48 protein-coding genes, 2 tRNA genes and 4 pseudogenes (1 of these 54 running past the window's edge) are annotated in these 57,671 nt (G+C 43.1%); 28 read left to right on the top strand and 26 right to left on the bottom strand.

Features of this window, described 5'->3' with window-relative positions:
* Nucleotides 1-332: 332 nt before the first annotated feature.
* On the bottom strand, nt 333-1,610 hold the full coding sequence (ahcY, locus tag HXY43_RS03745) for an adenosylhomocysteinase (protein WP_290880189.1): 1,278 nt from the start codon (nt 1,608-1,610) through the stop codon (nt 333-335).
* A 579-nt stretch (nt 1,611-2,189) separates the two neighbouring features.
* Between ahcY and HXY43_RS03750 the strand changes: the two genes are divergently transcribed.
* Together HXY43_RS03750 and HXY43_RS03755 are read left to right on the top strand one after the other, a co-directional pair.
* Nucleotides 2,190-3,785 (top strand): mechanosensitive ion channel family protein, encoded by a 1,596-nt coding sequence (locus HXY43_RS03750; RefSeq protein WP_290880313.1) that lies wholly within the window; start codon nt 2,190-2,192, stop codon nt 3,783-3,785.
* Nucleotides 3,786-4,042: 257 nt separating this feature from the next.
* The gene (locus HXY43_RS03755) at nt 4,043-4,306 is read left to right on the top strand and encodes a hypothetical protein (protein ID WP_026733884.1); all 264 of its coding nucleotides are present in this window, start codon (nt 4,043-4,045) and stop codon (nt 4,304-4,306) included.
* Between the two features lie 711 nt (nt 4,307-5,017).
* Here the strand turns inward: HXY43_RS03755 and HXY43_RS03760 are convergent.
* Both HXY43_RS03760 and HXY43_RS03765 read right to left on the bottom strand, forming a co-directional pair.
* Nucleotides 5,018-7,942: a cation-translocating P-type ATPase gene (locus HXY43_RS03760; RefSeq protein ID WP_290880192.1), complete on the bottom strand. Its 2,925-nt coding sequence runs from the start codon at nt 7,940-7,942 to the stop codon at nt 5,018-5,020.
* Between the two features lie 700 nt (nt 7,943-8,642).
* Nucleotides 8,643-8,930: a DUF5132 domain-containing protein gene (locus HXY43_RS03765; protein WP_026733882.1), complete on the bottom strand. Its 288-nt coding sequence runs from the start codon at nt 8,928-8,930 to the stop codon at nt 8,643-8,645.
* 185 nt (nt 8,931-9,115) lie between these two features.
* Here HXY43_RS03765 and HXY43_RS03770 point away from each other — a divergent pair, with 185 nt between their 5' ends.
* Nucleotides 9,116-9,256: a hypothetical protein gene (locus HXY43_RS03770; protein WP_290880195.1), complete on the top strand. Its 141-nt coding sequence runs from the start codon at nt 9,116-9,118 to the stop codon at nt 9,254-9,256.
* Nucleotides 9,257-9,981: 725 nt separating this feature from the next.
* Entirely contained in the window at nt 9,982-10,218 is a 237-nt protein-coding gene (locus tag HXY43_RS03775) for a hypothetical protein (RefSeq protein WP_026733881.1), read from the top strand.
* A gap of 201 nt (nt 10,219-10,419) precedes the next feature.
* Here HXY43_RS03775 and HXY43_RS03780 read toward each other — a convergent pair whose 3' ends face one another.
* The 3 genes from HXY43_RS03780 to HXY43_RS03790 all read right to left on the bottom strand — a co-directional run bounded on the left by HXY43_RS03780 (nt 10,420) and on the right by HXY43_RS03790 (nt 13,053).
* The gene (locus HXY43_RS03780) at nt 10,420-11,226 is read right to left on the bottom strand and encodes a hypothetical protein (protein ID WP_290880198.1); all 807 of its coding nucleotides are present in this window, start codon (nt 11,224-11,226) and stop codon (nt 10,420-10,422) included.
* Between the two features lie 472 nt (nt 11,227-11,698).
* The gene (locus tag HXY43_RS03785; RefSeq protein ID WP_290880201.1) at nt 11,699-12,061 is read right to left on the bottom strand and encodes a carbohydrate porin; all 363 of its coding nucleotides are present in this window, start codon (nt 12,059-12,061) and stop codon (nt 11,699-11,701) included.
* A gap of 50 nt (nt 12,062-12,111) precedes the next feature.
* Complete coding sequence (locus tag HXY43_RS03790) at nt 12,112-13,053, bottom strand: serine hydrolase (protein ID WP_290880204.1); 942 nt, start codon at nt 13,051-13,053, stop codon at nt 12,112-12,114.
* Between the two features lie 15 nt (nt 13,054-13,068).
* Between HXY43_RS03790 and HXY43_RS03795 the strand changes: the two genes are divergently transcribed.
* From HXY43_RS03795 to HXY43_RS03805, 3 genes are all read left to right on the top strand, one after another.
* Nucleotides 13,069-13,824, top strand: a complete 756-nt coding sequence (locus tag HXY43_RS03795; RefSeq protein WP_290880207.1) for a C40 family peptidase — start codon at nt 13,069-13,071, stop codon at nt 13,822-13,824.
* Between the two features lie 192 nt (nt 13,825-14,016).
* Entirely contained in the window at nt 14,017-15,030 is a 1,014-nt protein-coding gene (locus tag HXY43_RS03800; protein WP_290880209.1) for a glycosyltransferase family 2 protein, read from the top strand.
* Nucleotides 15,031-15,278: 248 nt separating this feature from the next.
* On the top strand, nt 15,279-16,511 hold the full coding sequence (locus HXY43_RS03805) for an MFS transporter (RefSeq protein WP_290880211.1): 1,233 nt from the start codon (nt 15,279-15,281) through the stop codon (nt 16,509-16,511).
* A 76-nt stretch (nt 16,512-16,587) separates the two neighbouring features.
* Here the strand turns inward: HXY43_RS03805 and HXY43_RS03810 are convergent.
* Nucleotides 16,588-16,661 (bottom strand) — tRNA-Arg (locus tag HXY43_RS03810).
* 40 nt (nt 16,662-16,701) lie between these two features.
* Between HXY43_RS03810 and moaC the strand changes: the two genes are divergently transcribed.
* On the top strand, nt 16,702-17,202 hold the full coding sequence (moaC, locus tag HXY43_RS03815) for a cyclic pyranopterin monophosphate synthase MoaC (RefSeq protein ID WP_026733874.1): 501 nt from the start codon (nt 16,702-16,704) through the stop codon (nt 17,200-17,202).
* 130 nt (nt 17,203-17,332) lie between these two features.
* Here moaC and HXY43_RS03820 read toward each other — a convergent pair whose 3' ends face one another.
* A complete protein-coding gene (locus HXY43_RS03820; RefSeq protein WP_026733873.1) occupies nt 17,333-17,527 on the bottom strand; it encodes a DUF2795 domain-containing protein in 195 nt (64 codons plus the stop codon).
* Nucleotides 17,528-17,659: 132 nt separating this feature from the next.
* Here HXY43_RS03820 and HXY43_RS03825 point away from each other — a divergent pair.
* The 6 genes and pseudogenes from HXY43_RS03825 to HXY43_RS03850 all read left to right on the top strand — a co-directional run.
* Nucleotides 17,660-18,334: pseudogene (locus HXY43_RS03825) on the top strand (J domain-containing protein); the annotation flags it as partial.
* Nucleotides 18,331-18,585 (top strand): hypothetical protein, encoded by a 255-nt coding sequence (locus HXY43_RS03830; protein WP_290880215.1) that lies wholly within the window; start codon nt 18,331-18,333, stop codon nt 18,583-18,585. The pseudogene HXY43_RS03825 and the gene HXY43_RS03830, both read left to right, overlap by 4 nt.
* A gap of 145 nt (nt 18,586-18,730) precedes the next feature.
* Nucleotides 18,731-18,988, top strand: a complete 258-nt coding sequence (locus HXY43_RS03835; RefSeq protein ID WP_026733868.1) for a 2TM domain-containing protein — start codon at nt 18,731-18,733, stop codon at nt 18,986-18,988.
* A gap of 115 nt (nt 18,989-19,103) precedes the next feature.
* Nucleotides 19,104-19,415 (top strand): DUF3181 family protein, encoded by a 312-nt coding sequence (locus HXY43_RS03840; RefSeq protein ID WP_026733867.1) that lies wholly within the window; start codon nt 19,104-19,106, stop codon nt 19,413-19,415.
* A 286-nt stretch (nt 19,416-19,701) separates the two neighbouring features.
* Nucleotides 19,702-19,920: a hypothetical protein gene (locus tag HXY43_RS03845; protein ID WP_026733866.1), complete on the top strand. Its 219-nt coding sequence runs from the start codon at nt 19,702-19,704 to the stop codon at nt 19,918-19,920.
* A gap of 484 nt (nt 19,921-20,404) precedes the next feature.
* Nucleotides 20,405-21,220, top strand: a complete 816-nt coding sequence (locus HXY43_RS03850; protein WP_290880221.1) for a DUF928 domain-containing protein — start codon at nt 20,405-20,407, stop codon at nt 21,218-21,220.
* An 80-nt stretch (nt 21,221-21,300) separates the two neighbouring features.
* Here the strand turns inward: HXY43_RS03850 and HXY43_RS03855 are convergent, their stop codons facing one another.
* The 3 genes from HXY43_RS03855 to HXY43_RS03865 all read right to left on the bottom strand — a co-directional run bounded on the left by HXY43_RS03855 (nt 21,301) and on the right by HXY43_RS03865 (nt 28,993).
* Complete coding sequence (locus HXY43_RS03855) at nt 21,301-24,120, bottom strand: CHAT domain-containing protein (RefSeq protein ID WP_290880224.1); 2,820 nt, start codon at nt 24,118-24,120, stop codon at nt 21,301-21,303.
* Between the two features lie 12 nt (nt 24,121-24,132).
* A complete protein-coding gene (locus tag HXY43_RS03860; RefSeq protein ID WP_290880227.1) occupies nt 24,133-26,643 on the bottom strand; it encodes an S-layer family protein in 2,511 nt (836 codons plus the stop codon).
* Nucleotides 26,644-26,791: 148 nt separating this feature from the next.
* The gene (locus HXY43_RS03865) at nt 26,792-28,993 is read right to left on the bottom strand and encodes a PAS domain S-box protein (RefSeq protein ID WP_290880317.1); all 2,202 of its coding nucleotides are present in this window, start codon (nt 28,991-28,993) and stop codon (nt 26,792-26,794) included.
* 576 nt (nt 28,994-29,569) lie between these two features.
* Here HXY43_RS03865 and HXY43_RS03870 point away from each other — a divergent pair.
* The 3 genes and pseudogenes from HXY43_RS03870 to HXY43_RS26925 form a co-directional block, all read left to right on the top strand.
* The gene (locus tag HXY43_RS03870) at nt 29,570-30,598 is read left to right on the top strand and encodes a VOC family protein (RefSeq protein ID WP_290880231.1); all 1,029 of its coding nucleotides are present in this window, start codon (nt 29,570-29,572) and stop codon (nt 30,596-30,598) included.
* A 290-nt stretch (nt 30,599-30,888) separates the two neighbouring features.
* Nucleotides 30,889-34,779 carry a caspase family protein gene (locus tag HXY43_RS03875; protein ID WP_290880234.1) on the top strand — a complete coding sequence of 1,297 codons (3,891 nt, stop codon included), beginning with the start codon at nt 30,889-30,891 and terminating at the stop codon, nt 34,777-34,779.
* A gap of 76 nt (nt 34,780-34,855) precedes the next feature.
* A pseudogene (locus HXY43_RS26925) lies at nt 34,856-35,080 on the top strand (GUN4 domain-containing protein); the annotation flags it as partial.
* On the opposite strand, the gene HXY43_RS03885 reads toward HXY43_RS26925, so the two are convergent.
* Nucleotides 35,063-37,045, bottom strand: a complete 1,983-nt coding sequence (locus HXY43_RS03885; protein WP_290880237.1) for an amylo-alpha-1,6-glucosidase — start codon at nt 37,043-37,045, stop codon at nt 35,063-35,065. The pseudogene HXY43_RS26925 and the gene HXY43_RS03885 overlap by 18 nt on opposite strands.
* Before the next feature lie 147 nt (nt 37,046-37,192).
* Nucleotides 37,193-37,330 carry a hypothetical protein gene (locus HXY43_RS03890; protein WP_290880240.1) on the bottom strand — a complete coding sequence of 46 codons (138 nt, stop codon included), beginning with the start codon at nt 37,328-37,330 and terminating at the stop codon, nt 37,193-37,195.
* A gap of 39 nt (nt 37,331-37,369) precedes the next feature.
* Between HXY43_RS03890 and HXY43_RS03895 the strand changes: the two genes are divergently transcribed.
* Together HXY43_RS03895 and HXY43_RS03900 are read left to right on the top strand one after the other, a co-directional pair.
* Nucleotides 37,370-37,594 (top strand): hypothetical protein, encoded by a 225-nt coding sequence (locus HXY43_RS03895; protein ID WP_290880242.1) that lies wholly within the window; start codon nt 37,370-37,372, stop codon nt 37,592-37,594.
* Nucleotides 37,595-37,604: 10 nt separating this feature from the next.
* A pseudogene (locus HXY43_RS03900) lies at nt 37,605-37,739 on the top strand (ATP-binding protein); the annotation flags it as partial.
* On the opposite strand, the gene HXY43_RS03905 reads toward HXY43_RS03900, so the two are convergent.
* The 3 genes from HXY43_RS03905 to HXY43_RS03915 form a co-directional block, all read right to left on the bottom strand.
* Nucleotides 37,736-39,139, bottom strand: a complete 1,404-nt coding sequence (locus HXY43_RS03905) for an ATP-binding protein (RefSeq protein WP_290880249.1) — start codon at nt 39,137-39,139, stop codon at nt 37,736-37,738. The pseudogene HXY43_RS03900 and the gene HXY43_RS03905 sit on opposite strands and share 4 nt — an antisense overlap.
* Nucleotides 39,140-39,607 carry a DM13 domain-containing protein gene (locus tag HXY43_RS03910; RefSeq protein ID WP_290880251.1) on the bottom strand — a complete coding sequence of 156 codons (468 nt, stop codon included), beginning with the start codon at nt 39,605-39,607 and terminating at the stop codon, nt 39,140-39,142.
* A gap of 90 nt (nt 39,608-39,697) precedes the next feature.
* Nucleotides 39,698-41,287, bottom strand: a complete 1,590-nt coding sequence (locus HXY43_RS03915; protein WP_290880255.1) for a glycosyltransferase family 39 protein — start codon at nt 41,285-41,287, stop codon at nt 39,698-39,700.
* 386 nt (nt 41,288-41,673) lie between these two features.
* On the opposite strand from HXY43_RS03915, the gene HXY43_RS03920 reads away from it, so the two are divergent.
* On the top strand, nt 41,674-42,066 hold the full coding sequence (locus tag HXY43_RS03920; protein ID WP_290880258.1) for a RidA family protein: 393 nt from the start codon (nt 41,674-41,676) through the stop codon (nt 42,064-42,066).
* A gap of 35 nt (nt 42,067-42,101) precedes the next feature.
* Here HXY43_RS03920 and HXY43_RS03925 read toward each other — a convergent pair whose 3' ends face one another.
* The 10 genes from HXY43_RS03925 to HXY43_RS03970 form a co-directional block, all read right to left on the bottom strand.
* Nucleotides 42,102-42,827 (bottom strand): class I SAM-dependent methyltransferase, encoded by a 726-nt coding sequence (locus HXY43_RS03925; RefSeq protein ID WP_035139928.1) that lies wholly within the window; start codon nt 42,825-42,827, stop codon nt 42,102-42,104.
* Nucleotides 42,828-43,184: 357 nt separating this feature from the next.
* Nucleotides 43,185-44,108: an NAD(+) kinase gene (locus tag HXY43_RS03930; RefSeq protein WP_026733851.1), complete on the bottom strand. Its 924-nt coding sequence runs from the start codon at nt 44,106-44,108 to the stop codon at nt 43,185-43,187.
* A gap of 4 nt (nt 44,109-44,112) precedes the next feature.
* A complete protein-coding gene (gene nuoK / locus HXY43_RS03935) occupies nt 44,113-44,418 on the bottom strand; it encodes an NADH-quinone oxidoreductase subunit NuoK (protein WP_026733850.1) in 306 nt (101 codons plus the stop codon).
* A 91-nt stretch (nt 44,419-44,509) separates the two neighbouring features.
* Nucleotides 44,510-45,118, bottom strand: coding sequence for an NADH-quinone oxidoreductase subunit J (locus tag HXY43_RS03940; protein WP_290880319.1), 609 nt, complete (start codon nt 45,116-45,118; stop codon nt 44,510-44,512).
* An 84-nt stretch (nt 45,119-45,202) separates the two neighbouring features.
* Complete coding sequence (gene ndhI / locus HXY43_RS03945; RefSeq protein WP_026733848.1) at nt 45,203-45,784, bottom strand: NAD(P)H-quinone oxidoreductase subunit I; 582 nt, start codon at nt 45,782-45,784, stop codon at nt 45,203-45,205.
* Nucleotides 45,785-45,942: 158 nt separating this feature from the next.
* Nucleotides 45,943-47,061, bottom strand: coding sequence for an NADH-quinone oxidoreductase subunit NuoH (gene nuoH, locus HXY43_RS03950; RefSeq protein ID WP_290880268.1), 1,119 nt, complete (start codon nt 47,059-47,061; stop codon nt 45,943-45,945).
* 297 nt (nt 47,062-47,358) lie between these two features.
* A complete protein-coding gene (locus HXY43_RS03955; protein ID WP_290880271.1) occupies nt 47,359-48,495 on the bottom strand; it encodes a citrate synthase in 1,137 nt (378 codons plus the stop codon).
* Nucleotides 48,496-48,607: 112 nt separating this feature from the next.
* Nucleotides 48,608-49,102, bottom strand: coding sequence for a phosphohistidine phosphatase SixA (gene sixA, locus HXY43_RS03960; RefSeq protein ID WP_290880276.1), 495 nt, complete (start codon nt 49,100-49,102; stop codon nt 48,608-48,610).
* A gap of 82 nt (nt 49,103-49,184) precedes the next feature.
* Nucleotides 49,185-50,483, bottom strand: coding sequence for a bifunctional oligoribonuclease/PAP phosphatase NrnA (locus tag HXY43_RS03965; protein WP_290880279.1), 1,299 nt, complete (start codon nt 50,481-50,483; stop codon nt 49,185-49,187).
* Between the two features lie 413 nt (nt 50,484-50,896).
* Nucleotides 50,897-51,394 (bottom strand): HNH endonuclease, encoded by a 498-nt coding sequence (locus tag HXY43_RS03970; protein ID WP_290880282.1) that lies wholly within the window; start codon nt 51,392-51,394, stop codon nt 50,897-50,899.
* Nucleotides 51,395-52,012: 618 nt separating this feature from the next.
* Between HXY43_RS03970 and alr the strand changes: the two genes are divergently transcribed.
* From alr to HXY43_RS04010, 8 genes and pseudogenes are all read left to right on the top strand, one after another.
* Nucleotides 52,013-53,197, top strand: coding sequence for an alanine racemase (gene alr / locus HXY43_RS03975; RefSeq protein WP_290880286.1), 1,185 nt, complete (start codon nt 52,013-52,015; stop codon nt 53,195-53,197).
* Nucleotides 53,198-53,261: 64 nt separating this feature from the next.
* A tRNA-Leu gene (locus HXY43_RS03980) sits at nt 53,262-53,343 on the top strand.
* A 267-nt stretch (nt 53,344-53,610) separates the two neighbouring features.
* Nucleotides 53,611-53,861 (top strand): annotated as a pseudogene (locus HXY43_RS03985) (ISAzo13 family transposase); the annotation flags it as partial.
* A 41-nt stretch (nt 53,862-53,902) separates the two neighbouring features.
* Nucleotides 53,903-54,301 carry a MerC domain-containing protein gene (locus HXY43_RS03990; protein ID WP_290880287.1) on the top strand — a complete coding sequence of 133 codons (399 nt, stop codon included), beginning with the start codon at nt 53,903-53,905 and terminating at the stop codon, nt 54,299-54,301.
* Between the two features lie 647 nt (nt 54,302-54,948).
* Complete coding sequence (locus HXY43_RS03995; RefSeq protein WP_026733838.1) at nt 54,949-56,025, top strand: response regulator; 1,077 nt, start codon at nt 54,949-54,951, stop codon at nt 56,023-56,025.
* 69 nt (nt 56,026-56,094) lie between these two features.
* Nucleotides 56,095-56,472 (top strand): response regulator, encoded by a 378-nt coding sequence (locus tag HXY43_RS04000; protein ID WP_290880290.1) that lies wholly within the window; start codon nt 56,095-56,097, stop codon nt 56,470-56,472.
* 4 nt (nt 56,473-56,476) lie between these two features.
* A complete protein-coding gene (locus HXY43_RS04005; protein WP_290880293.1) occupies nt 56,477-56,974 on the top strand; it encodes a chemotaxis protein CheW in 498 nt (165 codons plus the stop codon).
* Nucleotides 56,975-57,037: 63 nt separating this feature from the next.
* Nucleotides 57,038-57,671, top strand: the 5' end (the start) of a protein-coding gene (locus HXY43_RS04010) for a methyl-accepting chemotaxis protein (protein ID WP_290880296.1). 2,216 nt of this gene lie beyond the right edge of the window; the window shows 634 of its 2,850 coding nt (coding positions 1-634); the start codon lies at nt 57,038-57,040; the stop codon falls past the right edge of the window.

Raw genomic sequence — 57,671 nt, forward strand, 5'->3', positions numbered from 1 at the left:
ACGTTGCAATGCAACGTCTTTACAAATTTTATCGTTAGTCAAATTATCTTATACCGATTCAAAAAATGTTTAAGGGCAGATAACCCCACCCGTGGTGACGGCCCCCTCCCCGCGAGTTCCCTTAGGGTTGGGGAGGGGTCTTATCTATATGTTGCATTCTTTTTTCAAATTGGTATTATCTGAACCGTATTGCACTATATTTATTCCAACCAACAAGCAACATCAATAAAAAAAAGGGATAGGCAATACGCCTACCCCAAGGCAATAGCCTTAGAAAACCTAGCTTAAGCTTAACTTTTCTGTTGTGGTTGTACGTAAATTATCGGTAAAGATTAGGTGCCAGAAGTCCAAGAATTGATGTACTCAACTTGTTCTGGTGTAAGGGAGTCGATCTTAATTCCCATCGCCTGCAACTTCAAGCGGGCAATTTCTTGATCAACTTCGGTGGGAATGGAGTGAATACCAGGTTCCAGCTTACCTTTATTCTTGACCAGGTATTCGCAACCAAGAGCTTGGTTAGCAAAGCTCATATCCATCACCGCACTGGGGTGTCCTTCGGCGGCGGCAAGGTTAATCAAGCGTCCTTCACCCAAAACTACAACTGATTTGCCATTTTGCAGGCGATATTCTTCGGTGAAAGGACGTACTGTCTTCACTTCTTTGGCTTTAGCACCCAAGGCTTTCAGGTCGATTTCAATATCAAAGTGACCGGAATTACAAACAATAGCACCGTCTTTCATCACGTCGAAGTGTTCGCCACGAATGACGTGCTTGTTGCCAGTAACCGTGATAAACAAATCGCCTAGGGGTGCAGCTTCTGCCATTGGCAGTACGCGGAAGCCATCCATCACAGCTTCAATGGCTTTGATGGGGTCAACTTCGGTGACAATCACGTTTGCACCTAATCCCCGTGCGCGTAAAGCAGTACCTTTACCACACCAGCCGTAACCGACGACAACAACGGTTTTACCAGCCAGCAGGACGTTGGTAGCACGGATAATGCCATCCAGGGTTGATTGTCCTGTACCGTAGCGGTTGTCAAAGAAGTGCTTGGTATCGGCGTCGTTGACATTCACTGCTGGGAAGGTGAGAACGCCATCTTTGAACATGGCACGCAACCGCACAATGCCTGTGGTGGTTTCTTCTGTAGTGCCGATGATGTCAGCGAGTTGGTTTTGGCGTTCTTGTACCAGAGTGGCAACCACGTCACAACCGTCATCAATAATAATGTTGGGACGGTGATCTAGAGCGATTTGTACGTGGCGGCTGTAGGTTTCGTTATCTTCGCCTTTGATGGCAAAAACAGGAATTTCATAGTCGGTGACAAGGCAAGCAGCGACGTCATCTTGAGTTGAAAGGGGGTTGCTGGCAATTAATACAGCATCTGCACCACCAGCTTTCAAGGCAATTGCGAGATTTGCTGTTTCTGTTGTGACGTGACAGCAAGCCACAAGGCGAATGCCCGCAAAGGGTTTTTCTTGGGCAAAGCGATCGCGAATTTGCCGCAATACTGGCATCTCGCGTCCAGCCCATTCAATGCGCTGTCTTCCCAAAGGAGCTAGGGCGAGGTCTTTAACCTCGTGCTTTAATCGGGGAGAAGTTGCGGTCATTAAATAGTTCCTCAATACAAAGTAAGTAAAGTTGCGTAAATTTTCACGCACTCTACTAGATTATTCTAAGAGATGCGAATTCAACCAGAACATCCACTTCTTTGCTTTAAATTTATCTTTCTTTTTACCTCTATCATTTCCCTACAAGGCTGCAAAGGTAACTGCTGCAACAGGTTTATGTGTGTCGTCTCCTCTTTGAGAGCAGGTGTTCTAGGTTGAATAGTTTGCCTTTATCAAACTAAAAATGAAAATAAAATAAACTTTTCATAAAGTAAATACAGATAAACACTGAGCTGCGGACAGGTACAATTACTGAGGTTGATTTGTCAGCATCAACTGGAAGGAACTGGTGACTGGAAGGGACTAGGAATTGGGGCATAAAAATTATGAATTATGAATTATGAATTATGAAATTTTCAGCCCAATCGCGTTCAGCATTCATAATTCTCATCAATTCCTAATTCCCGATCCCCGATCCCCGATCCCCAATCCCCAGCATCGAAATGATAAAGGAGGTGTCCATTGCGTTCTCAATTCGTAGCGATCGCTTTCTCTTCAATGGTGATAACTGTTGGAGTAATGCCAAAAGCTACAGCACAGATTCCCTTTTTACCTAATCTGCAACAGCTGAATTTGAGGAGCAGTGACTCCGAAAGCAGAACAGTTACAGGCACAGTCACAGGCTGGGTTTATTTGGATGGTAAGCGTTTATTTCAAGTAGCTGCACCAAAAGCGAACATCACTGAGCGTTTGGAAAATATCCAAAAAAATTTAGATCGGATTAGCCAGGATTACTTTCAAAAATCAAATGCGGAACTTGATGTGCAAATCCGGACTGAAAACGCATTACCAGTCATTCATGTCAATAACCAACCCCTGATGACTATTACTGACCAAGATGCCAGACTAAGACAAGAAAATGCTTTTGCGTTGGCGACTCAAATCAGTGAAAACTTACAGGAAGAATTAAAGCAGGCAAAACAGGAACGGCAGCCAGAGTTTTTAATTCGTCAAGGTGCAATTGCTGCTGGAGGTGTACTAACCATAATGGTCATCAGTTGGTCACTTTCTCGGTGGGAACGCCGCTCAAGATGGTATCCAGTACACCTAAATTCATCAGACTCATCAACAACTCAACCGATTACAACGCAACTGAATCGCCAGCAACATCGGAATATTCAAGAAGTCAAGAAACGGCTGTTTCAGCTAGCTCAAGCAACCGTTTGGGGAGGTGGAACTTTCTTTATACTGGGTTTATTTCCCTACACGCGATCGCTACAGCTAGGAATTTTCATTGGTTTGCAAATTCCCTTGAAATTGGCTGCTGTGGCAGTAGGAACTTATGTAGCAGTGCGTTTGAGCTATGCCCTGATTGACCGTTTCACCTCTGCTTTTGTTAGCAGTAGTGCCTTGCTAACTCCAGAAACTTCTGAAAGACTACAGTTACGAGTTTCTACCATTTCTGGTGTTACTAAAGGTATCACTGGCATTGCTTTAGTGGGAGTTGGTACTTTAATGTCTTTGATATTTTTGGGTATAGATGTTGTTCCATTGCTAGCAGGTGCGAGTTTAGTTGGTGTTGCAGTATCTCTCGCTTCTCAAAACCTGATCAAAGATGCAATTAACGGCTTTTTAATTATCCTTGAAGACCAGTATGCCTTAGGTGATGTGATTTCTGTGGGAAATGTCGGAGGTTTAGTAGAAAATCTGAATCTACGGATGACCCAACTCCGAGATGCGGAAGGGCGCTTAATTACCATTCCCAACAGTGAAATCAAAATTGTTGCCAATCTTTCTAGCCGTTGGTCACGGGCCGATTTAACTATTCCAGTTGCCTACGAAACTGATATTGACCAGGCTTTGAATTTGATTAAGACTGTTGCTGTCAAGATGGATGAAGATCCCCAATGGAAGCATCAAATTGTGGAAACGCCCCAAGTTTTGGGAATAGATAACTTTGGCGATCGCGGTTTATTAATTCGCGTGTGGATTAAAACACAACCGCTCAAACAATGGGATGTCGCACGGGAATTTCGCCGACGCCTGAAAATTGCCTTCGATCAAGTCGGAATTTCCATTCCTGTGGCACAACAAGCTATCTGGGTAAATGATGTTCCCAGACTAAAATCTCAAATTGACGCGAAGGTAAATTCTTCAGCAGTCAATGGTCAATAGTCAATGGTCATTAGTCATTTGTTAGTGGTTAGTAGTTGGTGGTTGGTGGTTGGTGGTTGATGGTTGGTGGTTGGTCGTCTCCCACTCCCACTCTCCCACTCCCCCACTCCCGTATTTAGTACATTAGTACTATAATAGAGGGGTAGCATCCACAAACTTAAGTGTACAGGCGCGGAATTAGCTTATGGGGAAGCCTGCGGCGTACGTGTCTCTACAATCTAAAAGCTTTCTGGAAGATGGGTTCAAGGTTTTGTTCTATGATTAAGCACTACATTCTCAGCCTCAATCCGACTGCCAAGCACGAATGGGATCGCTGTATTTTACGCGATCCATTAACTGCCAAACGTCCAGACCTAGCTAAATTAGTTGCTGAAGAAGTTGGTGCAGATACAGGCAGCTATTTGGTAAGTGTGAATATCGAAGTGAAGATTTTGGAACAAGCAGCAGTGCCTCACGCCGAACAATTAACTTTGAATGTTCCAGAGGTAAATGAAAAGCCGCAATTGAGGGAAGTTGCCTAAACAAGAAGTGGATAAATATTAAACGAGAGTAGAGACGTGTACGCCACAGGCTTTTCTGGAGCTTGGTTTCGCGTCTCTACACAATTATATGCTTTTTATTTAAAACAGTTGGCTAGCTATTGGGATAAATTAATAGCTAAAAGCTTGCTTATTGTCAATACAAAACTGCTAGCAGTGAAGAGTCATAATTGCATTTAACTAACAATTTTGTCTTTGAAAAGCTATTTGTCACTAACCAAAAAATTATTTATATTTATCCCAAAACCTATTGTCTTCTCCTCATCTACCACTACCGCGATTATCATCGTCGCTGCTAACAAGATGCTGCATAAAGATGCGAATTTGAAATTGCATAAGATGCTCCCGAATGGTCTATTTAATTCCATCTACAAAAAGCAGCGAGACAAACAGGATGAGTTCGTTATCACTTGGCAATTTGGCAGAAAATAAACAAGGTCGGTTTTACTAGCATATTTGATTTTATTTTGGGACAGGTGTCTCACCCATCCATCGTGGCAAAGCAGGACTGTTTCATTCTGTAAAGGAAAATGGTTGAATCAGATGATAAATGTGTTTTTCGAGAGTAGCAATGACTGCCACGATGATCGCAGAACTCAAGAAAGTGACAGATTTTCGTACAAAACAAGGACAAAGGCATCCTTTATGGAATGAAACAGCCCTGCCTTTTTAAAAGGGGTCGGGGGGATCAAATCATTTGCGTTTGTATCCACTCGCTTTCAAACGCAAATGTAGACGTAAAGAAGAGGCGCGATAATGCGGTTTCGAGGAATTACACAAGCGCACACGTGGTGATGCAAAAGCAGATCCACTGGCACGCTGACGCAATTGGACGTCGTTATCCTGCTTGGTTTCTGAAAGCAGATGCAACTTTTTGGTCTGAGTCTGGCTACGACGAAGAACCCATTTTTCCAATTCCACACACCAGAAAACTACGCTACTTATACCTAAACAAATAGCTAAATCTACTGCTGACAGGGGTGCTGTGTTGAACAATTTTTGGAAGAACGGAACATACAGTACTGCTATTTGCAAACCCAACGTTAAAGTTACAGCTCCTAACAGTGGCTTGTTAGAGAGCAAGCCAATTTTAAACAACGAGTCACGCTCTGAACGTATTGCTAAGGCATTACCCATCTGGGAGAGAGTTAAGGTAGTAAACAGTATGGTTTGCCAAGCAGAGTTGCCTGTTTTCCAGTACCAGTAGCCTGTACCCAGAGATACAAATCCCATCAGTAATCCTATCCAGATGATATCCCTACCCATTCCTCGACTAAAAATATTCTCATTGGGAGGATGAGGAGGACGATTCATGGTGTCACGCTCTGCTGGTTCTACACCAAGAGCTAGGGCTGGTAAACCGTCAGTAGTTAGGTTAATCCAGAGAATTTGCAGTGGCAACAACGGTAACGGCATTCCCAAAAAAGGAGCCAGCAGCATTACCCACAACTCACCAACGTTACTGCTCAGCAGATACTTAATAAACTTGCGGATATTGTCATAAATTACACGTCCTTCTTTAACGGCAGCAACCAGGGTAGCAAAGTTATCATCTAGCAGCACCATATCTGCTGCCTCTTTTGCTACATCTGTACCCCGAATCCCCATCGCCACACCAATATCTGCCGTTTTAAGAGCTGGCGCGTCATTAATACCATCACCAGTCATGGCGACGATATGCCCCTGTTGTTGCAGAGTCTCGACAATCTCAAACTTGTGTTTCGAGGAAACTCGTGCATAAACAGATACATCATCCAACGTACAGCGCAATTCTTCAGTATTTAATTTGGACAATTCTTCACTGGTGAAGATGCGATTGTCAGTAGCAATACCTACCTCACGAGCAATGAATCGAGCTGTGAGGGGATGGTCGCCTGTTATCATTACCGGACGGATACCAGCACGCTTGCAGGTGAGTACGGCGTCTCGCACTTCTGGTCGTGCTGGGTCGTTCATGCCGACCATGCCAATGAAAATTAAGTTTTGCTCTACGTCCTCCCACTCTTCAGCAGATTGCAAAGGTCGAAAAGCTGCACCCATGACCCGCAAACCATTTTTTGCTAACTGGCTATAGGTGACAGAAATATGTCTGTGCCAAATTTCGGTCAGTGGTTTTGCCTGCCCATTGATCCAGATGTGACTGCAAATATCTAACAGACTATTAACTGTACCCTTGGTAAAGACAATGTAAGACATTCCCCCGATTTTCTCGCTCCAATGCCAAACTGTTTCCAAAGCGCAGGGAATTTTGGATGGAATCGTTGGGAATTTATGGATGGTGGTCATGCACTGACGCCGAGAGTCATAGGGAACTTCTGCTACACGGGGAATGAGATATTCCAGGTCAGCTTTCCACAGTCCTTGATGAGCAGCAGCCATAACCAAAGCACCCTCGGTCGGGTCGCCTACGGCACGGAAGTAACGCGGCTCATCTGTGTCTGCCTCTAGCAAAGCGTTGTTGCACAGAGTACTACCAGCCAAAAGCAGGGATATTGCAGGTGGTTGGCACAGCAGAAATGGTCGTTCTTGGCTTCTTTCTCCGACAGAGGCACGCATCCGGGTAGTTAAATCTATCCGCTGACCCGCTACATCAAGCACTGTAACGGTCATGCGGTTTTCGGTGAGAGTGCCAGTCTTGCCTGAGCAAATCACCGTCACCGATCCCAACGTCTCCACAGCAGGTAGGTTGCGAATCAGCGCTCGCCGTTTCAGCATTTGCCGGGCACCAAGAGCCAAAGCTATCGTCACTACCGCTGGCAAGCCTTCGGGCAAAGCTGCCACTACCAAAGTGATGGAGGTCAGGAGCATGATTTTCCAGTCCTCTCCGCGCAGCATTCCCAAAGCGAGAATCACAGCTACCAGTACTAGGGAAGCTACTGCTAACCCCTTTCCCAGTTCATCCAAACGTTTCTGGAGTCGGGTTGGTTCTGGCTCTACCGCATGAACCATCAAGGCAATCCGCCCCATCTCGGTTTTCATTCCGGTTTCTGTCACTACAGCTTGACCGCGCCCATAGGTGACAATTGTACCCATGTAAACCATATTGTGGCGATCCGCGAGTTGCAGATCTGCTTGGGAGAGAGTGTGTGGGTCTTTGTCTGTTGGTTCTGATACACCTGTTAGGGTTGTTTCTTGAATTCGTAAACCAACGCTTTCCAGAACGCGGCAATCAGCTGGAACAATATCTTCTGCTTCTAACTGCACGATATCCCCTGGTACTAGATAGCGGGCAGAGATTTCCTCGCTGTTACCGTTACGCAGTACCTTGACATTCGGCACAGATAGCTTTTTGAGAGTGGCGATCGCTTTTTGCGCTTGGTATTCTTGACTGAAACCCAAAACCGCAATCAGCACAACAATAGCAACGATCCCCACTGCATCTTTGTAGTCGCCTAACAATCCAGAAACAACCGCAGCCACAATCAAAATAATTACCAATGTGGCTGTCAGTTGCTCCCAAAGTATTTGCCAAGGACTTCTTTGCCCTTGCTCAATTAACTCGTTAAAACCATACTTCTCTAAGCGGCGACTGGCTTCGGCTGCGCTCAACCCAAAGGTTGCATCGCTACTCAGTTGTTGCAAAACTTCTTGCGTGTCCAATTTGTACCAATTGCTCATGTCTGTCACACCTCCTCTACTGTGACGGAATCTGCGGTATTGAAGCGAAGAGGAATGGGGGATGGGGAGAAAAAAATATTATTTCTTCTCTCCTACACTCATAGATCCCTGCCCCCTGCATATTTGCAGTGGTTGGAATAAGTATTAAAAGGCAGCCCCAATCAAGGCATGCCAACTAAGCAGTAGTTGTCTACTAGAAAAGCTCCGAACCAAACTACTATAGGGCTGGCACACCAAGCGCCAAGGATACTGGGTACTGGGGATCGGGGATTGGGTATCGGGAATTAGGAATTGATGAGAATTATGAATGCTGAACGCGATTGGGCTGAAAATTTCATAATTCATAATTCATAATTCATAATTTTTATGCCCCAATTCCTAGTCCCTTCCAGTACCCAGTTCCTTATTTGAGACTAATATCGTGACGTAAACAAACAAAGACACGGTAAATGTATTTGAGTGTTCTCCACATTGCCGCGTCTTTCCTTGTTTGCATCAATACTTCTCCTTTTATTGCAACTTGGATCAATTTCTTAATCTGATTAAAAATCAGATAGTTGTGGTGAGGTTGCGAACCTATTTTATTTGGATATTTTTAGTGCTGGTAGGAGTTATTTTTCTGGGGAAAATAATGTCATGACTTTTGCTTTTTCTATGCAGCGCATTATTTGTTCGCAAGTTATGACTTTCCCAACCGATCCTACCTAATCCGTCGGAGGCGTCTGTTGTTATTAGTTACAGCAAGTTCTGACTTCGCTTCAGCAACGATATCTGCGAAGTTTTCACCAACTGCTGCGATCGCTCCCTTACTTTTTTCATAGGCAATTATTCCGCCTTTAATGGCTGTCTTGGCTATGGATTTACCAGCAACTGCTACCACCGGAATGGCAAAAGGCAGAGCAACTATCGCCACAATACCAGGAATACCAAAATCTTCGACGGCACTTGCGAAGACATTTTTTAAGTTGGGTACAACTTTGGGTAACATAATATTTTCACCCCCTTTGTCTATATCTCTACAATCATACGATTGTATCACCATTAACAATTATAGTTATTGGCAACAAAGTAATTTTTATATTAAAAATTATTGACCATTTTGGTTAGATGAGTTTAAGAAATGTAAATCTAAAGCATAAGGCAGTAAGGGCATAATCGTTAAGTGTGGCTACAATGTTTGTACTTGCTCTAGTTGGGTTTGCTGGTCTTGTAGTGGAAATTACGATCGCTTTTATTCAGAGTGAGTCTGTTGTAGTTGAGTTTGAGATTTTTCGTATTCTTCAAGTAATTGATAATACTGTTGATATAAAGTAGCATATTGATCTTTAAAGATAAAGGAAATGCTCAAATTCCAAACTGGAATGTATCTACATCTTCATCTTCTTCAATAGTGTTCTTATGTTTTCAAAAATAGAATTATTTAGTAAGGAAGAAAAAATCATGCAAAAGCATTCTTTTTAGGTTCTTATTCTTCCTGATTCAGTCAATTATCAAAACTTCCACGAGCATGATTTATTCATGCTTGTGGAAGCTTGTTTGAGCTTGCGCTGCCATTTGCCGGAATGTCTCAATACATAATAATTGGCATGACATTGCTCTAAGTTGCCATTTTGCCAGAATTACTGATGTTGATTTGCAGAGGCGATCGCCTGTTAACACACTTGTACGACTAGAGGATCGACTTACAAGGTTAGGTCTGCTGAGATAATAATCGCTCAAACCACTTGCACTAGTTTAAATTCTATGCTTTGATACAAATCACGTGGGCGGAAATACTAGTCATATCTCCAGCTTTTGCGTTCTTTAACTCTTTTCCCAATAGGGTGTATTCTAGTCTAGTCGCTACGTCAGTAATTCTTAACTCCTGCACGTTTTTTGTGAATTGCATGTGCTGACTAAAAATAGGCGCTATTTCTAGTTATTGACAATTGACAAATCTTATGTTATCGGTTTCAATCTTTTTTGGATAAGGCATTAGTGCATCCCCGCCAAGAGACTCACTAACGCCCTTCGCCAAGCACTTTATGGATAACCTCATCATGACACAAAATACGCAATACAACGAACCTGTTGTGCAAACGCAGACACTTACTTACAAAAAACGCCTAAATTCTTGGGTTGTCGCTCGTTTACTTCCCGACACTCAACGGGAGATTGTAGCTCGATTCCGTAGTCGCTCTGATGCAGACGGTCATTTGCAACTTCTACAGCAACGCTCCCCTGAAGCTAACTTTGTAGTTGCGTTTGATTGTCAAAGAGACGAAGCTTTGAATTAAATTACAAAGAAGCGAAGCGCCTTCCGTACCGCTTCGCTAACGCACTTTTAGAAATCAAAGTGCAATGTTTGGCGAATCGAGATTTGAGAAGAGTTAATTGTACAGGCACAAAGTCGTAGCTAGATAAAGAAAGGCGATCGCAGTTTTTGGGAATGTCCGGCGATCGCTTTACTATCTTTTTTAGCGCTAGACCTGAGATTTTTAGAAACCGAAGTTATAACCAACTCCGATTGTCAAACCTATATCGGTTTCATCAAAAAATGCTGCATTCACAGCAGCTGTTGCCGTAAATTGACGATTTAGCGGCACATCTATGCCACCAGTTAGCATAAAACTAAAGTCTGAATCATCGCCAGTTGTAAAAGCTGCACCGCCACCGACATAAGGGATAATACCTAACGGTTCGCTAAACGGATCTGATAGCCGTTGGTAGTTAAAGTCATAGGTGACAGGAACCAAAATTGTGGTATCGTCTCCAATTACGGCTGATGGTCGTACGGAAATAGTATTTGACACACCAACTTTGCCGATCACCATAAAATTGGCATCGCTCAAAGATGAGCTTTCACCAGCCACACCAATATTTGCCGCTATACCGATATAGCTGACCGATCTGCTGAATGGTGAACCTAAATCAATATCTGCTTGAGCCACTTGAGCAGCCGATGGTTGAGGAGTTGGCTGTCGTTGCTGGGAGGTCAACGCCGCAGATGACGTTACCGCAGTGCCAGGAACGGGTGTAAGTGTAGGACTATCGGTTTCTGGTGTGGCGATCGCCGAAAACTGCTCCCGATCGTAAGTATAATTTAAAACATTTTCTTGATCTACTACTGAGACAGTTGCAACGCTTGCCTGATTGGGAGATGCTTCAGTTCCGGAAAACTGGGTAAACTCTTGAGTTGTGGAGTCAACAGTCTGAGCAACAGCAGGCAAGCCACCACCTAGAGCCGCCAGAGCAGCCATACTCAATAAGCCAGAAACTCTTTTATGAAAAATAATATTATTCACATTCACTCCTCAAAGGATATTTCCTCAATTAATCATGGATTTTGCAGTTCTTGAGCCAATTTTTGGCGATACTTAACATTTAACATCAAAAAAACTGTTCCTACATCCTTAATTCCCAGGGTGTACAGAGATTTAGACAGCAACAATTTTAGAAATAAATCCTCAATTTAACGGATGACAAAATTAATCCAATAAATAAAAATAGGGATTTTGCAATAATTAGCCGAAAGCATATTACGCCATCCGTAGTTTTGCGTCACCTATATATTTTCCTTAAAAAGCAAAATCTTGTTATTCCTATGTTATGGTTGCACTAATTTATTGATTTATATTGTTTTGTAGCAGATATCAATAAACCACTTGCCTAAATTCCGTCTCTCCATAAATGCTTACTAATGTAGGACAATATCAATAAACCGAGAATTTTTGTTTTGAGATAAGGTAGGCAGAGTACCCACCCTAAAACAGGAATCTAAAAAGAAAAGACTGTACGGAGTGTGCCTGTCAAAATCGTGCCGTTGCTGCCTTGATTTCCGGCGTTATCAATCACTTGAATTGTTGGTGTAATTTGGATATTACGACTAAATGGATAGTTATAAAACGCCTCATAATTCGTCTGAATATCTGGGCCGATGGAGACTGCAAGGTCTTGAGTGGGTCTAAAGGTGTAAAATAGTCTTCCGATGCCTAAACTACCAACCGTAGGTGGCTTGACCGAGTAATCTATCACGCTTCCAAAAAATGGCTCCAGCACCCCTGCGGCGTTGTCTCTAGCACCATCGGGACGACCATTGTCTATAACTCCACTTCCACTATCAAGGCGAATTTTGAGCAAGTCACTTCCTGTGAAACTGCGGTGAGGGCGATGATATCCCCTTCCCCCTCTTAATTTAGGCTGGCAACCGCTTCGGCAATACTTTGAGAAACAAAAGGCAAAATGGCGCGGTTTATAGCGTGCGCTTTGCCTTCAGTAAATACCACTAAGAGGTAGGGGCGATAACCTGGTATTTCAATATACGCTGCATCATGGCGAACTTGACTTGTCCAACCCGCTTTAGACCAAATTTGTGCTGTTTGTGGAAGACCACCGCCTAAAAAACCTGTAACTTGGTCTTCCTCGACATCTTTTGGTAAATCATCAGGGTTAAGACTACGTTTAAGTACAGTCATCATCGCTTGCGATCGCGCACTTGACACTGCTACACCACCGACAATACTATGCAACAATCTAGCAGTGGCGTTAGTCGTCACCATATTGCGATTTTCTAGTAACTGTCCGTAAAAAGCCCGTTCGCGTCCGTAGGGGCCATCACACCAGGTTTTTTGGCAGACGTTAATACTTTCCATTTCTGGCCACCCTAAAGACTGGTAATAGCGGTTCACAATGTTGCGCTGATGCTTCCATGTCTCAAATGGCCCCACTGGTAATTCCGGCCCAGATGTAGTTCCAGTTAATACATCTACAACCAAGCTACTAGCATCGTTACTGGAGTCTACAATCATATCGCGCATGGCTCTGTCTAACTCGCTGGAAGGTTGAACCATGCGTTTTTCCATCCATTCATGTGCAGCTACCAAGTAAAATAATTTCACCACACTGGCTGGATAAATTCGTTCTAAGCCCCGATAGGTAAAACCACGAACTGGATGATTCCAAAAAGCATCTGGAGTGAGGGCACCACCAGTATTTACCAGTACAGGCGGATCGTAGACAATCCAAGTCAGAGCAATTTGATTGCGGGCTAAGGTCGGAAATTCTGCCCAAGTAGCCTCTAAAATGCCATTGCCTAATTGTTCGAGTTGTTCGTCTTTATTGAAGAAAGTCATCGTTGCTCTTGAAGAATGTCCCTAAATATAAAATCTAAAATTGAAAATCTCAAATCGGCTGAATACGAGTGTCTAGCTGACCTGAACATATATGATTCTCCGGAATGTACGCGCTTGGCGACGCAAGCCTCAGCGGGAAGACATTTGCGGGTGACATCAGATGAACGGGAAGCAGCAGTGGAAGTGTGTTTGTGTGAGGATGACTATCCGGGGTGGTTGTCGCTTACAGATTTGGTTTTATTACAAGGAATTACTGTACCTTATCAGGCTAAATCATTTTCTGAAGCAGAGATTAAAAAACTACTGCCAGAAGCGATCGCTTTTACCCATAAAGCGATGCAGCAACCCAATCATTATCTCTGGGGTGGTACAGTCGGGCCAAATTACGACTGTTCGGGCCTGATGCAGGCGGCGTTTCGTTCGGTGGGTATCTGGTTGCCCAGAGATGCCTATCAACAGGAAGGCTTCACTCAGCCAATAGCCATTACAGAATTAGAACCAGGCGATCTCATATTCTTTGGGACTCCCCAAAAAGCTACTCATGTGGGACTCTATTTAGGAGATGGGTTTTATATCCATAGTTCTGGTCAAGATAAGGGGCGTAACGGTATTGGAATTGACCTTCTCTCGGAACAAGGTGATGAGGTTAGTCAGTCATACTACCAGCAGCTACGCGGTGCTGGCAGAGTGGTGAAAAGTTACGAACCGCAGAATCACAGAGAAAAGGGTGTAAGGGTGAATTCGTTTTTCTTCAATACCCCTAAACCCTAGCCCTGTCAAAGTGGGTTAAAAAAGTCCTATTTGCTTGTTACTTGGTGTCTTAGTGTCTTGGTGGTTAATAAAATTTGTTTTTGAATCACAAAGACACAAAGGCACAAAGAAAACTTGATGTTGAAGGCTGCACCTTGACAGGGATACCCTAAACCCCGATACCCCTACTGAAAGAGGACATAAAGAACAAATATGAGGAGTGGATTAGTTTCTAATGGGATGGCTGGACAGCATGAGGCAAAGTCCTTACCCATTCCAGATGTCTCGGTGGTGGTGCCTGTGCGTGATGAAGTAGAGAGTTTGCCTCATTTATTGGAGGCGATCGCTTCCAGCTTAAACGCCAGCAATCTCAGTTACGAAATCATCTGTGTAGATGATGGTTCCACAGATGGTTCAGCGCGGTTTCTCAAAGAACAAGCGCAAATTCGCAATGATTTAAAAGCAGTGATTCTGCGGCGTAATTACGGTCAAACTGCGGCAATGGCTGCTGGTTTCTATTACGCCCGTGGCAAAGCAGTTGTAACATTAGATGCCGACCTGCAAAATGACCCTACGGATATACCTGTGTTGTTAGCCAAGCTGGAGGAAGGTTACGACTTGGTTAGCGGTTGGCGGAAAAATCGCCAAGATGCAGCCCTAAAGCGGTTACTTCCTTCCAAAATTGCCAACTGGTTGATTCGCCGAGTTACTAGCGTGCACGTTCATGACTATGGTTGTTCGCTAAAAGCCTATCGCGCTGAATTGGTGGCAGATATGAACCTCTACGGTGAACTGCACCGATTTTTACCAGCCCTAGCGTATATCGAAGGGGCAAGAATTACAGAAATGCCCGTACGTCACCATGCCCGCCGCTTTGGTCGCAGCAAGTATGGTTTGTCGCGGACGTTCCGAGTCGTGATGGATTTGTTAACAATTTATTTTATGAAAAGGTTCCTCACTCGCCCAATGCATGTTTTTGGGTTGTGGGGTTTGATTTCCATACTTTCGGGAGGGGCAATTGGCATTTACTTGACTTGGGTAAAATTAGCTTTAGGTCAGGATATTGGCGATCGCCCTTTACTCATTTTGGCGGTTCTCTTGCTAGTGACTGGAGTTCAGCTGTTTTGCTTTGGACTGTTGGCAGAGTTGCTGATGCGTACTTATCATGAATCCCAAGGACGTCCTATTTATCGAGTGCGCGAGGTAGTCGCTAAAAATATTAAGTAATGTAAAATTAGTTAATAGTTAGTGGTTAGTGGTTAGTGGTTAGCAACCAACTACTGTACGGGCCAACAGTCCTTCGCCCCTACTACTAGTCTGTCAACTTTGAATTGATGGATTCAGATGCGACAAGCAAGACTTGGAGGACAAACCAAACAAGAGAGAAAAAGCTTTAAAATTTACCCATCAAATCAACCTTGACGCTCTACTACTAACTACTAACTACTAACTACTAACAAAAGATTACATCTGCTGTGAAAGTACTTAGTAAAACTGATACCAAACTACGGCGTAACCTGCTGATTTTGTTTGCAGCAGGTTTGTTGTTCTGGTCTAGTTTGTCTTGTTTATTGCCAACCCTACCACTCTATCTTGAAGAAGTGGGTGCAACCAAGCAACAAATCGGGATTTTGATGGGTGGTTTTGCCATTGGATTGTTGCTGTTTCGTCCCTGGCTAGGACAGTTAGCAGATAAACGGGGTCGTAAAATTGTATTGCTCATTGGTATCTTGGTAGTAGCGATCGCCCCTCTGGGTTACGGACTCACTAATTCTTTTCCTTTATTGATGGTGATACGTGCTTTTCATGGCATTAGTATCGCCGCTTTTGCGACTGGCTATTTAGCGCTGGTTGCAGATTTAGCACCACCAAACCATCGTGGTGAGATCATTGGCTACATGAGTCTGGTCAATCCGATTGGCTTAGCAGTAGGCCCTGCTTTGGGCGGTTATTTACAAGCTGCGGCCGGTGATACTGCATTATTTTTGTTATCTGCGGGACTGGGTGGATTAGGGGTCTTGTGTATTGTGCCAGTTGTCAATCCACCAATTCAAACACAGCAACAAGCCAAAGACCAAAAGACTAATTTTTGGCGCATGTTGGTTAGTCCAAGAGTAAGAATACCAGCATTTGTGATGTTGATGGTTGGTTTGACTGTTGGGAGTTTACACACTTTTGCACCCCTATTCATCAAATCCACTCAGGTTGACTTGAATGTTGGGTTGTTTTACACAGCCTCCGCCATTTCTAGCTTTAGTGGTAGGGTATTTATTGGTCGAGCCAGCGATCGCTTAGGACGGGGATTGTTTGTCACTTTAGGCTTAGTTTTCTATTCTGTCTCAATGGTGTTGATGTGGTTAGCCAATAATGTCAGTATTTTCTTAATCGCTGCTTTGATTGAAGGCGCTGGAGGCGGTACGCTGATCCCGATGGTTTCAACAATGATGACAGATCGTTCGCTGCCACAAGAAAGAGGACGTATTTTTGCTTTGTGCATCGCTGGATTTGATGTTGGCATCGCGATCGCAGGCCCTGTTTTTGGTTTTGTAGCCGAACAATTTGGCTATCGGAATATCTTCGGTGTCACTGCTGCTTTTGCTGGACTCGGCATTCTCGTCTTCCTAACTCAGTCCGGTAAGAACCTTGCCACCTCCGTGCGTTTTGCCCTCGGTCGCGGTGAAGATGTTTACGCTTTGAACAAAATCTAAATGTAGAGACGCCAGATATTGCAATAATGTAGGGACGCGAGATCTCGCGTCTCTACAAAAGCGTCTCTAAAAAGTACGGGCGAGGAGGGATTCGAACCCCCGACACCGTGGTCCGTAGCCACGTGCTCTAGTCCACTGAGCTACACGCCCTTGTTGGTCACAGGATCTAATGTTAACACATCATTACCAAATGACGCAAGAAAATTTTCCATTTCATTCTGCTGACCTTACGCATCTAGATCATCAGGGTCAAGCCCAGATGGTAGATGTGTCTGGAAAAGCACCTACAGTCCGCCAAGCAACCGCTGCTGCTAGAGTGCGGATGTTACCAGAGACCTTTGCTGCCATCCAAGCAGGGAATGCTCCCAAAGGAGATGTATTGGCAACGGCAAGACTAGCGGGAATTATGGCAGCTAAACAGACGGCTAACTTGATACCCTTGTGTCATCCCTTACCCTTGCAAAAAGTAGAAGTAACCGTCACACCCGATTCCCAATTACCTGGTTATCAAATTCAGGCTACAGTCAAAACCAAAGCTGAAACTGGTGTAGAGATGGAAGCATTAACAGCCGTTTCTGTCGCTGCTCTCACTCTGTATGATATGGCGAAAGCTTTAGAAAAGTCGATTCAAATTGAATCAATTCGATTAGTGAGTAAAACTGGCGGTAAATCAGGAGATTATTTTCAATAAGAATAAGTTCTATGTTTTTGGTAGTTGCTCGCTGATAGTGAATTGTTACAAACAACAAATAACTAACAACAAACAACTACTACTAACAGTCACCACAAGACATAGATTTATTTATGCCTACGTACTTGACTTATTTAATTGAACTTACAGCTTCACTGACATCAGTTGGAGTTTTGTACTCCTGATCGGGCAATTGCTGTAAAACAGAGATAGCATTCTCATCAGCGCCTTGCTGTTGAGCACGCTGAATCAATTCTTGTTTACTAGCTGGATAGTCCACGCCCTTCAAATGTTTTTGTAGTTGAATCGGGTTGATTTTAGCCATTTTTATTCACCTCTAAAATTCCACCTCTAAATGTCATTTCCATATTTACAACAGGATGGGTTTGTTACCTCTATCAACAAGATTAAGCAAAAAGATAAAAGTCTTAATTTCTGAAAAGCAAAATGTCATCCATTTGATGAGTTTATCAACGACCTGCTTGGTCGGTTTGGTGGTGCAGGTCGAACTGGCAGAAGTTATACTTATCGTACCTATACAGGCGGCGATCGCGACTATGGCGATTTTTTTGAAAATGTTGCCACCGAAGTACCCGCACCCGATACGGAAGCGGCTATTACCCTGACTTTTTCGGAAGCATTTCACGGTACACAGAAACGATTGCAAATCAATGGTGAAACGGTTACTGTTCGTATTCCCCCAGGTGCAAAATCCGGAAGTCGCGTTCGTATCAAAGGTAAAGGACGTCCCAGTCCGTTTTCCCAACAGCGGGGAGATTTATACTTGACAATAGAAGTATTGCCCCATCCCTTCTTCCGATTTGCAGGCGATAACCTCACTTGTGAGATTCCGATTCGACCAGATGAAGCTGTTTTGGGAACACAAGTGAAAGTCCCAACACCCGATGGTAACGTCACTATGACAATTCCGGCGGGTGTGCGTTCCGGACAATCTTTGCGGCTACGGGGTAAAGGATGGACACAACCAAAAGGAGGACGCAGCGATTTGATTGTCAAATTGCAAATTGTATCTCCCAAAGATTTGAGTTCGACCGAACGCGAGTGCTATGAAAAAATCCGCGACAGTAGCACTTTCGATCCACGTACTGCTCTAGAAGAGGTGAAACTATGAATCAAGTTAGCCTATCACGAGTGGTTGTCTCTGAAGAGGGCGATCGCCTTTACACATTTGAGTATGCGGCTTTAGTGACGCAAACATCAACTGCACTGATAGAACGTTTTGCAGCGTTGGGATTGATTTCACCGATTAATTCGATGTTGCGATCGCGCGATATTGCTCGGATCGGTCAAATTATGCGTTTGCGTCGGGATTTAGGACTAAATTTAGTTGGAGCTGCTATGGTTATAGACATGGCAGAATAAATTGCCCAACTGCGGGCACAGTTGCAAGCATACCAGTCACGGCAATTATAAGTCCAGTAGATTTTTTGAGTGGACTGCAATAATAGCCGAAAAAATCCTAAAATGAGTCAGAAAACAATTTGATTAAAATCTGTAACAAACTTGTATGCCTCCTCGTTGGCCTCGTAAACCCGATCGCAATGACCCAGCTTACCGCAAACTCGATGACCGGATGAACTTTGCCGTACATGTGGCAATATTTGCGGCGTGTAATTCTGGGTTGTGGTTTTTTCACAACTTCTTGAAAGCTACTTGGGAGTGGCTACCTTGGGTGACAGCAGGCTGGTTAGTGGTATTGTTGGCACATCTAATTTATATTGCTGCGATCGCCGACTACCGCGAGACACCACCCAAATCCACCTGAAGAATGACTAACAAGACTGGGGCGATTGTAACTTGTGGCAGTAGAATCAGCCTATTAATTGAGCAATAATAATAATGAGCATGAAAATTCGCTTCCGTTCATGAGGGTTATTTTTATGGCTAAGACTAACACTACAGAATTACTGGAAGCCCTAGCAACTGAAATTGGCGAAAACGTTTACATAGACATTGCCAAGTGGCATCTGTATTTATCTGATGCCAAATTGCATACTGTGGTTGCAGAACAAGTGTATCCCTTAATTACTGACAATAAGCCTGTAGATGAAGACGATGTTATCCAAGTTCTAGAATCCATTCCAGTCAAAATTGGCGGTGGTAGAAGAGAAATTCCTTTGATTGATTTATTGCCCTTGCAATGCCAGGTCAATTTAGTAGATATATTGGAAAAATTTCAACGCGAAATGTAATTTTTCTTGCCAAGTTTTATAAAAATATCTTGGCTAGATTTATTGCTATCTTTTCATAAATAAAAGTATAACTGCGTATCAGTTTCATTTTGCAAATTTGCTTGAAAAAGAAGGCTGATACATAGTTTTTTTATGCCTGATATTCAAGAATAGCTAATGTATCAATAATTTTAAATAGTGCTAGTAGTTAATTATAACAACAAACTACTCACCACTAAATCTCATCATCATAAATTAGTTTATTTATGCCAATCTACTTAATGCAAACTTACGGAGGTTATCCATTATGTTGCTACAAATCAAAGATACTGGCGAATTGGTTAAAATTCAGGATGTTCAAGAATTAATTGACCCTAATATTGATAGTATTCATGCTAAAGAACAACAAGGTCAGGAAGAACAAGCATCGGAATCTTATAGAAAAGAAAATCTAGTTTTTCCTTCTGGTGAAAATCTACCGCGTTGTTGGATGGACGCAAATTATAGAAACTCGAAAGCTTCCTAATTAGCCAAATTTAAAAATTGGTAAGATATAGAGACACAAACTTTTGTGTCTCTATACTTTATTTTACTATTATCAAAATATCAAAGCTTATATTGTGTCCTTGCCTCAATCAGCGCTGGCTAATACATTAACATCACATAGAGGTAAGCTCCCCGACTTCTTAAAGGATACTGTTGGTCATTCAGGAATATTATACCATTTCACGTTAATCATAATACATATAAATCCTGTAGAGACGTAGCATTGCTACGTCTCTACTTTGGTTCAACCTATTGAATAAATGGTTAAACCCACCCATATAGTAGTTAGTTGTTGCAAATAACACATAAGAAACAAAGATGACTAAACACTACAAAGACGGGTTTAGTCATGATATTTGTAGTTTTAATAAACAGGGTATCTCAGAATATCTATTACCCATTCTCACCCAGTCACCACAAAAATCTGTGATGCTTATTTGCTAATAAAAAATCACCAATGACTAATGACTAAATCAAAATGTGCGTTGACCATAACTTTTGCATTATTGTGTTACATGAGTTTTTTAGTGCCAGTAGTGGCACAATCCAATCAACTAGCCAGCAATGGTTCTGAGCGGATACAAATTCGCTTTCGAGAAAAAGAACCCGATGGATCAAGCCGAGGTAGACCTACCAAAAGAGGAGGAACAGGAAGCCGTGGCAAGTGTCCCCCCGTGGAATTGTTAACTACTGCTTTAATACCTGCAAAAAACGTGGCTTTAGCAGTAGAAGAGCATCCTACCTTCTGGTTTTTTGTCCCCTATAAGGCAACTGATGTATCTACTGGAGAGTTTGTATTACAAGATGAAGCAAACAAAGATGTTTATCGAACTGATTTCACCCTACCAAAAACACCAGGTATTGTTGGTTTGAGCCTGCCGTCTACAGCGCCACTAGCAATCGACAAAACCTATCAATGGTACTTCAAACTTTACTGTAAAGATGCAATTGATAGCGCCTCTGGAAACTTATCCAACCCAGTGTTTGTACGTGGATGGGTGCAAAGAGTAGCACTCAAACCAGACTTAGAGTATCTATTGAAATCAGCTACCACACCACGGCAGCGCATAGCTATTTATGCTGAAAATGGTATTTGGTACTCAGCTTTGAGTGAGTTGGCAAAATTCCGCTTGAGTGAGCCACAGAATCCCACCTTTAATAAGGATTGGGCTCAGCTATTGCAAGATGTTGGTCTAGAGAATTTAAGTACACAGCCTATGATTGGAGAGGTAAAAAATAAATTGGGAACAAAGAACAGGGAACGGAGAACAGGGGAATAAATTAAGAGGTTTTTAAATGTCAGAAATTAATGATTTTAAAGACTTCAAAATTTGGCAAAAAGGCAGGAAATATAACTGATTTAAAGCCAATTTCCCACTAAAACGTAGGGTGCCCATAAATAAGGAATTTCATGATCGGTTAATAGCTTCAGTTGGGCAAGACGGAGAGCTTCAGCTTTAGTAAGCTTGGTGTTTTCTAACTCTTGATAAAACTTACTCATGAGTTCAGCTGTAGATTCATCATCTACTGACCACAAAGTTGCTAACGTACTACGTGCGCCCGCCCGTACTGCTATGCCAGCAAGTCCCAAGGTAGCTCGCGTGTCTCCAACAGCAGTTTGGCAGGCACTAAGAACAAGTAATTCAATAGCGCGAGACTCACTGCCATTGCGAATTCGCAATAAGTTATCAAAATCTTTTACTTTCAGGAGTTGTTCCCAAGTGAGGATAAATGTTTTCTCAACATTAGAACTAAATTCGCCATGAGTTGCGATGTGAACTACGGTGTATGGTTCTTCTTCAATTTGGTTTTTTACATTTGTTTTAGTAAAATTCTGATTGAGAAGTTCTTCACTTTTGGGTATTGCCGACTGAATTTTTTGCAATTCGACTTCCACATTTTTGAGTGGAGCAAACTTTCGACCTTCGATGTTGCGTTGTTCGCTAACTCCGGCGGCTAAAGCATTTAGCTTTCCTCGTTGCAAAGGTTTGGGATCAATTAGCTGCAAACCAGGAGCTAGAGCAATAGCATACTTCTGGATTAAATATTGTTTATGCGTGTCGTCGTAGAGGACTGCCATAGGGATATTTCGCAAAGAACCATCCAACACAAAAACTAATGTTTTGATTTTCATTTTTGCTAGTTCGGCTTCTAGTGGTTGAATTAACCAGCTATACACCTGCCCAGAAAATTTCTTGACATCATTAATTTGGTCTGGTTCTGTTAGAGATTGCTGTAATTTCTCTAAGGCAGTTTCAACTTCACTTGCTTGTTTATAAATTGTGTAGTGGCGAAGTTCGTTTTTAGTTGGTAACTTGAGGATGATTTCCAGACGGTCTTTTAAAATAATTGGATAGATGACTGCTGTTGTTGGGTCAGTTTTGTCAACAACTTCATCAATCTGCTTTGGTGAAGGCTGCAAACAAGCTTCTCTAAAAAAGTTTTCTAGTTCCGTTAACTGGAGAGCTTCAATGACATTGCGGGCTTGCTTTAAGTTTTGTTGACTAATCCCCCCATCTACAGAGGGGGAAAGAGGGGGAGGTTGCAACAGTAAATCTACAAATTGCCGATAGACAGGTTCGACATTATCCCGAAAGGAAAACTGAACATCTGGGTTGAGGGCAACTAAATCATTGCGTAAAGAATTAAGGGTACTGACTGCTTGCTTGTAGAATGCGATCGCACCTTTAATATCGCCTTTGATTCTGAGTATATGTCCTAACTGCCATTGCCACAAATAAGCAATGTCCCCTGCCTGAATTGTTTGAGCTGTTGTTAAAGCTTGCTCAGTCAGCTTCTGGGCATTATGCACATCTTGGGTTTCGAGGTACAGTCCACCCAGCGCACCCAAAGCATAAGCAACTGAGCGGCGATCGCCATTACTGTTTGCCTGTTGAATTGCTGTTGCTAAACCTTGGGCAATTTCCTTCCACCCTGGGTTGTCTGCGATCGTAGCTCGCTTTAAACATATCAAACTTTGAGCCAAGTTAATTTCGGCAAATATTGCTGTTTGGTTGGCAGGTATCCGGGTAAGCTGATACTGTACCTCAGACGCTAATTTCTGTGCTTCTGACCATTTCTGCAATTCCAGCAATACACTCAGTTGATTAACTTGTGCTTGAATTTGCACGAGCGGAGAGCCAGAAATATCAGCCGCCTGCTGATAAGATTGGGCAGCCAGTTGATAGTACCTGGAAGCTTCCTTAGAGATAGGATTATTCGCGTTTGTGATTGTACACTGCAACGGTGTAGACTTTTCCTGGCTGACTGTATTTTGCTGGTTACGCCCTCTATTACCCAAGGCGCGTTGGGTGTTACCTAAACTCAGCAGTGCTGCACCCATTTGGGAGGGCGATCGCAATCTTTGCGCGACATCACGGCTTTGCTGCAATACCTTTAAGGACTTTTCTAATTCACCGACTAATTGCAGAACATCACCAAGGCTGCGTAAAGCGGTTGCTTTCATCAGAGAGTCTGGTTGTTTCTGCACAGAGGTAAAAAGCTGCTCTAAATTTGTGCGAGCCTGACGATAATGCCCCAAAGTTTGCTCAGCTTGAGCAATGTTTATTAAGCTACGGATTCTACTAGGTTCATCACCTATTTGCTCGTAGGTTTTAGCAGCTTGTTTCCAACTATCTAAAGCTTGTTGGGTTCTGCCTAGTTCCAATTGCAGACTACCTTGAACGTCTAACACTTGTGCTAACACCTGTAGAGACGCCAAACCTCTGTTTTGGTCAGTTTCTAAAATCTTGAGACTTTGTGTGATATTGTCATTTGCTTTTTCTAACTGTCCGAGTTGTTTCAAGGCTAAAGAAAGATTGCTTAACGCCATTGCTTCCCCTAGTCTATCTCCACTAGCTCTAAAAGCTTCTACAGCCTGTTGCAAAACCGTTACAGCTTGATTGTCATCTCCAGCATCGTAGAGTTTTCGACTTTGTTCAACCAAGGCTTGAGCATTTGACTGATTGTAGGTACTCTTTGCCTGAGCTAAAGGAAAGGCAATTTGTATGCCTGGATTTAAACTAAACTGGCAGATAATCAAGAACGCAGTTCCTAGAGCAAGTATGATTCTCCTGAGCCACCTGCTAGCGTAGAAGCAACGTGAGTGAGAAGCAACCAGCTTTAGGTAAGGTTGCACAGCGCGGAAAATTCCAGGGCGTTTTTTGCCGTTTACTTTCATATCTCTACTGTCTCAAGGGCAAGTTGGGGGAGTAAGCCAAGAACCCAAAGCCGTGGTTGTAGGTGCAGAAGCTGTCAGTACTACCTCACCAGATTTGTTAACTATCCAACCATTAGCCTCAACAATTTGATTTGGGATGGAAGATTTGGGTAATAATTCTCCCCATCTCCCAGACGCGCCATGGCGCGTCTCTACATCTCTCCCCATCTCCTGAGGCTCAAGCGTAACCCAAGGGAGCGGTACTGTATTCTCGGTGCGGAGTGCTTCGCTTGGTAGGGGTGGCAAGCCTCCACGTCCGGTGATAATAAATCTATTGCTTTGGTTAGCAGGACAGCCTTGTGCTATTAGTTTTGTAGAATCGATAGGGATAGCTGGTAATTCCACTAATCCAGAACTAGGATCTAAATCCGGGGTGTTAATTCTGACTGTGCCACTTAACTCAGAATTTGCCCCTGTAGCAGTGATATCACTGTATGAAGTAGATGTCTCACGGAACTGGATGCCGAAAAGTCCAGAGGTATTGATAGTCACATTACCTCCACGAGAGTTAACAGAATTAGCACTGATGTCGCTATTTTCTTTGGCAACAGTAACTAATAAAGGAGTATTAATACTGATGTTACCTCCATTGCCGTTACCATCTGCTGAGGCAGATATGGAACTATTGTCACGCAACAGTAACAAATCCCGTGCCACAAGTTGAATATTGCCACCTTCACCGGATGCAGTGGCAGCAGTGATACCACCATCACGCTCTAAAAAGATATAGTTAGCATCTACCCGCAAAGTCCCAGCATTGTTTGGGCCATCATTTCTGGCATCGATTCTTGCACCATCTGTAACTTTCAATTGCTGAGTTTTAATTGTCACATCTCCAGAAACACCCTTCGGTACGGGAGGTAGTCTAAACGCTCTTTGTAAAGCATTATTTACAACAGGGGCAGACGATCGCACAAAACTAAAATCGCCTGTTTGTGGGACTTTACCACCTATTTCCACAGACTCTGTAGCATTAATGACAATACTGCCAGCATCACCCGTGTCCAACGTAGAAGTACTGACTGATCCTCCATTACGAAGCAACAACTTTGATGTGTTGATTGTCACTCTTCCAGCATCTCCACCGTTGAAAGTGAGAGCAGACAAATTACTTGGCGAGAAATTGTTTGTCACTCCAATCGCTTCGATAGAGTCACGAGCATTCACGGTGACATCTCCACCATCGCCAGTACTAAAAGTTGTAGATAATATTCTTCCCCCTTGCAGAAGGGATAACTTTCCTGTTGACAAGCTGATATCTCCTGCATCTCCAGAACTGAACGCGACAGCAGAGATGAAGCTTTCCACAAAAGGATCGACGGGTGAATACCCAATCACTTGCACGGAGTCTGAGGCGTTGACACTCACATTCCCCGTCTTGCCAGCGCCGTAGGAACGAGTAGTTATTGCTCCCCCATTTCTAATAGCCAACACAGGAGTGAATATTGCAATATCTGCTCCAGTTCCATCTCCTGTGGTTTCACTACGCAAACCGCTACTAAGCATGCCATTTGAGTTGGTTCCACTCTCTTCTAAAGACCGATCGGTATTAACGCTAATGCTTCCCCCTTGTTGCTGCCCTTGATTTTGAATCAAAATGAGTGAACCATCAGTCAGCGCGACATTATTACCCTGTACCTGAACAGCACCACCGCCACTAGCATCGGCTAGGGACTGTTGCGATAGGCGAATATCTCGATAACTTTTTACGCCTTGATAATTTAGGGCAAAGCCAGAGGAAATGGGAGTAAGGCTCACCTGTCCATCATCTACACTACCTAACTCAATTCGTCCTTGTTCGGCCGTTAACGTGCCACCCTCTACATCTACATCACCACCTACCAAAGCGAGGGTTTTTCCTGGCGACACCCGCAAACCAGTTGCGCGACTACCCTTAACGATTGGTGAGAATCTAGGCGTCGCAACAGATAAATCGTATCCCGTACCTTGTACCTTTATGCTTTCTGAATTCTGTCCAAATTGCAAACCAATGGGAGTACTGACAGTCAGCAGCGGTGTAGTCTGAGGGGAAGTTGTACTGAGCTGCGTGCCATCAGCAAAGTTGATACTATTGGCTGTACTAGCTAAAAAAGAGCCACCAACGTTTAACCTAGCATTAGCACCAAAGACGATCCCATTGGGATTGATGAGAAATAAATTCGCAGTACCGTTAGCCTGAATCAAGCCATCAATATTAGAAATAGATTTTCCCGTTACCCGACTAATAATATTCTGAATATCCAAAGTATTGTTGAAAAAGGCTGTGCTGTCAGTGGGGATAGAAAACGAATCAAAGCTGTGAAATAAATTCGTGCCAACTGTTGTTCCTCCTTCTATTCTGCTAGTATTCCCTTGTTGAGTGACAGCGGAATCGACTGGTAGTGTCGCATCCGGAACAATTTGTGCTGCTGTTGGCTTGCAACAGTACGCAAACAAAAACGTACTGCCGCTAAGGAGCCACAATTGTAGAGGACGCGGTTTCATAAGCAACAGATTTACCTAAAAACTTTATTGAATATACCGCTAAAATCACCTCACTCCCAATGCAGTTCGGTTAACTTTTCCTTGGTGTCTTAGTGTCTTGGTGGTTTGAGATTTTTTCAACCACAAAGGCACAAAGACACCAAGTATTCTACTCAAATTGAGATTGAGCCATAACAACGCGATCGCGCCCCGTTTTTTTGGCAATATAAAGTGCAGCATCAGCGGCTTCAATTACTCCTGCACCTGTCATTCCGTGTTCTGGGAACATTGCTACTCCCAACGACAATGTAATGTTGCCTAATTTCTGACGTTGATGCTGTACATCCAAGTGTTTAACTCCTTGCCGGATTCGCTCAGCGCGTTCTTGACAAACTTCTAAAGATGTTTCTGGCAAAATCAACAACATCTCTTCACCCCCATAGCGACAGGCTATATCAGCCTTGCGGACTTGCTTTTTTAAAAATCCACCGAGTTCGCGCAACACAATATCGCCTGCTTCATGACCAAATGTGTCATTGAAACTTTTAAAATGGTCAACGTCAATCATGATAATTCCTATTCGTTGCTGGTTGCGTTCAGCTCGGCTTACTTCTCTTTCTAAAGATTCTTCTAGATAGCGGCGATTAAATAAACCTGTGAGAGGATCGCGGATACTCTGCTGTTGTAAAGCTTCGTTGAGTCTGAGGTTTGCCAAAGCTAGTGCTATGCGTTCAGCAACCGCAGAGGCTAGCTGTTGTTTGGCTGTTGTAAATTGTCCTTTGTGTTGTGAATGCAAATGTAACATCCCCAAAGCTTCGCCCTGTGCCATCATTGGTACGCAGAGAGCTTCACCGCTGAATATATCTTCCTCAATGTGCGTACAGTGTAAACCGCGATCGCCAGATGCGGCAAAATGCGATCGCCCCCGTCGCAGCGCCCAGCATTGCTTGGGTGAAAATACTTTCTTACTCGCTAGGATTGAGTCACCCCAAATAGTCACAGCCTCGACTAAGTGTTTTGAGGAACTAATAATAAACACTCCACCTGAGGTTTCCGGAAATAAGGGTTGGACTAACTGAGCAATTACTTTATAGGCCTCTTCTACTGTCAAGCAAGCTTGCAAGATATCACTCATTTCACTGAGTAAGGCAATTTCACGGTTGCGCTGTTCTAGTTCTTGCACCCAACAGGTGAGTTGCTCGTTGGCTTTGTGCAACGCGGCTTCTGCTTGTTTGCGTTCGGTAATATTACGGTTGACACCAATAGTTGCGCTTGGCTGACCTTGTTCGTTGTATAGTGGCACGAATACTGTTTCGCATACGCCTTCAGTTCCATCCTTACGGATAAACTTAATTTCACCATCCCAACGATTTGTACTGAGCAACTCATCCATGATTTGCTGTGTCACTACAGCAGACTCTTCTGGTTTATGCAGAATACCCAACGTTTTGCCTGATACCTCTGTTTTGGTATAACCGAACATCTTTTCTGCGGCTCGATTCCAATCAATGATGCGACCTGACAAGTCTGTCACAATTACACCATCGGAGATATTTTCAAAAATGCAAGCTTGTTGTTGTAAAGTCTGTTCCACGTGCTTGCGCTCGGTAATGTCTTGAATCTGGGCGATCAAGTACAATGGTTGACCGTGAATGTCGCACACTAGCGATCCACTCAACAGAATCCATACCACATGTCCAAGCTTGTGTATATACCGCTTCTCCATGTGATAACAGCGAATCTCGCCAGTTAGCAGTTGGTGTATGTAGTTAAGATCGGTATCGCAGTCGTCTGGATGGGTAATTTCTTGACAAGTCGTGGAGAGTAATTCTTGTTCCGAATAACCGACAATTTCGCACAAAGAATGATTAACTTGAAGCCAACTACCATCTAGTCCCACCAGTGCCATGCCAATTGCAGCGTAGTCAAAGGCATTGTGGAAGCGCTCTTTACTCTCGCGTAATGCTTCTTCGGCTAAAAGGCGATCGTTGATTTCAAGTTCAAGCTGTTGGTTCGCTTTCTTCAGTTCTGCCAGATTGGGAATAGCAAGAACTTTTGGAAGCGATCGCACCAATACCATAGTCGCGCACAGTGAACCAGAAGCCGTGATGGCTTTGAAAAACCCTAGTAACTCATAGCTCGGATGCCAGAGCGTCCAAATCTCCATCAAGTGGATAGTGCCACCAGCTACAATCAATGCCGCAATTATCCTGAGAATCCACTTACAAGGGAAATCTTGCCGCTTGCGAACAAAATAGACAAGCATAATAGGGATGAGGTAATAGGCGAGCGCGATCGTAGAGTCGGATAGAACATGCAGCCACACTAAATTTGGCTGACATGGGTAGCAATGCCCGTATTGCTGATACACCACACGTACCTTTGTTTCACGATAGTTGAAAACTCGTAGTTGAAAACTCGTAGTTAAAATTCAGTCTTTTGATAGATGCGTAAATCTTATACTTAGCTTTTTTGCACCTGCAATTTTTTTAACTTTTTCTTTAGGCAGAATCTAGTAAGTAAAAATCCGGTCAATAGTCATTTGTCATTGGTCATTTGTCATTAGTTAGTGGTTAGTGGTTAGTAGTTAGTAGTTAGTAGTTAGTAGTTAGTGGTTAGTGGTTAGTGGTGAGCTAGCGCGCCATGAGCGACTAGCGTAGACGCCCGTCAGGGCGGCTTCTCGTAGAGTACCCGAAGGGTTAGTGGTTATTCTCCTCATCTCCCCATTTCCCACTCCCCACCTCCCCATTCCCTTTTTTCACAATTGACCACTAACAGCGACAATGATAGTGGTGTGCCGAAAAAACACCTATGGAAAAATTTTAGTTATTTTTACTCATTAAGATTTTCCGGCAAAGCCCAAAATAACCTAACTTTGAAACAAACTCAGGTATTTTTACTCAAGGTTGATTGAATTTAAACATTTGTTGCACATATTTAACAAACTATGAATCAGGGACAACAAATTGTAATCGAAGGCATATATGAAGTGTGTATTGGCGTCCCAGAAGCAATTACTGCAATTCAGTATTGGGAGCAATTCGGCTATCGCGTTGGTCAAGAGGGAGAGTTACCAGCAGCTATAGCGAAACAATTGTATGGTGTAGACTCGCCTTTACGCTCGATTCGTCTTTACCACCAAGATGCAGATCATGGTTTGATTCGTTTAATGATTTGGCAACATCCCACCAACACTGGATTGGGGATGGGGTCAATGAAAGTAAAGGGTAATCGCTGGGCCACGACCTTAACCACTGATATTTTGAATATCCTAAATCATGCGGAAGAGGCAAAAGCAGCAGGGTATCAACTCCGGTTTACTCACCCCCACTGGGAGGTCATCTATAACAAAGAAAGGCAAAACCGTCCATTTGCCGATACCATGATTGGGGTGCGAGAAATGCTGCTGCTGCAACCATTAGCGCGACAGGTTTTGTTTCAAAGGTTTGGCTATACGCTCCCCGATTACGGAAATATTAATATTGATTCTCCTTTTAAAACTAGTCAGTTTACTCACATGGGGATGGTAATTCAAGATGACAGCAAAGAAAAGTTGAAGTTTTATGACGAAGTGTTAGGTTTATTGCGAGTGCGTGATGATGTCGAGACTAGCTACGAATCATCACTAGCAGGCCGGGAAATTTTTGATCTCCAACCAGGTGAAAAGTTTTTTGTGACAGCCTTTGACGATCCGCGTTCTTCTACGACCGACTTTATGGCAGCGCGTAGTGGCAGACTTTATATTATTCGTTTTCCCGATTCTATGAATATAGATTCGCACTTTGAGGCAGCACAACCCGGTTGCTTGGGAATGTGTTTGTACACTTACCGAGTCAGAGGACTAAATCAATTTAGCGATCGCATTAAAGCGAGCCCAGTGCAACAGTTCACAACTATCATAGAAAATGAGTTTGGAGAACCAAGTTTTTCTTTCGTTGCACCCGATGGGTACTTCTGGACTTTAATTGGTAATTAACGTGTAATGCACCATGAAGCTACACAGCTTCACAAATGCTGTATTATAAATTTCGTCAGTGTAGTGATGCGCGAACAATACTACAACTGTTGATGGGGTAACTCTTGTGGAATTAGGGTTGTAAATTTACAGTAGTTTTAACTTGGTGTCTTAGTGGTTGAAAAATATGTTTTATTAACCACTAAGACACCAAGACACAAAGAAAACATTTATTGGTGACATAGCGCATAAGTTCTATCAACTATCACCCATTAATTGAAAAAGCCTGACAGAGTGGAGTAGCAATCATTATGGCTAAAAACGTTTACGCACTACTAGTCGGCATTGACGAATACGATCCTGCCTCAATTGTGCCTATACCGTCTTTGCAAGGTTGCGTTAACGATATCAGTGCGGTAGAAGCATATCTGCGGGAGCGAGTTGCTGGCGATCGCCAATGGAATTTGGTAGAACCAACAGATCAACCTTGGATACTCATCAATGAAAATGCCACTCGTCAGGCAATAATTAATGGCTTTCGGCAGCATCTTTGCAATGCTGACAGTGAAGACGTTGTACTGTTTTACTATGCCGGTCATGGCGCGCAAGAAAAGTCACCACAGGAATTTTGGAACTTAGAACCAGACCGTTTAGATGAAACTTTGGTTTGTTACGATAGCCGTACAGCAGGTAGTCGAGACTTAGCAGATAAAGAGATAGCCTACCTCATTTCTAAAGTTGCCGAGAAAAATCCTCATGTGGTGGTGATTTTGGACTGCTGTCACTCTGGTTCGGGAACAAGAGACCCAGAAGTCACTGTGCGTCAGGCCCCTCTAGATAATCGCGAACGACCTTTGAGCAGTTTTATTTTCGCTGATGACCAAACAGCATTCGAGGAAGTATTACATACTTCTCGCAGCTTGGACAAGAAGATGACTGGGGTGGTATTGCCTAAAGGCAAGCATGTTGTGTTATCTGCATGTCGAGACTATGAGTTAGCGAAAGAGTATAAAGGAGAAGATGGTAAATTCCGCGGTGCTTTTTCATACTTTTTGCTGCACACACTAGAACGGACAAATGGTAGTATTACGTATCGGGATTTAGCTAGAAATCTCAATGCCTTGGTCAGTGGCAAAGTCAGAGATCAGTCACCGCAAATTGACGCGATCGATCTACAGGAATTAGACAAACCATTCTTGGGTGGTGCGATCGCACAACGTTCTCACTACTTCACCTTGACTCACAGCTACAACGAAAATAGTTGGGTAATTGACGGTGGCGTCCTTCATGGTATTCCCAAACCCTCGCATGGTGCAGATACTTTATTAGCTATTTTTCCTGCTGGTAGTACACCTGAACAGTTACGCGACTTAGGAACTGCTTTAGGTGAAGCACGTGTTACGCAAGTGTTGCCACAAAGAAGTAAGGTAGAGATTATTAGTGGAGGCGATCGCCTACTGGAAAATGCTAGTTATTGGGCAGTAGTTACAAGCTTACCAATACCTCCTCTGCAAGTTTATCTCAAAGGCGATGCCAGTGAAGCCGAAGGCATAGAACTGGCGCATCAAGCACTTCTGACTGCTGGCCCAAGCAGACAACCTTCTTTATACGTGCAGCAAGTCGAAGAACCAGAAGACGCAGATTACTACCTGCTTGCTGACAATGGTCAGTATTGGATTATACAACCTAGCAATAATCGTCCTGTAGTCGCCCCCTTTCCAGAAAGACCTACTCAGATAGGTTACACACCTTACTTTGCCTCTAAAGCGATTCAGCGTTTAGAACATATTGCCCGTTGGCAAAACATTCTGCAACTCAAAAGTCCCGCTACCAGCCGCATTCAATCTGATGATATCAAAATGGAGATTATTGTCCTTTCGGGACGACAAGAATCTTTATCGGCTTCAGAAATGCGGGTTGAGTACACCAATGAAAATGGCGAGTGGATATCACCAACTGTTCAAGTTAGACTTACGAATAACAGCGATAAAACTCTCTACTGCAATGTCATAATTCTCTCAGAAAACTACGCAGTAGATGTTCCCTGTTTTGCTGAAAGAAGTAGTGTTCGACTTGCACCCAAAGGAAGTGAAAGTAACGTCACAATCGCAAGTGATGAGCTAGGCTTTATCATCCCAAATGAATTTTTGGCACAGGGTGTGACTGAGTACAAAGATATATTTAAGTTGATTGCTAGCACGACTGAATTTGATGCTAGTTTGCTAGAACAAGATGGCTTAAATCCACCTTCACCAAAACGTTCTCTAGGAGGAAGAGGTACTCTGGGGATTTTAATCGAGGGAGTTGGCGATCGCAATGCCATCAAAACTAGAGCCAGAGTCAACTATGATGATTGGATGACGCAGGAAGTTGCAGTTACCATTGTGCGTCCACAGGATGCCAAATCATTGCAGAGCGATCGCAGCATCCAATTGCAAAATGGTTTAATAGAAGTGCTACCACATGCCAGTTTGCAAGCAAAAGTTAATCTTACAACCGTATCGCAAACTAGTAGAGACTTAGGAAATGTAATTTTTCCTTCCCTATTGCGACAACAACTTGCCGTTGCCGAACCCTTCCAATTTACCACCAGCCGAGGCAGCGATCCTGGCTTGACTGGTTTGGAATTAAGCGACGTAGGAGATTACACTGTTGTCACAAAACAAGCACCTCTCAAATTACTGGTTGATCGAGAAATAGCAGATAACGAATACCTTTTACCATTGGGTTACGATGGGGAATTTTTCTTACCTCTAGGCAAAGGCAAGAAGACTGCCGATGGTAAAACAGAGATTACAATTGAACGATTACCCCAACCATTAGAAAGTAGTCGGAGTTTGCAAGGGTCAATTCGTATCTTTTTTGAAAAAGTAATTTGTCGCAAACTTGGAAGAAGATTTGATTACCCAATTTTAGCTGTTGCCACAGTTGGTGAAAACGATCAAGTAATATACGAAAAAAATATCGAGCAAGTCAAAGCAAAAGTTGCCCAAGCGAAGCGAATTCTCCTCTACATACATGGCATTATTGGCGACACGGAATCTCAGGTTCCCAGTATCGAAACAGCCTTAGTTGAAGTAGATGAGCAAAAGTGTCCAATCAAAGATTTGTATGACTTAGTTTTAACATTTGACTACGAAAATATTCAGACAACTATTGAGGAGAATGCTCGACTTTTAGGACAACGCCTGGATGCAGTCGGCTTAGGAGCAAACCACGGCAAAGAATTGCATATTGTTGCTCATTCTATGGGTGGTTTGGTGTCTCGTTGGTTTATCGAACGAGAAGGTGGCGATCAAGTCGTGCAACATTTAGTCATGTTAGGCACACCCAACGCTGGTTCTCCCTGGCCCACCGTACAAGATTTGGTGTTCGCAGCCTTGGGGTTCGCTTTGAATCAACTTTCGGCGATTGTTTGGCCTGCAAAGATAATAGCTGAATTATTGGAATATCTGGAAGCTAACGATTTTTCCCTTGAGCAAATGCAACCAGATTCTACTTTCCTAGCACAACTTGCCGAGAATCCAGATCCTCACGTTCCTTATACAATTATTGCTGGTGACAGGTCGCTGGTTCCGGCAGCCACAGAAATTCAGCCAGCCAAACAATCTAGTCCTGTACAGCGCTTGCTGCAAAAGCTGTTTGGTCAAGCTGTAGATAGAGTAGTAGGACGAGTGTTCTTTGAGCAACCTAACGACATTGCCGTTACTCTCGCCAGCATCAAAGCTGTCAATCCTAACCGCTTACCCCAGCCTAGAATACTATTACCAGATCCAGCCTGCGACCACCTCACCTACTTTACTCACCCCGCTGGTTTAGAAGCACTCGCCAAAGCTCTTTTTTGGGCACCTCTTCCCTTTGCCATGACTGAGGATTCCCAGTCACAGCCAGAAGCCATAATCATTAATACAGAAAAACAGAGCGATCGCCCCAGTGCTATTGAAGATGATATTACTATTGTGATTCCGTCGGATGCAGCTGGCGATCGCATTCCCAATACCGCACCAAGTCCACCAGAAATTACCAATCAACCAACCGAAAATCGTCCTAGAATCAATGGTGCATTGTGGATAATTGCATTGTTGCTGGTAGCAATTACTGGTTTACTGATCTGGAACCGCAGCCAAGAACAAAAGCCAGGGACTCAGCAAAAAAATAGTCAGGTTTTCCCGACTCAGCAGACGCCTGTGGCTAAAATATAGCAGTGGACGCTTTGGCTTCAGCGTTCAGAAGCAAATTTGCCTGTAAGTCGGCGGCAAGCCCGACGGCAAGTATTATAAAGAAGCTTGGGAAAAACTTGGCGATCGCATCGAATGGAGAGTGAAAGGAAACTGGATTTACTACTCTGATGTTACTTTTGACACTTCCGCATATAGAGAGCACCTCCCCAAAATAAATTATCCGGTTGTAGGGTGCGTTAAGGCTTTAAGCCGTAACGCACCCTACAAAAACCGTCAACCAACAAACAACAAACAACACTTCTTTCTACACTTCAGTTGCTAACCAAGCACGCAAAACTTCTGCCACAGTCCAAGCTTGGGCAATGCAACCCCGTGGTGTCATGGGAGGATCGCCATCAAAGATTTCGCTGAGACTGCCAAGTCCATGCGCGTGTAGGTGATTTGCCATTAGTTCGAGAAATTGACGCGCTTGGACGGGATGCTTGTAAACCCGTAGATGTGCTAGTACAAAGGGGCCTATTAACCATCCCCAAACTGTTCCTTGATGATAGGCGCTATCCCGCTGAAATTGATCGCCACCGTAGTGTCCTTGGTATTGGGGATCGTCGGGAGAGAGCGATCGCAATCCGTGGGAAGTTAACAACATTCTTGCACAAGCATCCACGACACTTTTTTGTTGAGCAGGATTGAGGGGACTTTCAGGTAAGGAGACAGCAAAAATTTGGTTGGGGCGCAGGGATGGATCATCACCATCAGGGCTATCTAGCACATCGTAGCAGTAACCTGTTTGTTGATTCCAAAAGCGTGAGAATCTAGCTAAGGCACGCTCAGCGATCGCGTCATATTCTTGGTGGGGTTTGCCAATGTGGCGGGCAAAGTTAGCCATTGTCCGCAGGGCATTATACCAAAGAGCATTAACTTCAATCGGTTTGCCTGTTCGGGGTGTCACTACCCAATCCCCGATTTTGACATCCATCCAGGTAAGCTGTACTCCCGCTTCCCCGGCGTAAAGCAGTCCGTCTGCGGCATCCAAATGAATATTGTAGCGAGTACCGCGACAGTGCCAATCAATGATATCTGCTAATACGGGAAAAAGTTCTTCTAAGAGATCGTCGTCTTCGGTGGCGTTGTAGTAAGCACGTAGGGCTTCAAAATACCAGAGAGTCGCATCGACGGTGTTGTATTCTGGTGTTTCACCCGCATCCGGAAAGCGATTTGGCAGCATTCCCTGGTCTACATACTTAGCAAAGGTACGCAGAATTGAACGGGCAATTTCTGGGCGACCTGTAGAAAGGGTCAATCCTGGTAGGCTAATCATTGTATCTCGTCCCCAGTCACCAAACCAGTGGTAGCCTGCGATGATTGTTTTGCCATGAATCTCATCAGATAAGGGGCGATCTACAATAAATTGATCGGCGGCTAAGACTAAACGATTTACCCAAGCTGGAGTTTCCTTGGTGTGGGATGAATGGTTGGATTTCCAAACTGCGATTAATTTTTGTTCTTGGGCGTGGCGGAGTTTTAAAGCTGTTTCACCATTGAAGTCTGGCTGCTTTTCTGTACTAGCAACAAAGGTTAGAGATTCTCCAGGATTGAGAGTAACTTGGAACGTCGCAGCGTGTAAATGGTCTTCGCGATCGCTGAGTCCTCGGTAGCGTTCTACTGCCAAGTCAAATCCGTAATACCAATTATGAGCGGGGATAGCGTTGGCACGATCGCACAGCAGATAAAGCGGTACAGCGCTGGGATAGGCACTCACGCAAATCCCTTGGGGAACTGGTTCAATGCTCATCTGCCAGCCATTACCCTGAGTGTCGCTGTGATAATCGCGGTAGTTGACCATTGCTTTCAACGTTAGCTGTAACGGTTGGGAAGCACGACGCAAAATATACCGTACGTAGGTAGTATTTGCACCCTGCTGCATCCAAACTCGTTTTTCTAAAAGTGCATCCGCACAGGCAAAACGCCACACGGGAATAGTGCCTTCCAAAGAGAAACGTTCAAGATGTTGGTAGCCGTTGGGACTGATAATTCCATCAGTCCAACGGTTGGTGTGCAAAGGGTAATTGCGGTCTCCATACAAAACAGTTTCATCCAGCTTTGCCAGCATGAGAGTGCGACCCAAAGGCGGCTTTAGGGCTGCTACCAGTAACCCGTGATAGCGGCGAGTCAGTAAACCTGCTACAGTACCAGATGCGTATCCACCGATACCATTGGTTACTAACCACTCTCGCGACTCTGCTAGATCGAGAATGCCGCAAACTTCCCTGCCAAATTCGATGCACATATCACTGCTTACCTGTTTGGAATCGCTATTTTGATTATCCGACGTGATTTTTACATCCGGCAGTTGAGCTAATTAAGAGTTGCTAAGAACGTAATGAAGTAAATGAGGGATGGATTGTGTACAAAAATAGCAAATCTTTCTAACTTGCTAATTTTGGTATGTTTTGAGACATAGTAATGCGATCGCCCAAAGGTTAATTTTGGCAAAAGAGCGATCGCCAAACAACAACTGTAAGGGCGGTTTAGTTATAGTTTTAGTTATTCCACGGAAAAGATAAAGATTCACATTCTTCTGGTAGAGGATAGCCCTTCTGATGCCAAACTATTGCGCGAAATTTTTGTCCGCGCTATTCGACCAGCATGTCAGATGGCACATGTAGATAGGCTGAATGCGGCTATCGATGCTTGCATGGGTAAACCTACTTGTATGTGTGAGGATTCTTCTCTACCGATGTTAAATCAACACGGTATCGACCTTGTTCTATTAGACCTCCGCTTACCAGATTCTACTGGACTGGACACATTAAAAAAATTTCGGGCAGCAGTGTAGCAATGTAGGTAAAGTTCAGGGTACAGGACTTGGACTTGCAATTGTGAAAAAGTGTGTGGAGTTACATAGAGGTCAAATTCAAGTAGAAAGTGAGGTGGGTGTTGGCACAACGGTAATAGTAAAATTGCCTTTAAATCGGGTTTAATTTGAAGGCAAAACAACTGTAAATATACTTCCTTCACCTAAACGCGATCGCACTGACACTTTCCCACCCATACCCTCTACCAATGTCTTTACAATTGATAACCCTAAACCAGCACCACCAGTAGCATGATGACGAGATTCATCAACGCGGTAAAATCTTTCAAAAATCCTTGATTGGTGTTGCAAAGGAATACCATAACCGCGATCGCAAACTTGAATAATGGCTTCTTGCTCTTGTTGGTTTATCTTCAACAAAATGGGTGTACCAGGTTCAGAATATTTAATGGCATTGTCAATCAGATTTAGCAAAACTTGTTTGAGGCGATTGTGGTCTGCTTTCACTTGAATTGAGTCAATATCGGCTTCTATTTTTATCGCTCTTTCACTATATTGTTCTGCCATTGCTACCACTTCTGCCACCAAATCATTCAGTATATAAGACTCTATGTGAAAATGCAAATAACCACTATCTGCTCGTGCTAAATCCAGTAAATCTTCTAACAGACGAATCGTGTGTTCTGCTTCCGATGCCGCAGTTTCTAACGCTTCTATTTGAGTTTCTGTTAAGTTATGCGGCCGTCGCAAAACGCTTTGTAAGTAACCGTGTACTATTGTTAACGGTGTGCGTAACTCGTGGGAAACATTACTCACAAATTGTCGCTCTTGTTCCCAAGATTGGGAGAGGCGAGATAACAACATGTTGAAGGTTTGAGCTAATTCTTTAACTTCGCTGGGTGCGTTATCTACAGAAAGCTGTGCTTCTGGTAAATCCGCAGCGGAAATGACAGCTGTCATTTGATTAAGTTGGCGCAGAGGTTGCAGGGAACGGTAAATGTAAAGTGCGATCGCTCCTGAAATCACTACAATTACTAAAAAGCTGGCAATTCCTACACTCCTCACCATTGTCAAAAACATTGTTTGTTCGCGGGTAATATCCTGCACTACAAACAGCTTCCCTAGCATCTTTCCCTGCACTTGCAACGAATCACCACACAACACAAAGTAGTGTTGGCTAATTTGATGAACTTGCGGTTTAATTGGCATTTCAGCCAGAGACATTAACTCAGCTAACCTAGCATTAGATACACTGTCCGAAGTAATAGATTTTGCTATAACTTTTTGCTCAGGATTTTTAACCCATAAAAATATATTGGTAGTCGTCAAATTATTAATTGCTTTTTGCAACCCAGTTACTGGTGACATCATTTCACTATATAGTTCCACATCATGCGGAAAACGTGCAGCAATGTGTTCTATATTTTGCTTATGACTATCAATCAAAAGTTGCTGCATTTTCCAGCTTGTCCACATAGCAATGCCACCATTACCCAAAGCAGAAAGTGCAGCAATACCAATTATTAGGCGTAACCTTAATGAAAAAGTGTCAATCTTCCTCCACATCTAATTACCTAAAGACGCATAGCCAAAAGTAGCATTGAACTTACGACACCAAATCGCTACAGATTGATAATCTGTCAACTGCACATTGTCAGGAACAGCATAGCGTTGAGTACCACTTGTCTTTTGTAAACGAGCAATGCTCACATAATCTTTTTCTTTAATGCCAGATACAGGTACTGTCCCATTTCGGTACAGAATTACAAATAAGTCAGGGCCTTGATTCGTTTTAAAACTCCCATCAAACTCTAGATAACGCTTTCCATTCTCTGTTAGAACTTTCACATTTCCCTGAGTTGGTTGTTCTGCTCTTACAAAGCTTCCAGCTTGGGAAACATTGGCGGTACTACTCTGAGCTACAGGTGTTGCAGGTTGAGTCTCGCTAACTGCCTGCTTGGAGTTTACATCTCTTGCACAAGCTACGGTTAATAGGGTAACAATACTTATAACTGCTAAAAATTTAAATTTCATACTCTGGTAGCCTCAAAACTATTGATGACTCCAATCTAATACCTAGTTTCATCAAATAAATTAATTTCAGCTTAGAAATTGCTGAAATTCTCATTTGAATATTTTCCACAGCGAAGTATGTTCATCTTTGTAAACAATTTTAGTTTTCAGCTTATACTTTTTTGCTATTCCTTTTCGCAAAGGATCTGAAGGAGTGAGTAAAAATATGTCAGTGAAATCTTTAGGGATTTTGGGAATATTTTTACCCTGAACTAATAAAAACCTGACTTTTGGTTCTACAAGATAGCTAATAGAAAATACATTAGTGTAATTATTGCCTAAATCATTACTAATCAAAAGTGGTCGATCAGCCTGATTGATGATGCTACTAATTTGTGGATTACCTTGACTGACAAGCTTGCTCCACCACGTTTCAGCTTGAGAATACACAGCACAAGAAATTATCCCAGCAATAATCACCAGCGACAATATCATTTGCCAGATTTGCCGACGTGATAATCTGCCATTATATAGCTGAGTTGCTAACAGATAAGCAACAGCTATTTGAATACCTAAATAAAAAGGCAGTAAATCTAGTTGGGCAAATGACCGCATTTCGCCAACAATTAAATCTGGAATTATCAAAGGTAGCGCTGGGACTAAAATTAAGGTGATAATAAATAACCAAACTTTTTGATGAGTTGTCCGCCAAATATAATAAATTGCATATATAACTAGTATGAAAATAATTAGCGTCATGAACAAGCTTAAAGGGTTTTCCCAGCTAAGATTTAAATCAAAAAAAATACGGCTAAGTTGCATCAGCAAAAATGTAATTAAATTTCCTGATGGTGAAGAGTTAGTTGTCGAAGATGAAGAAGATTTGAATTGAAATTGGTTAGCGATCGCTATTAACATCCAAGGCATAAAGGCTAAAAATCCTGCCAACGATGCCAGCAGATAAGCCTTTACTGTCTTATTCCAGCGAAATTTTGCTGTGGCAAGTACATAAATTCCATGAGCAATTGCCACAAACCCACTTAATAAAAATGTATAAAGGCTAAGAGTTAAAGTAACCGTATAAATTATCCAATTATAAACACGCAATTCCTCTGGCTGTCGTATTGATTCCAATCGCAAGGCTCGTAGTAGAGCAGCACTAGATAGTAATATGGTGACTTCCCAGAGAATATATTCCTGTGCTTCCTGGGCGTAGATCAACTGAATGGGAGAGATGGCCATAAGTGCGATCGCTATACCAGGTAGCGATAAAGGCACATTAAATAATTCTTTGCACAACCAATAGGCACAGAGAAATACCAGCAAGCTAATCAAGGCAGACAAACTTCTGATGGCTGTTACTGAACTGCCAAAAAATTGCATCCAAAATCGTGCGATTAAGTAATAAAATGGGGGATGCCGTGGGTCTTCTATTGCTAAAGACCTAATTGTATCACCACAGCCTTGTTCAGAATTAAGACCCTGAAACTTAGCAAAAGCTTGCTTAGAAATTACTCGACCATTAAAAATTTGTTGCTTAACTTGGGCAGTTGTGCAACCAGAAATTTGTAAAGAGGTATAAATTTCATCGTGCGAATAAACTTTACCGTGAAGGTTCACAAAGCGAAAAAATATACCAATTACCAAAACTACGACAATTAAAAACTGCAACCCCCTGGGAGCGATTACAAGACGCCGCATAAGAATGTTTTTCCAGAAGTTGTCTAAAATAAGCTAGTGATGTAAACTAACTAGATAAAGTACAGTTTTGTATCGCCACTTGCACTTTGAATGTACTTTGAAAGTAATTTGCTTGAATACATTGGCGGCGATCACTTCATCATTATCTAGCCTGAAAAGAAATTAGCAAGCCAAAATTTATCTTGCTTTCAACACCAAACTTTAAATCTGGATTTATACCAAGTTGCGTTCTAATATGTCATTCTGAGCGACAGCGAAGAATCTCCGAGATGCTTCGCTTCACTGCGTTACGCTCAGCATGACAAATTACTTCTTTGAATGCAACTTGGTATTAGCAAAGCTATTACAGCTAAAATTCCCTCAGTAGGCGTTAAACTGAGTTGACAATGCAAAAGAAGCGGGCATTTTCTGGTGCGTCTTGGGAGTCCAAGGTAGGTTACTGTCGAGGTGTTAGAGTTGGCAACCACATTTATATTTCTGGTACAGCACCAATTGCCGAAGGGGGTGGAGTGTTTGCACCCGAGGATGCTTACGGGCAAGCAAAACGCTGTTTAGAAATTATTCAGAAAGCATTGCAAGACTTAGGTACAAACATCAACTCTGTGGTGCGAACTCGCATGTTTGTCACCGATATTAGCCGTTGGGCTGAATTTGGAAAAGCGCATCAAGAGTTTTTTGGTGAGAACCCACCTGCTACTACGATGGTGGAAGTGAAATCTCTGATTGATCCGGCAATGTTGATTGAGATTGAGGTTGATGCAGTTTGCCTGGATGTTTAGTAATAACCAGCATTAATTATAAAATATAGCAGTGACTAAAGAATCTTTACTGCAACTTCCCAACCAAGTTTATTGTAGGCAATGTAATCGTATTTTATATTTTTATCGGCTACAAATTGTTGGAAGGCTTTAAATTCATGCTGCTGCCAACCAGGATAATTGAAGTACTCATTAAATACGATTATTGTACCAGGCTTGACGCGTTCACCTAATATATCGAATATAGATTTTGTGGAGGAATACAAGTCGCAATCCACATGCATAAATGATATGTATTCGTTTTGAGAAGCTACGAATTCAGGTAAAGTTTTATCGAACCATCCAACATGGAGTTGCACATTTTCACGAACAGAAGGCAGCTTGCCATTCATATTAAAAGTACCTTTTTCATATCGTCCACCAATATTATCTATCCAAAACTCAGGTAAACCTTCAAAAGAGTCAAATCCATGTACAGTCTTTTGAACGTTTTTAGCTATAAAATTGATGGTATTTCCCCCTGCTACTCCAAACTCTAGAAACATACCATCTGGCTTTGCTTGTGAAAGTGCAAACTTGAGCAAGGCAAAAAGATCTGAAACACTGACCGCACCTATCATGTTTTCTTCAACATACTTTGCAGTAGATTCCAGAGCATTTTTTTGTAGTTGTAAATGTATATTTTGAGCAGCAAAGACATTTATGATTCTATTGATAGTAGAAGATGACAAAACTTTATTAACAACTTTATCTGCCAAAGAGTATCTGAATTTTTTTAACATTGCTGTTGATTGAACCTGTTTACTTATTTGTAGTAATATTGGGTAGTAAAAACTTTACCATTGTTAGCCTATTTGGAATTTTACACACTATATCTAAAGGCATAAAAACATAAGTCTTTAAATAAGTTTATAGACTAGTTTAAAATTATAAAAAAAATTAATTATTTAGTATGCTCTTAAAAAGTTCCCTGTCATCCTGTAGACGCTTCTGCGTCTTCGGTGCAGGGTGCGAAACGCAGTTTAGCGTAGACGCGCACAGCGCGGTGAGACCAGCCCCCCAGAAGACTTCTGCTTTTAGGGGGGACTGGCGTAGACGCCCGTGGCGGTGAGTCAGCGCGCACTTATAGGGGGTTCTCATTAATTCGAGTGATTACTACTGCTATAGCGAACTCTAGTCCCTGCCCACAGTAACTTCTCCCGCAGCGTCTGATAATAGGAATTGTTTTCCCGCAAAATAATAAACTTAGCCCTGCACTCAGCCATTCGCACGTCAACGCGATGTCCAGGCCAAATCGAAGTAGCTAATACCCCATCCATCCACAGTTTTGTACTCAAATCGTAATCACCCAAAGGCCAAATACTTACAACAGAACCGGGGGGTAAAACGAAGGGGCGATTAGAAAGACTCATCGGACAAATGGGGCTAACAGTAAGGGCTTCCATACCATCATGTACAATTGGGCCACCAGCAGAAACTGTGTAACCAGTAGAACCAGTAGGTGTGGCAACTATTAACCCATCTCCCACATATTGGTCGACTACCTCACCATCAATTTCCATTTCCAGAATAGAGGTAATCATGCGATCGGCAGAGGCAGGTTTGACACACATTTCATTTAAAGCGAGGTAACGTTCGCTTACGGGTTCCAAATTCGTGTCATGGCCCTCATACACAGCGGCTTGCACCATCATCCGTCGTTGGATGGCGTAGCGATCCTCCAACAGCCGATCCCAAACTTTCTCAGTATCCTGAAACTCCTCTACCGACTCAGTTAAAAACCCCAGATGTCCTCCCACATTCACTCCCAGAATGGGTATGCCAGCTGGGGCTAAATGTCTTGCACCAGTTAAAACAGTACCATCACCGCCAAGCACCAAAGCCAGGTCAATTGGTTGTACCGCCGAAGCCAAAAACACCGGATAAGGATTGTCTTTTGGTCCACTTGGGCCCATCAATACCTGGCATTGGCGATTTTCTAGTTGCTTTGCACAAATTTCTGCCCAGCGTTTGCTTTGAGCATCTCTTGCCTTATAAGCAATGATTACCTTCTTAAGGTCCACAGGATTACCATTTCAGGAGATTAAATTGCTCCATATCGACAGTATCACGGTTGCGGTAGATTGCCAGCACGATCGCCAAACCTACTGCTGCCTCTGCTGCCGCTACAGTAATGACAAACACAGTGAAAACCTGACCCTTAATTGCTGTTGAGTCTAGGAAGTTAGAAAAAGCCATTAAATTCAAATTAACAGCATTCAGCAGCAATTCAATTGACATTAACACTCGTACAGCGTTGCGGCTGGTTATCAAACCATAAATACCAATGCAAAATAAAGCTGCTGCTAACAACAAAAAGTACTGGAGTTCCATGAATCTTGGTCTTCCTTAATGAACAATTCCCAAAAATTATGAACTATGAATTATTAAAGGTTTTCATAATTCATAATTCATAATTCATAATTCATAATTTCTCTTCGCTTCCTGCCGATACCAGTTCTCTGGGGCGTTCTGGCAATGTCAAAACTGTTTGCGGCAATTCAGATGGGACAATTTGTTCTGGCAGATATTCGCGACGTGCCAAAATAATTGCGCCTACCATTGCCATCAATAATAAAACGGAAGCAACTTCAAAAGGCAACAAAAAGTCACTAAAGAAATGCTGACCAATCACAACTATGGGGTCGCCTACAGGGGTAGCAGTAGAATGCGACCAAGGCGTCGCCAATACCATCGTACTCAACAGCGCAAACAATCCCAAACTGACCACAGCCGTTAATACCTTACGCACCCAAGCGGTGGGGAAGGGGACAAATTTCTGCCGCTTGTTCACCAACATAATGGCAAACAAAATCAGCACGTTCACAGCGCCAACATAAATTAGCAATTGTGCTGCTGCTACAAAGTCAGCATTCAGCAGGAGATACAACCCAGCTATGCTGACAAAAACACCGCCTAGCATAAAGGCGGAATAGACGACGTTGGAGAACAGCACCACACCAAGTGCTGCCCCAATCATCATCGCAGCCAATATGCCAAACGAAACAACCTGTACTCCTTCAGCTAGATTCACTTTTTCTCCTTTGTCATTAGTCATTCGTCATTTGTCATTTGTCATTAGTTATTCACAAAGGACTAAGGACAAATGACATTTAATTTACTTTTCCTGCTGCACGAGTTCTTCAGGATGGCCACCGGCACGAGGTGCATCGGCTGGCAGATCGTGGGGGTCCATAACGCCTTTGGGTAGGTAAACCAGTTCGCGCAATGGTGTTACCATTGGGTCATCTGTTACCTTGTACGGGAGACGACCCATTGCCACGTTATCATAGTTCAATTCGTGGCGATCGTAGGTGGAAAGCTCGTACTCTTCTGTCATGGACAGACAATTAGTCGGGCAATATTCTACACAGTTGCCGCAGAAGATACAAACACCAAAATCGATGCTGTAGTGTTTGAGCTTTTTCTTTTTGCTGGTTTTGTCAAATTCCCAATCCACCACAGGCAAGTTAATCGGACAAACCCGCACACAGACCTCGCAGGAAATACACTTATCAAACTCAAAGTGAATCCTACCGCGAAAGCGTTCGCTGGGAATCAGTTTTTCGTAAGGGTACTGGACGGTAATTGGACGCCGCCGCATGTGGTCAAAGGTGACAGACAGTCCTTGACCGATATAACGACCGGCTTGTACCGCTTCTTTGGCGTAATCACCAACTTGTTTGAGGAATTTTAGCATTGTTAGTGTTCTACCTCTCTCTAGTCATTTGTTACTTGTCATTTGTCATTGGTCATTAGTCATTTGTTCAATTGCTAATGACCCTTGCGGGTTCGCCAACAGCGAGTGGGGGAGACCCCCAAGACCGCGCTGGCTCACTAATGACTGATGACTAATGACTATCCTCCGAAGGCGACGGGAAAGGCTAGTTTCAGAGCTGCGGTTAACAGTAAATTTACTAAGCCTACTGGTAGCAAGAACTTCCATCCCAAATCTAGTAATTGGTCGATGCGAACCCGGGGTACAGTCCAACGCAACAAGATTGCCAGAAAGACTAGCAAGTAGGCTTTGAGTACGGTCATGGTAATGCCCAAAGAGGCGGCAATTATTTGCAAAACCGGATTGGCTTCACTAACTCCAAACCAACTGGCTAATGTGCTAATAGGAATGGGAAAATCCCAACCGCCCAAGTATAGAACTGATACCAGTAGCGCTGAAAGTACGAGGTTGACATAGGAACTCAGGTAAAACAGAGCGAATTTCATACCAGAGTATTCAGTCTGATAACCTGCTACCAGTTCTTCTTCTGCTTCTGGTAAGTCAAAGGGCAGTCGTTCGCATTCAGCTAAGGCTGCGATCCAAAAGATGAGGAAACCAATTGGTTGCCGCCAGATATTCCACCCTAAAATACCGTAACCAGATTGCTGGTTAACAATGTCAACGGTGCTGAGGCTATTGGACATCATGGCGATCGCCAATACTGCCAGCGCTAAAGGAATTTCATAGCTAATCGATTGTGCCGCAGCCCGCAACCCACCCAAAAGGGAGTATTTGTTATTGGATGCATAACCAGCCATTAACAAACCAATTGGCTGAACGCTGGACAAGGCAATCCACAAGAATACCCCCATACCAACATCGGTAATGACTATATTCTGTCCAAAGGGCACGATTAAATAAGACAGAAACACCGGCAATACAACGATGATTGGGCCGAGGGTAAATAGCAGAGGGTCAGATTTGGCTGGCACTACATCTTCTTTAAAAACAAGCTTCAGGCCATCGGCTACAGGAGCCAGCAAACCTAAAGGACCGATGTATTCAGGACCAATCCGCTGCTGTGCCGCTGCCGAAATTTTCCTTTCTAGCCAAACACAGGTCAATACCCCTACCGTAGCGCCAATAATCATTAGGATCATCGGCAGTGGCATCCAAATTGTTTTGGCTACTTCCGCGCTCAGTCCCAAATCTATGAGGGATTGAATAAAAGTTCCTTGCAGATCAATTCCTGAATTCATGTTTGTTGCTCTTCAAGTCACCAATTCATGGTCGTTTACAACTATCTACACTTGTTAATAACTGTAAATTTACCCACCAATTATCTTTACTGAAACCAGACAAAATTTAAGATTTTTTACAATCTCCATGCCTAGTATATCGTTGGATGGCTTTTACCCCGATCGCCCCACTGAGAGTTTCTACTTATGGTAAGAATTTGGAATTTTGGGCATTAGGGATTGGGAATTGGGGATTGGGATTTAACGATTATCTTTGCCCCATGCCCCATGCCCCATGCCCGATGGATGCCCCATGCCCTAACGTTTCTCTATGGGGACGTAAGGAACGTCGTGCAGACCGTTGTAAACCTGGGTAGGACGGAAAATCCGGTTTTCTTCTAATTGTTCTTTCCAGTGTGCTAGCCAACCAGCAACACGGGCGATCGCAAATATTGGTGTGAATAAGTCTGTGGGAATCCCCAGCTTTCTATACACCAAACCGGAATAATAGTCAACATTGGGATAAATTCCTTTGCTACCCAATTTTTCCTCTACCACCCGTTCCAACTCAACGGCTATGTCATAAAACTTGTCGTTGCCGAATTTTGCAAACAGCTGTTCCGCCAAGTTTTGCAGAATTGTAGCGCGTGGGTCTTTGACTTTATAGACACGATGCCCAAAGCCCATGATTTTGGCTTTGCGTTGCAGCCTATCTTCTATATAAGGACGCACATTCTCAACAGAGCCAATTTCTTCTAACATTTGAATTACTTCTTCGTTAGCTCCCCCATGCAGTGGTCCTCCCAAGGTTCCAACTGCACTCGCCACCACCGCGTAAGGATCTGTTAGGGTAGAAGCCGTCACCCTCGCACTGAAGGTAGAAGCATTCATTGTATGTTCTGCATGTAATATCAAGCAGACATCAAAAATGCGCGCTGCCAGTGGATCGGGTTCTTTCTCGTGGAGCATGTACAAAAAGTTAGCGGCATAGTCCAAGTCATCATTAGGGCGTACCGGGTCGTTACCTTTTCGCATCAACTGAAATGCTGCTACCATCGTCGGAATGGTTGCTAACAAACGAACCACTGCATCCCGAATGTAGAGGGGATTATCCAGATCGCGGCGGGAATAAAACAAGCCCAAAGCAGCAGCAGAGGCTTGTAGGGCATCCATTGGGTGGCCGCTTTCTGGAAAGGATTTCATCATGTCACGAATGCGGTATTTGATTCGCCTGTGATGGCGAACTTCATGCTCAAATGCCGCCAATTCTTCCGCAGTGGGTAATTCACCCCAGATCAAAAGATAAGCAGTTTCCAGAAATGTACTTTTTTCTGCTAATTCTTCAATCCGGATGCCACGATATTCTAATATTCCTTTTTGTCCGTCAACACAGCTAATACTGGATTGGGCGGCAGGAATGCCTTCCAAACCAGGCTTGTATTCGCACACCATCATGGCAATACCATCTGATTTTTAAAGATTTATCCAGGCTAACTTACCAGAAATTTTTGTCGCCATAACAGTATCCGTTATCGCACAAATTCTTTACGGAACTGTGGAAAAACTGTTAAAGCAAGTACTTGGGTGGTGTCAACCAAAACATCTGACCACGACCCAAAGGAGAGCCTGTTTCTGGTACCTTTACCCCGATCATACCCGCTTTTTTTAGCACCAAACGTTCCTTGACTTCTCCCCAAACCAGAATTTCTGCCCAACGGCTTAAACAAGGCTCATGTCCTACCAAGGCTAGTTGGGTATCAGGTGCAAAATTCCTTGGCTCTAACCAGTCTACAACCCAATTGTAAATCTGACCATCCGGAGACAGGTGGATACACTCCTCTATCTGGGAACTCAGCTTAGCTGCTATGAGGATATCTGCTGTTTGTTTGGCTCTTACTAAGGGACTAGTGGCAATCAAATCAAATTGCAAACCCAACTTTTTCAAACGTTGGGCAACTTTTTCTGTTTTTTGCTGTCCCTCTTTTGTTAGGCGTCTTTCCTCGTCTTTGATGTCACCTGTTGCTTCTTGGGCGATGCCATGACGAATTAAATAAAGTTCCACAATTTTGTTTTGGTTGTTTGTTGTTTGTTGTTTGTTGTTTGTTGTTTATTCCAAACAACTACCAACTACCAACTACCAACATTTACTCGGTTTGAATTGGGTTGTCTCTGGGATTTACCAATCTCAGCAACTTCTGCTTGATTTGAGCATCGAAGACATCCCATTTCATTTTCGCATAAGTAGAATTTTCGTTACCGCCAGATAAGAAACCCATCGGAATTTCAAAGCCACCGGCGCTTATACGTCCACCACCAAAAAAGCGTCCGCTGCTATCTTGCCCAAAGGCTTCTTTGATGAATTCATCAGGGTCAAGGGTGAGTTTGGTTGTTCTTAAAGAGCCAATGACTACTTCTAGTTCATCATCTTCATCGTGAACAATCCCATAAACCACAGCAGTGTGGACGTTTTCTTCTGTAACGAGAAAATCTGCTGCTTGAGGGATGGCGTCTCTGTCGTCATAGCGCAAGTAGCCGACACCGGCAATGGAAAAGTTATTTTGAACGATGCGGTTTTTGAGCGATCGCTCTATTACATCCATCACCCTTTTGGAACGGTTCGCTTGCAGTACGGCGTTGAGCAGTTGGGCATCGTAAAATCGGCTGAGATAGGCTGCTGCCAAAAAATCTTCTTCTTTGGCTTGCATCAGCAGATTTGTATCCGATCGCAAACCGTGCATCAAGGCAGTAGCACATTTGACGTGTTGATTGATGGTACTATCTAAAGGCAATAAACCTGCTTGCAAATACTGAGTAAAAATCGTTGCTGTCGCTCGGACAGCAGGACGAATATCAACAAACTCTGACTTCAGGTCTCCCTGTAAAGTGTGATGGTCAATAACTGCTACAAGTGTCATTCCCGCTTGCTGCACCACTGGCACAAGCTGGGAAGTAGTACCTTGGTTATCAATTAATACAAAACCCTGATAGGATGACAAATCCTTGCTTTTCAGATTTTGTAGCGTCCAACGTTGAGCAGGTAAGCCAGTCAGTTTCACCAAGGCAATATTTTCTTGGTGACTGAGCGCACCAGCATAAACAATCTCACATTTGATATCGTATTGCTGAGCAATTAACTGGTAAGCCCAAGCAGAGGAAAGAGCGTCTGGGTCAGGAAAATCTTGCAGAATCACCAGATGACGCTCATGACTATGGGCAAGCATTGTCTGGCGCAGTTCTTCTGATTTTTGCAGTGCTGAAGAATTGCTGCGCTGACCAACGGCATTGCCTCCTTCTGGTGCTATCAATGTTCCAGCAGACTGCTTGGTGAGTGGAAATTCCAAAGGTTCTTTGTCTATTTCTGACTCATCTGGAGCCGATTCGGAAGCCTGATCTGCGGTCAATGGCGATCTCTCAAACTGAGTAAGGGAAGAATGAAATTGCATAGGATAATGTTTTGTCCATGTGGGGCTAGGTTTGTTCGATAAGGAAAACTACAACCAGCGAGTCACTGGTTTAGCCACACATCTTCGATCTTCGCAAAAATATAGAAGCGTGGATATGTATATGTAGGTTTATTTTTTTGTCAAGTATGCTTTTATCAACTAATTTCAAAGGAATATCTTTTGCTACCGCATCTGCAATTTTGAGGAATTAAGAAAATTTCTACTTTACAAAGTGTTAATATGTGTTACTATGGCGAGGCTGGTTAAAAGTTCGCAAGAGCTTTTGTAGCCTCCTACGATGTATTTGTGGAGGCAAAATTCTCAATTCGCCGTTGGCTAACCTAACTACACTAAGTGGGTTGCAAGACTAGTTGATAGGTGACATTTACCTGTAAGTATTAACTGGGGAATTGTCAAAGTCCTATAACATACTTTTGCCACTCTTGGTGAGTTCCACCTCTTAGATGCTTGCTGACCTCGAAGTAGAGGCTGCTATAGGGTCTGCGAGGGGGATGACGTAAGATCATGTGTGCTTCGTGGGGTGTACGGCTACCCTTGTTGACATTGCAGCGGACGCAGGCTGTAACAATGTTCTCCCAGGAATCTCCTCCGCCACGCGATCGCGGTATTACGTGATCTAGAGTTAACTCATCTCCCGTGTAACCGCAGTATTGACAAGTGTGACTGTCCCGGTGCAATATATTTCGGCGCGTCAGAGGGATTTCTTTGTAGGGAACCCGCACATAATGGCGCAACCGGATTACGGTTGGAAGCGGAAAACCGGAGTAAAGAAACTTACCGTTGTGTTCTACGCGCTCTGCTTTGCCCTTGATTAACAAAACAGCAGCGCGACGCCAGCTCGTAATATTGAGCGGTTCGTAAGAGGCGTTTAAGACTAAAACCTTCCCCATTGATAATCGCTCAGGCTTTTTATTTTACATATATTAACACAAATGCAATCTGCTTTGGCTATGAAAATAAATTATACTTCAGGTTCGAGCCTAAAACTGAGTTATAAAATAATGATTTGCAATTTCTAGCCATTACTTATTTTAGAAAGAAAGACAGATATATAGTTTGGCTGAAGCGATCGCCGTGTTAATCAGTAAGTAATATTTCCTCTGGATTCATCTAGCAGAGGCAACCAACAATACTCTATATTTCAATACCGTTCAGTTAAGGGTTGTCTGTGCTAGTTCTCTAGTAGAGACGTTGCAATGCAACGTCTCTACAAATTTTATAGATGGGTAAATTATCTTATCACCAAGCGTATTGCTCTATATTTAGCTGGCCGTTGATTTTGTTCACACCTAGCTTACCTGCTTGGAACTCTATCTTCCCGTTCCCCGTTCCCCTTTCCCTGTTAAGAGTTCCCTGTTCCCTGACCTCCAACCACTTACCACCATAAGCTCTTGTGCGAATTCCACGATGAAGGGTAAACTTCCTGATTAATCCAGAGTTACTTTTGCCAGCATGAATTAATAAATTAAGCTGGAAGCCTAAAATTGGTGTGATGGGAGTGAGTCAACATGTTAAGTCATGAGCAAACCGGGAGTGTTCCTGTTCAGCAGTGCGACACCTATGCTTGGTTTTCGCAGCGGGCTTGGGTAGAAATTGATTTGGCAGCGTTGTCGCATAATGTCCAACAATTACGCCGCTTTCTATCACGGCATACCCAGCTTATGGCAGTAGTGAAAGCTGACGCCTACGGGCACGGAGCAGTCACAGTTGCTCAAACAGCACTACAATCAGGAGCAGACTGGCTAGGTGTTGCTACAGTTCCCGAGGGAATTCAATTGCGAGAAGCTGGTATCAAAGCTCCGATTTTAGTTTTAGGCGCGACTCACACTCCAGAACAAATTCACGCGATCGCTCAATGGCAACTTCAACCCACACTATGCAGTCCTAAGCAAGCCTTAGTATTTTCTGACACTCTAGAAGCTATTAACTCCAATTCTCCCGTACTTGTACACGTCAAATTAGATACGGGTATGTCTCGTCTAGGAACAGATTGGCAGCAAGCAGCAGAGTTTGTCCAGCTAGTGCAGCGTTTACCGCATCTAGAGATAGCCAGTATTTATTCTCACCTAGCGACCGCAGACAGTCCCGATCCGAGTGTCATGCAACTACAGCACCGACGTTTTGAAGAAGCGATCGCCCAAATTAAAGCATTAGGAATAAAACCACCCTGCCTGCACTTAGCCAATTCAGCCGGCACCCTCGCTGACAAAGCATTACACTACGATATGGTGCGGGTGGGTTTAGCTATCTATGGACTTTACCCAGCCGAGCATTTGCGATCGGGCATAGACCTTAAACCTGTTTTACAAGTTAGAGCAAGAGTCACGCAAGTCAAAACCATTGCTGCTGGAACTGGTGTTAGCTACAGTTATCAATTTGTTGCCCCACGCGAAATGCGTATTGCTGTTGTCGGAATTGGTTATGCTGATGGCGTGCCGCGCAATCTTTCTAACAAAATACAGGTATTAATTCGCGGTCAACGAATATCGCAGCTAGGTGCAATTACAATGGATCAACTCATGCTGGATGTCAGTAGCATACCAGACATACAAGAAGGCGAAGTAGTCACCCTACTTGGAAAACAAGGAAAACAACAAATCTCCGCGGACGATTGGGCAAATCAACTAAACACCATTTCTTGGGAAATTCTCTGCGGATTTAAGCATCGTTTGCCTCGTGTTGCTGTGATTTAGTCAATGACTAATAACAAAATTTTATTGTCACATACTGTTTATTATGATATGATAGTAAACTGATGCGGATGTGGCGGAATTGGCAGACGCGCTAGATTTAGGTTCTAGTGCCGCAAGGCGTGAAGGTTCAAGTCCTTTCATCCGCATTTTTAAAAATTCTCGCGGGAAGTGCCTAGGTAAAGTGATAACGGAAGAGAGAGGACGGCGCGTGGCGGTGGTGACGCTCTTTCATAAGATGTACCTCATGAATTGCGAAGTAAAAAGCCCTCGCCGTCAAGTATAGAGCTGCGCGGGGATATGTGACACAGCTAAAGCGTGAATAATAAATCTTAATTTATTTAAGAAAAAAATAATCTCAAGAAAATGGTAAGGTAAGGGAGATATCCTCCTTACGGTACATCGTAAATACAGAAATGGAATTGACAGACTCACTCAGGAATCTACTCGGGGAAACAACCCAAAGGTTGAAAGGATTTGCCCGTCGTCGATTTATGGCACGAACAGTGTTGGAACTGGGTTTTGGAAGTCAGTCAAAAGCCGAAAAAAATTTGGGTTGAAATCATCGCACTATCCTTAAACAGTTGAGTCACATTTACCAAATTTGTTAGAGGGCATCACAGCTATCGTTGATAGTCAAAGCCAAGCTGGCCCTAGTTTTCAAACATTTGAACCCATAGAACACAATCAATACAAGGAGTACTAACAGTGCATAGCGGAAGAATGCAGAGATTGATGGACAAGACTGCGATCGCACTTTCCACCGCGTGTGCAATCCATTGCCTGTTCTTACCAGTTGTCATAGTCATGCTTCCCGCACTGGCAAGTACTTCTCTTGGTAGCGAAAGCTTTCACCGTTTTCTGCTGTGGTTCGTCTTTCCCATCAGTGTGTTGGCTTTGACACAGGGTTGTCGTCGCCATAAGGATCGAGTTGTGCTCACGTCTGGTGTCTTGGGGTTGGCGCTTCTTCTCGTAACCGCAATTGCTGGACACCACGTCCTGAGTGAAGAGGGTGAGCGTATTGCTACGGTCTTAGGAGCAACAGCTTTGGCGTTTGGACATGTTCGTAACTATAGGTTATGCCGCAAGAGTAAATGCAGCGTCTAAACAAATTAAAGTTGAGTATGTCCAATAATTTTGCACTCTTCAAGTTGCGCTGATTAGAAATTGACGGTTCTTTACTTGTCCCCCCAAGTTGCCTAACTACGGCTGACGTTGCTGTGGGGATGTTTAATATCATGTCCGCTTGAACACTTATATTATTCGCCCGTGTCGGTAATTGGTAATTGGTAATGGCAAGAAAACCTACTAGCCGCACTCACAGTCGAATATAAACTGATGAAAGATTTTAGGTTGTTTACCAAATATTAAGTAGATTTACTTAAATTGCTCCAAAGTTTACTTGAGGTTCATCAAGCGTATTATACTTAAGTACCAATACTGACTAAAGCAAGTTTTATCTTGTGATTTTAAGCAGTATTATTGCGGTTATAGTTACATAATGTTTACTTGAGGGTGAGTCGCTTAATTCAGCCTTTACATTTTTTTCACCATTTACCGGAGAATGTTTGTTAATCTCTGTATAAGTTAAGTAAAATAACTACTACTTATTACCATTAGGTTTAACCACAAATAGAATCTTCACTATTAGTATCTTTTGATACAAGAAACTAAAGCTTATTTAATTCTATTGTGTAGACCTTCTGCACAAATATAGCTTAGACCTATCTAATTGAGCAACAAGCAAAAGCAAAATGAGCACAAGTTCTATAGGTAGCTACAGGTTTTTCCAGAAACTACACCCCCTGTCTCTGTTAGCACAACTAACTAGCAGACGTGCTACAGGTTGTTTGCGAGTAATTACTGACACAGCTTCTTGGTCAATTTATTTAGAAGAAGGAAAACTTACTTACGCCTCCTATTCAGATAAACTGTTTGAAAGGTTGGATAATCACTTGCGACGATTGAGTCAACAAATCCCGACTTTATTAAGTGCAAATCGCGTGCAAATGCGGCTGATGTTTGAAACAAAGAATGAAAATCAATCAATGCCACACGCGGATTATCAAGCTATTTGCTGGTTAGTAAATCAAGACTATATTACTCCTCCGCAAGCAGCGATCTTAATAGACGAATTAGCCAAAGAGGTGCTGGAGTCATTCTTGACCTTAAAACAAGGCAGTTATGAATTTTATCGTGAAACTCCTTTAGATGAACTGCCAAAGTTTTGTCGATTGGATTTGCGATTATTGGTAGAACATTGTCAAAAGCAGCTACGAAATCGCCAAGAACAGCACTCAGCGGTTATTACTGAAGAAAATCCACCAATTTTGCCAAAAACGCCATCCCAGAGGATGGTGCAATCTCAAATCAAACCCGAACAACAATTATCAACAGAAAGCAATTTCGTTGATACATCAAGCAGTAGCCTGCATCGCCAAATTCCTTTGCAACCAGCTAGTAGAAGCTTATATACAGTTGCCTGCATTGATGACAGTCCCACAGTCTTAAATTCTATTCGCAATTTTTTAGATGAAAGCACTTTTGCAGTTGTAATGATTAACGATCCGGTGAAAGCGTTAATGCAAATTCTTCGTAGCAAACCCGACTTAATTTTATTAGATGTAGAAATGCCAAACTTGGATGGTTATGAACTATGTTCTTTGTTGCGTAGACATTCAGCTTTTAAGAATACACCTATAATCATGGTGACTGGTAGAACAGGATTTATAGACAGAGCCAAGGCAAAAATGGTGAGATCGTCAGGCTATTTAACTAAGCCATTTACACAGTCGGATCTATTAAAAATGGTGTTTAAACACCTTGATTAATGTCATATTGCCCGAATGTAAAAGATAATTTGATTTAGTAACACTATTAGTTGTTTAGGAGATTTAGGAGTGAGTTTAACTTTGCTTGGGACTATTTTAGTTGTGGAAGATTCTCCCAGTGAATTAGAACTAATGAGCCACTATCTAAAAGAGAGTGGCTACAACGTTATTAAGGCAGCTGGTGCAAAAGAAGCAATGGAGAAAGCCACCTCACAACAGCCAGATGTGATTGTCACTGATGTTGTCATGCCGGGAATGAGCGGGTTTGAGTTGTGCCGTTTTCTCAAAAAAAATCCGGTGACTCAGAAAGTGCCGATTGTGATTTGCAGTTCCAAAAATCAGGAAATTGATAGGTTATGGGCAATGAGACAAGGTGCAGATGCCTATTTAACCAAGCCTTACACCCGCGAACAGCTTTTGCGTGCGATTAAATCAGTGGCGATTTGAATCAATGAATAATTCAAAACTTACACTGGCCTCTAAACCAACTCACAATAACTTGGAAGATGGCTATCTTCGATTTCAGTTGAATAAACAAGCCCCTGCCGTTTTATCAATGAGGTATACGCAGGAAGCAATTGTTGTACCTGTGGAGTCTGTGACTTCCATGCCAAACATGCCAGTCTGCATACTGGGATTAATGAATTGGCGGAGTCATATAGTTTGGGTTGTAGATTTACCAAGGATGCTCAATTTAGAATCCTTGGACAACAGATTTCGGCAGTTTAGTATTATCATTATTCGCGTGGAATCAGTGCTTTTAGGTTTAGTTGTGCAAGAGATAAAAGGTACAACAAAATTTATGCCTGATGAAATTCGCTCTCCTGTTGGGCAAGTCGCCTCCAGTTTGGTTCCCTATTTGCGCGGATGCGTTGTACAACAAAAGGAAATATTACTGGTATTAGATGCACAGGCTATTGTCCAATCTTCTATTCTGCATGGTAACTAGGGTGTATTACTATAAAAACGAATTTTTTGGGGTTATTCTTCACCTATTCAGGGAATTGATTTTATGTTTAATAAGACGGATGCAGCTAAGAGTAGCGATGTTGAAAAGCGGGGATCAATGGTTTCTTCTCAAACAATTACAGATAGTTTAGTACGACTACCGAGTCTGCCCGTTGATGAAAAAAATGTTAAACGTTCTCGCCTCAATCGTGTTAATAACGCTTTCAAACGCCTCAGTTTAGGTACGAAAGCAACAATATTAGCGATCGCTATTGGGACGCTGCCCGTATTAGGGATTGGTACACTTGCCTATCAACTTACGAAGTACTCCCTGCAAAACAAAGCTTCCCAACTTCAACAATTTCAAGCTGAAGATTTGGCAGATCAAATCAACCGTTTCATGTTTGAACGGTATTCAGATATTCAGTTCATATCTAATCTGCCAATCCTGATCAATCCCAGCGTTAGCGCAGCTACTTCTCCTCAAGAAAAACAAGCAATGCTGGACAAGATTATAGATGCCAAAACTGTAGATGGCAATCAAATCTATGACAGCATTGCTTTGTATGATTTAAACGGTAATTTGATCTTAAAATCGCAAGCAGATGCCATTGCTAACGTCAAAGATCGCGATTTTTTCAAGGCGGTACAGAAAAGCGGTCGTCCTCATATCAGTCAACCAGAAGTATCACCTACTA

This window comes from Fischerella sp. (assembly GCF_013388695.1).
Classification (GTDB): Bacteria; Cyanobacteriota; Cyanobacteriia; order Cyanobacteriales; family Nostocaceae; genus PCC9605.

What these genes read in the sequence shown, in the direction of transcription:
- ahcY (WP_290880189.1), bottom strand. Translation starts at nt 1,610, where the DNA reads ATGACCGCAACTTCTCCCCGATTAAAGCACGAGGTTAAAGACCTCGCC.
- HXY43_RS03750 (WP_290880313.1), top strand. Translation starts at nt 2,190, where the DNA reads ATGCCAAAAGCTACAGCACAGATTCCCTTTTTACCTAATCTGCAACAG.
- HXY43_RS03755 (WP_026733884.1), top strand. Translation starts at nt 4,043, where the DNA reads ATGATTAAGCACTACATTCTCAGCCTCAATCCGACTGCCAAGCACGAA.
- HXY43_RS03760 (WP_290880192.1), bottom strand. Translation starts at nt 7,942, where the DNA reads ATGAGCAATTGGTACAAATTGGACACGCAAGAAGTTTTGCAACAACTG.
- HXY43_RS03765 (WP_026733882.1), bottom strand. Translation starts at nt 8,930, where the DNA reads ATGTTACCCAAAGTTGTACCCAACTTAAAAAATGTCTTCGCAAGTGCC.
- HXY43_RS03770 (WP_290880195.1), top strand. Translation starts at nt 9,116, where the DNA reads ATGTTTGTACTTGCTCTAGTTGGGTTTGCTGGTCTTGTAGTGGAAATT.
- HXY43_RS03775 (WP_026733881.1), top strand. Translation starts at nt 9,982, where the DNA reads ATGACACAAAATACGCAATACAACGAACCTGTTGTGCAAACGCAGACA.
- HXY43_RS03790 (WP_290880204.1), bottom strand. Translation starts at nt 13,053, where the DNA reads ATGACTTTCTTCAATAAAGACGAACAACTCGAACAATTAGGCAATGGC.
- HXY43_RS03795 (WP_290880207.1), top strand. Translation starts at nt 13,069, where the DNA reads ATGTCCCTAAATATAAAATCTAAAATTGAAAATCTCAAATCGGCTGAA.
- HXY43_RS03800 (WP_290880209.1), top strand. Translation starts at nt 14,017, where the DNA reads ATGAGGAGTGGATTAGTTTCTAATGGGATGGCTGGACAGCATGAGGCA.
- moaC (WP_026733874.1), top strand. Translation starts at nt 16,702, where the DNA reads ATGACGCAAGAAAATTTTCCATTTCATTCTGCTGACCTTACGCATCTA.
- HXY43_RS03820 (WP_026733873.1), bottom strand. Translation starts at nt 17,527, where the DNA reads ATGGCTAAAATCAACCCGATTCAACTACAAAAACATTTGAAGGGCGTG.
- HXY43_RS03830 (WP_290880215.1), top strand. Translation starts at nt 18,331, where the DNA reads ATGAATCAAGTTAGCCTATCACGAGTGGTTGTCTCTGAAGAGGGCGAT.
- HXY43_RS03835 (WP_026733868.1), top strand. Translation starts at nt 18,731, where the DNA reads ATGCCTCCTCGTTGGCCTCGTAAACCCGATCGCAATGACCCAGCTTAC.
- HXY43_RS03840 (WP_026733867.1), top strand. Translation starts at nt 19,104, where the DNA reads ATGGCTAAGACTAACACTACAGAATTACTGGAAGCCCTAGCAACTGAA.
- HXY43_RS03845 (WP_026733866.1), top strand. Translation starts at nt 19,702, where the DNA reads ATGTTGCTACAAATCAAAGATACTGGCGAATTGGTTAAAATTCAGGAT.
- HXY43_RS03850 (WP_290880221.1), top strand. Translation starts at nt 20,405, where the DNA reads ATGACTAAATCAAAATGTGCGTTGACCATAACTTTTGCATTATTGTGT.
- HXY43_RS03855 (WP_290880224.1), bottom strand. Translation starts at nt 24,120, where the DNA reads ATGAAAGTAAACGGCAAAAAACGCCCTGGAATTTTCCGCGCTGTGCAA.
- HXY43_RS03860 (WP_290880227.1), bottom strand. Translation starts at nt 26,643, where the DNA reads ATGAAACCGCGTCCTCTACAATTGTGGCTCCTTAGCGGCAGTACGTTT.
- HXY43_RS03870 (WP_290880231.1), top strand. Translation starts at nt 29,570, where the DNA reads ATGAATCAGGGACAACAAATTGTAATCGAAGGCATATATGAAGTGTGT.
- HXY43_RS03875 (WP_290880234.1), top strand. Translation starts at nt 30,889, where the DNA reads ATGGCTAAAAACGTTTACGCACTACTAGTCGGCATTGACGAATACGAT.
- HXY43_RS03885 (WP_290880237.1), bottom strand. Translation starts at nt 37,045, where the DNA reads ATGTGCATCGAATTTGGCAGGGAAGTTTGCGGCATTCTCGATCTAGCA.
- HXY43_RS03905 (WP_290880249.1), bottom strand. Translation starts at nt 39,139, where the DNA reads ATGTGGAGGAAGATTGACACTTTTTCATTAAGGTTACGCCTAATAATT.
- HXY43_RS03910 (WP_290880251.1), bottom strand. Translation starts at nt 39,607, where the DNA reads ATGAAATTTAAATTTTTAGCAGTTATAAGTATTGTTACCCTATTAACC.
- HXY43_RS03915 (WP_290880255.1), bottom strand. Translation starts at nt 41,287, where the DNA reads ATGCGGCGTCTTGTAATCGCTCCCAGGGGGTTGCAGTTTTTAATTGTC.
- HXY43_RS03920 (WP_290880258.1), top strand. Translation starts at nt 41,674, where the DNA reads ATGCAAAAGAAGCGGGCATTTTCTGGTGCGTCTTGGGAGTCCAAGGTA.
- HXY43_RS03925 (WP_035139928.1), bottom strand. Translation starts at nt 42,827, where the DNA reads ATGTTAAAAAAATTCAGATACTCTTTGGCAGATAAAGTTGTTAATAAA.
- nuoK (WP_026733850.1), bottom strand. Translation starts at nt 44,418, where the DNA reads ATGGAACTCCAGTACTTTTTGTTGTTAGCAGCAGCTTTATTTTGCATT.
- ndhI (WP_026733848.1), bottom strand. Translation starts at nt 45,784, where the DNA reads ATGCTAAAATTCCTCAAACAAGTTGGTGATTACGCCAAAGAAGCGGTA.
- nuoH (WP_290880268.1), bottom strand. Translation starts at nt 47,061, where the DNA reads ATGAATTCAGGAATTGATCTGCAAGGAACTTTTATTCAATCCCTCATA.
- HXY43_RS03955 (WP_290880271.1), bottom strand. Translation starts at nt 48,495, where the DNA reads ATGATGGTGTGCGAATACAAGCCTGGTTTGGAAGGCATTCCTGCCGCC.
- HXY43_RS03965 (WP_290880279.1), bottom strand. Translation starts at nt 50,483, where the DNA reads ATGCAATTTCATTCTTCCCTTACTCAGTTTGAGAGATCGCCATTGACC.
- HXY43_RS03970 (WP_290880282.1), bottom strand. Translation starts at nt 51,394, where the DNA reads ATGGGGAAGGTTTTAGTCTTAAACGCCTCTTACGAACCGCTCAATATT.
- alr (WP_290880286.1), top strand. Translation starts at nt 52,013, where the DNA reads ATGTTAAGTCATGAGCAAACCGGGAGTGTTCCTGTTCAGCAGTGCGAC.
- HXY43_RS03995 (WP_026733838.1), top strand. Translation starts at nt 54,949, where the DNA reads ATGAGCACAAGTTCTATAGGTAGCTACAGGTTTTTCCAGAAACTACAC.
- HXY43_RS04005 (WP_290880293.1), top strand. Translation starts at nt 56,477, where the DNA reads ATGAATAATTCAAAACTTACACTGGCCTCTAAACCAACTCACAATAAC.